Genomic DNA, 40,829 nt, shown 5'->3' on the forward strand with positions numbered 1-40,829 from the left:
AGCCGGCAGGCGCCGCGGTCCAGGCCACGCACCTGCCCGAGGACCGGATCATCGCGCACGCCGCGCAGGTCCTCGGGACCACGGTCGACCGCGTCGACCCGCGACGGCCCTTGCGTGACCTCGGCCTCGACTCCCTGATGGCCGTTCAGCTCCGCCGTCTGCTGGAGCAGGACCTCGGCGTCCAGGTGCCGGCCAGCCGGCTGCTGGGCCGCGAGAGCACCGCCGCCCTGGCGGCCGAGTTGGCGGGAGCACACGCCTGACGGCGCCCCGGCGCTCCGGCGCCAACTGGAACGGCCGCACCGCCCAAGGGCGGTGCGGCCGTTCCAGTTCCATGTGCGGGGGCCGCACGCTGCGGTATTTTTTCGCGCGCATTGCGAGCTCGTTGCGGGCGATGGCCTCGCAAGGCGTCCGTCATCTGGCACCGAGATCCATTGATGCACTACAGTATAGGAAATGCCGTCGCCGCAGACGCTGGCCTTGCGACGCGCCAGCAGGCGTGCCGTCGCGGGACTTCGGGGGGCGTTACGCAGACGCCACGATGGACCGGGAAGAGAGACGATGACGACTGAGGCAGACACGGCCACCCGCCCCCTGGGCCGGCGTGAGCGGAGCAGGCAGCGCGTCCACGACAGCTTGTACACCTCCGCGTTGGAACTCTTCGCCGAGCAGGGCTACGAGCACACGACGATCGACCAGATCACCGAGCGCGCGGACGTGGCCAGGGGCACCTTCTTCAACCACTTCCAGCGCAAGGAGGACCTCGTCACCACCTGGGCCAAGCTGCGCCAGGAGAAGCTCGAGGCCTACATGGAGAGCTCGCTCTCCCACACCGAGGACGGCACCACCGTCCAGTTGGAGCGGTGCATGCTCGCGCTCGCCGAGTTCAACGAGGCCGAGCGCAGCCTGACCCCGGTCATGCTGACGGCGTGGGTGAAGTCGGGTCAGCCGCTCCAGGAGGAGCAGGAGTACGCCAACCACGTCTTCGCCCAGGTCATCTCCGCCGGCCAGGCGCGCGGCGACGTGGCCTGCGACATCGACCCGCTCAAGGCGGGCAGCATGCTGCGCGACGCCTACCTGGGCCTCCTCTACCGCTGGTGCCAGTCGCCCGAGGTCGAGGTCCCGCTCCACATCGAACTCCGTGCCCTCCTCCGAATCGTCCTCACCGGCATCCTCAGCTACCCCTCCCGCCCCGCCACGGGCTGAGCCGCGCTCCTGCCGCGCGGACCGGCGGAGGGCCGCCCTGAGTAGGCGTACTCAGGCGGCCTGAGCCGAAGTCCGACAGAGTGTCCGCATGACCGCTCTCCCGGACCGTCCGCCATCGCGTGGCTGGCTTCCGCGCGAGCGCGCCTCCGCAAGCGTGGACATCCCCACGGCGGTGGCCCTGTTCATCGTGGAGGGCCTGCTCTACGTCGCCTCGGAGTTCATGGCCGTCATCGGGGCCGCGTTCAGCGAGCCGTCGGCGGAGCTGGACGCGGCGTTCCGGGCAGGCCTCGACCGGACGTGGTGGCTGCTGATCGCGGCGGTCGCGTTCGCCGTGCTGGCGGGGTTTCTCCGGGCGCCGGTGGTCGTTGTCTCCCAGGTGCTCGCGGCCGTGATTCTGGCCGTTCTCCTCGGGCTGGCCTACCGGTCCTACGACGAGGCGCACCCGCCCCCTCCCACGCCCGGCCCGACCACCGCGTACGAGCCGTGCTACAGCGGCAGCCACGGACCGTCCTGCCGCTGAGCGATGGGGGCCTCAGGGACGCAGGCTGCGCAGATAGGCGGCCGTCGGTTCGTCCGCGGGCAGGAAGGCTTCGAGGTGGAGTTCCGCCAGGGCGATGTCGGTGGCGGTGGCGAAGGTCGTGAGCGTGGTGATGAGGCTCAGTTCGCCGGAGGCGGTGCGGAGTCTGAGGGGGACCGCGAAGCCGAGGTAGTCGGGGCCAGGTTCGGCGGGCGGCAGGTAGACCTCCAACTCCGCCAGCAGGGACTCCTGTTCGGGGTCGGGGCTGGCGCGCAGCCGGGTGCGCATGGACTCGGTGACGTGGCGGCCCCACTCGGGCAGGTTGAGCACCCGCCGCGCCATGCCACGGGGGTGCAGGGCGAGTCGGCGGACGTTCACCGGCGGGCGCAGCAGCTCCGGGGCGCAGCCCTCGGTGAAGACGGCGAAGGCCGCGTTGGCGTCGACCAGGACGCCGCGCCTGGTCACCACTACGGCGGGGTACGGCAGATGACCGTCGAGGATGCTGCGCAGCGCCGCCCGGACGGGCTCCAGCCCTGGCGCGTCCAGGCCGGACTCCTCGAACGCCGGGGCGTAGCCCGCCGACAGCAGCAGCGCGTTGCGTTCGCGCAGCGTCAGTCCGAGCGACTCGGCGAGGCGGATGACCATCTCGCGGCCGGGGCGGGAACGGCCCTGCTCCAGAAAGCTGAGGTGACGCTGCGTGGTGTCGGCGGCGATCGCCAGATCCAGCTGGCTCCAGTGCCGTAGGGCCCGCCAGCGGCGCAGCTCGGTCGCGAAGCCGTTCGGTTCCGCCGTGATCGGCATAGGGCCATCCTCATCGTCCCCGTGCGGTCCCGCGATACCTTCCAGGGAATCGCACGGAGCACGCTGTGGTGACCACACTCCTCGGCATGACCACACTCCTCGGCACGAGCGACCAACCCACCCACACCGACGTCGACCAGCTGCCCGACCAGGCGTACCGGCTCGAACCCCTGCGAGGACTGGACGGTCTCCGCGCCCGGCCGCGGGCCAGGCCCGCCCCCGGGCCCGGACAGGTCCTGGTCCAGGTCCGGGCCGCGTCGTTGAACCGGCGTGACCTGATGCTGATGGACGGCACGTACCCCCTCTCCGCGAGGCCCGGCGTCGTTCCGCTGTCGGACGGGGTGGGTGACGTCATCGAGGTCGGTCCCGGCGTGACCCGCGCGGCCGTCGGCGACCGCGTGACGGGTACCTACTTCCGGAGCTGGGTCGCGGGCCCGCAGCGGCTCGCCGCCGTGCGCGAGCAGTACGGGGCCACCCACGACGGCTGGCTGGCCCGCTACGTGCTGCTGGAGGAGGAGTCGGTGGTGCACGTGCCGGACCACCTCACCGACGCCGAGGCGGCGTCGCTGACCTGTGCGGCGGTGGCCGCCTGGGCGTCGGTCACCAAGCCCACCCCGCCGGGGCCGGGGGAGACGCTGCTGACCGTCGGCAGTGGCGCGGTGGCGCTGTCCGCGATCCAGTTCGCCCGGGTGCACGGCGCCCGCGTCGTCGCCGTCACCTCCTCGCCCCAGAAGGCGAAGCGCCTGCGTGAGCTCGGCGCGCACGAGGTCGTCGACCGGACCGAGACCCCCGCGTGGGACGCTGCGGTGCGCGAGCTGACCGGCGGCGACGGGGCCGAGCACGTGGTGGACGCGGTGGGCCTGCCGACCCTGCCGAAGTCCGTCGCCGCCGCGGCCTACAACGCGCGCATCACCCTGATCGGCGCCTTTCCCGCCGCCGCGCCCATAACAGACCCCTTCGGCGGGAACTTCGTGTCGATCCGGCGGATCGCGGTCGGCAGCCGCACCGACTTCGAGGCGATGAACCGGGTCCTCGCCGCCCAACGGCTGCGGCCTGTGATCGCCCGGGTGTTCCCCTTCGAGGCAGCAGGGGAGGCCTACCGCTGCCTCCGTGACGAGAACCCGTTCGGCAAGGTCGTCGTCACCCTCTGAGGGCGATGGGTCGGCCTCATGGGGGGCGGACCACGCCGGTGCGCAGGAACAGCAGCGCGATCCGCAGGGAGGCGACCGACGCAACGCCGAGTCCGACCGCGGCGGCCGACGCGCCGGACACGCCCACCGCGATGGCCGCCGCGCCGGTGCCGGCGCAGATCAGCAGCGCGGCGAGGCCGGCGCGCCCGAGGCGGCCCCGACCGAGGCGGGCAGGCGCTCTCATGCCGGTTCGATACCTGCCCCGCGACGCTAGGTCGGGAGGGACCGGGGGAGCAGACGGGCGAAGGCCTCGCCGGCGAAATGGCTGTACAGGCGCATGACCTGCAGGTCCCGCTCGGACGGTTCGCGGGGCCAGGGCGAGTGGGTGGAGATCATGCCGATCAGTTTGCCCTGCTCGTCGACCAGCGGCGTGGACTGGACGGCGCGGACACCGGCGGCGCGGAAGGTCCCCCAGTGCGGTTCCAGTGCCGGCTCGGCCCGCACGTCCGCCACGACGGCCTGGGCGCCGCTGCCGGCGGCCTGCCCGCACACGGAGTGGTCGTCGCGGACGACGGCGAAGTCCTCGAGGAACCCCGGGCCGAAGCCGCTCTGGGCGACCAGGACCAGCGAGCCGTCCCGCGGATCCACGATCTGTACGTTCGCGAACTCCGCGGCCATGAGCGTCATCGTGTCCTCGAGGATCAGCGGCAGCGCGTACGCCAGGTGCGGAGCCTCGTGCAGGGCGGTCGCCGCGGCCCGCAGGCTCCCGGCGACGGGGGAGTGGTCAAGGGTGAGGCCGATGAGGTCGACGGGTCCGGGGCCCGGTCCGGCGCGTGATGCGACGGCGGGCTCGATCCACTCGACCGGCCTGGAGGGCGGGCGCGGGGCAAAGTCCTGGTAGGGAGCTGTCACGTAACGCAACGGCTCCATCAGGTTCTGGCTTCGGCTCATGAACACCAGCGCCACGCACCGTCCGGTCGTGGGGAACCATGTGTGCCACCAGCCTACGTCCGCGTCGCCGCCGCGGCGAGACCCCGCCGCGGGAGCCGGATTCGGCCGCTGGAATGAAGGCGGGCGGTCCGACGGCGCGCTGGCGCCCGCGGGTGGCCAGCGCGGTCCACAGTCCTGCTATGAGCCTCCTCGTTTCGCCGCGCCGAGCTGCGGCCTCCCGCTTGATCGCGGCCCTCGGGGCCGCCCTGCTCGCGTTCGCCGGCACGCAGGCCGTCGGCTCCGGCGCCGCCGAGGCGGCCGGGACGGCGGGGACCGCCGTGCGCGGCGCGAGCGCCGTGAGCGCCGGGCCGGCGTGTGGGGCGGCCGTGCGCGCCGGCTCCACGACGGGGTTCTCCTTGCCCTTCGCGGGGGCGCGCCGCTACGAGGGCGCGACGCCGGTGGAGCTCACCTCCGCCGGTCAGCTCAACCAGCCGCTCGGACAGCCCGCGGCGGACGCGATCGCCCTGCGCCTGGGGCTGCGGAAGGCCGACGCCTTCACCCCGCGACAGTTCGCCGAGTTCATCTCCGGCCGGGGCGTCGGCGGTGATCCCAAGGCCGCGGCACTGGTCGACGCGAGCGTGCGCATCCTCACCAACACCACGGGCCGCCCGCTCTACTCGCTCGTGAACGGTGTCGTCACGCCGACGGTGTTGGCGAGCTACGGGCTCTTCGTGACCAAGGACGGCTGGCTCGAGAGCCCGGCGTACGCGACCGCCCCGACGAGGCTGGTGAACACGGTGATCGCGCCCGGCGGTTACATGGGTACGTGGATGCGGGACAACGGTGCGACCGCGTCGCTGCGGATGCTGTACCGCTCGGCGTACCCGGTGGAGGCCGGATTCGGTTTCGTGGCTCAGCAGATCTCAGGTCAGGCGCAGTTGGTGACCAACACGAAGGGCGGAGTCTGCACGGAGGTCGGGATGTCCATGGCCCCCACCCTCTGGGCCACCAACTTCGCCCTGCTCTACACGCTGAACCCCGCCCTGGCGGCCGACCTGCCCGCGCGCTGGGCGCCGATTCCCCAGGTCGTGGCGGACGCGATCCTGGCGAGCCCCACGGGCCGGGTCCGCTACGCCGACTACGCCTCCGCTCTTGGCTGACCGCGGCCGGACCCCGGTTGCGGCCATCGGCTCCCCCGTCCCCCTGGCATACTCTGGGCCCGTGGTGACTGTTGATCAGACTGCCGAACCGGGGCCGATACCGCCGGCCGCTCCGCCGCGCACCGTCCTCGGGACCGTGTGGCGCGCGCTCGTGGTGGAACTCGTGTGCCTGGGCGGGGTCGCCGGGGGAGCCTGGGTCGGCTCGAAGGCCCTGTCGCTCGACGGGCGGCTGCTGGAGCTGCCCGCTGCGGTGCCCGCGCTCGTCGTGATCGTTCTCGGGCTGGGTCTGCTCCGGGCCCGTCCAGGGTTCGCGGTCGTTCCGGGGCTGGCGGCGGACGCCGCCGCGTGCGCCGGCGCGGTGCTGATCAACGACCATCTGCTCTCCGCCGGGCGCCTCCACCTGGACACCCTCGGGAACCGGCTGCTGGCGGGCAGCCTCGCGGTCGCGCTCCTCGTCAGCGTCCTCGGGATCGTGGTCGCCGCGGTCTCCGGTCACCTCCATCCCCGCGAGGACAGCGCTGCCGCGCCCGCGGAGGCCGCGGGTCCCGCCGGCAGCGAGTGAGTGAGACCCGGGGCGAGGATCACGGTTCCGGCTCGCGGGGGCTGCCCTCGGCCCATACCTCCTCCACGGCATCCCACCACTGCCAGCACTGGAGACAGCGGCACTCCGGTGCGATCGCGTGCACATCGGCGATCGGCCTGGTGTCGGCCACCGGGTCGATGCGGTAGCCGCACATCGCGACGAACGCCCCCTGGCGCAGCACGTGCCAGCGTGTGGTCTCCCGGCCGACCGGATCAGCGGCCTCGTGCTGCGCGCGCAGCTCGTACCCGCTCACTCCCACACCTCCGGGCCGCCGCCCTGCCAGTCGACCATGCTGTCCGACTGCAGGTCGAGTTCGTCCAGGCCGGCACGGCGGCAGAACTCGGCCACGTCCCCGAGGTCGTAGGCCTTGCCGACGTGTTCGCCAAGGATGTCCACGCGCCGGTACGGGCCGGTCATCGGGTCGTCCTGGACGGGATGGACGACGACGTGGGCGTGGTGGTGTGCGGCAGAGGACAGGTCATCGTTCATGGCTCCACGCTGCACCGGCCCGAAACGGGCGGCATCCTGGCCGGACGAGCCGACGACGGTGCGTGACCCACTCGATCGGACGTGAGGACGCGCGACCTCGTTCGGTCGTTGCTGTGCTGGGCACGCACCCGATCCCGAGACGAGGAGTGCACCCATGCCGCAGAACGGCACCACACCGCAGAGCCCTGACGCTGATGACGAGCTCGACCTCTTCGACGAGGCCCCCGACGACCCCCAGGGCACCAGGCCCCCTGCGGACGACGAGTTCGACGACCTGGTCGAGTCCCTGCGCGACGAATGGCCGTGAGCCGACCGAACTCGCGACAAGGCCCCGGTGCCGCCCCTTGCGGCACCGGGGCCGTCTGTTGTGGCAGGGGGGTGAAGCGACCGCACGCCCGGTGCGCCTGTTCGCGGACCCCCTACTGCCACACGTGAGGTCCGCCGCCGATCCACTGGACGCTGTCGTCATCCTCCGGATCGAGCTCCCTGAGGCCGGCCCGTCGGCAGAACTCGGCGACGTCCCGGAGGCTGTGTGCCTTGCCCACCGGCGTGCCGAGCACGTCCACGCGGCGGTACGGCGGGTTGGCATCGACAACGTGGTGCACCACCACGACGTGTGCGTGGTGCGGTGTGCTGGAGGCCGGCGACTCGGTCATGCGGCCAGCCTGCGACACCCCCACGGTGATCGCATCCACGTTCGCCCAACAATCGCTCGAACGAACGAATGGAGGTGCACGCTGGTGTCGAGGACGTCGGGACTTTTCTCCGTGGCTTGCCCGTACTAGTTTGTTCAGTGCCATGACGAATAGAGGACCGATGCCCCCAGACCGTCCCTCCGAGCCGCTGGCCAACTGGGCCGGGAACCTGCGCTACTCGGCATCCCGGCTCCACGAGCCGACCAGCGTCGCAGAGTTGCGGCGCATCGTCCGCGGGGCCGCACAGGTGCGTGCGCTCGGGTCGCGGCACTCGTTCAACGCGCTCGCGGACACCCGCGGGGACCTCGTCAGCACGGCCGCGCTGCCGAAGGTGCTGACGGTCGCTCCGGATCGCCGCTCCGTGCGGGTGAGCGCCGGCCTGCGGTACGGGAGATCGCGGTGGGGCTGGAGCGACCGGGGCTGGCGCTGGCCAACCTCGCCTCGCTACCGCACATCTCCGCGGCGGGCGCGATCGCCACCGGCACGCACGGCTCGGGCGACCACAACCAGGGACTGGCCTCGGCCGTGCTCGCCCTCGAACTCGTCGACGCCGACGGCGAGCTGCGGGAGCTGAGCCGGGACGCTGATCCGGTGCTCTTTCCGGGAGCCGTCGTGGCCCTCGGCGCGCTCGGTGTCGTCACCGAGCTGACGTTGGCCGTCGAACCGGCCTACGACGTCAGCCAGCGGGTCCACCTCGGCCTCTCGCTGGAGCGTCTCGCCGCCGACTTCGACGCGGTCTTCGCGTCCGGCTACAGCGTCAGCGCGTTCACCTCCTGGGACCCCGACCGCGCGGCGGTGTGGGTCAAGCACCGCACGGGCGCCGCAGAGCCGGCCGGGTCGGTGGCGGGTGCCGTCCCCGCGACCACGCCGCAGCACCCGATCGGTGGCATGCCGGCCCACAACTGCACGGCGCAGCTGGGAGAGCCGGGGCCGTGGCACGACCGCCTGCCGCACTTCCGCGCGGCGTTCACCCCGAGCCGGGGCGACGAGCTGCAGTCGGAGTACCTGCTGCCGCGCGAGCAGGCCGCCACGGCGATCGCCCGGCTGCGGGCCCTCGGCCCTCGCCTGGCACCGTTGCTGCACACCTCGGAGATCCGCACCGTCGCGGCTGACGACCTCTGGCTGAGCCCGGCGTACCGACGCGACAGCGTCGCCTTCCACTTCACCTGGATCGCCGACCCGACCGCCGTCGCGCCACTGCTCGCCTCGATCGAGGACGCCCTGCTGCCGCTCGGCGCACGCCCGCACTGGGGAAAGCTCTTCTCCTGCACCCCGGAGCAACTCGACCGGGCTGTTCCCCGCCTGCGCGACTTCGCCGCGCTCGCACAGGACTTCGACCCGAAGGGGAAGTTCCGTAACGACCTGCTGGCGACGTGGTTGCCCGCGTCCCAGGCCTGATCGTCGGAACCAGCGAGTGCGATCACGCGGCACGGGCTGAATCCTTGAGGCGTGAGCATCTTCTCCGCGGGCCGGAACGACTCGCACATCACCGTCCACCGGCCCCACACCGACGCCGCCGGTCAGCACTACCGGCGCGTCGACTTCTTCGGTCTGGAAGTCGGCCGCGCCTATACCCGGGAGGACGTGAAGACGTTCATGGTCCAGTGCGCCCTGGATCCGGCGTTGCTCGACCAGCCCGGCGTCGTCGAGTGGTTCGGGGGCGGCCCGGACGTCTGGGAGTAGCGGTCAGCGGAGGATCGGCTCGTACTCCACCTGCTCGATCGGGTTGCCGTCCCGAAGAAGTCGCCGCCTACGCCGGCCGCGCAAGTTCGCCGCGCCGGTACGGCGCTGACGCGGGTGGTGTCAGTTCGCGGGCCGGGCCGCGAGGGCGTCGGCGAGGCGGGAGATGCCGAACTCGAAGGCGCGGTCCACGTCTCCGCCGAGGTTGAAGGCGCCGGCCAGCTCCATGGCGATGAAGCCGCTGGCCCAGGCGGTGACCGTGCGGGCGGCCTCCAGTTCGTACTCCTGGCCGGCGAGGGTGGCCGCCACCCGCAGCAGTGGCGCGACGGCCACGGTCATCGCCTCCACGTCGGCCCCGCCGGGGCTGGTCTGGGGCGCGAAGACCAGCCCGAACCCGGCCGGGCGGGTGTGCGCGAACCCGCGCAGGGCCCGCGCCATGTCGGCCAGGGTCCGGCGCGGGTCGAGCTCTGGCCCGCTCGCGTCGCCCGTGCCGGCCTCCGCCTCGACGGCGGCGAGGCGGTCGCCGAGGTCGCGGATCGTGGCCTTGGTGATCAGCCGGATCAGGTCATCCCGATTCTTCACCCGCTTGTAGAGCGACGGCGGCCGCACTCCGACCCGCGCGGCGACCGCCTGCATGGTCAACCCGGTCGGCCCCTCGGATTCCACGATGTCCCGGCCGGCCTCGACGATGGCCTCCAGCGAGGTCCGATCAGGCGTCGGCATGAGCGCTCCTTCCGCCTTGGCTATTGACGTTAGCCATCATGGCTACGTAGATTAGCCATCAGGGCAAACGATAGCAATCCCAGGAGCATGTGATGAAACTCGGCCCACACCTGCACCGCATCGGCAACGACCTCGTGGCCGCCTATCTCGTCGACACCGACGAAGGCATCACGGTCATCGACGCCGGACTGGCCGGGCACTGGCACGACCTGCACAGCGAACTGGCCGCCATGGGCCGGTCCGCGGCCGACATCCGCGGCCTCGTGCTGACCCACGGTGACACCGACCACATCGGGTTCGCCGAACGCCTGCGCCGCGAGTACGGCGTGCCGGTCTACGTCCACGAGGAGGACGCCGCGCGAGCGCGCGGCGAGGTCAAGACCAAGCCCGCCTACGGCAAGATCAAGCTGCGCGCCCTCGCCGGGTTCCTCTGGTACGGGATGCGCAAGGGCGGCCTGCGCACCGAGTACCTCGGCGAGGTGGTCCCCGTTCACGACGGCCAGGTCCTCGACCTGCCCGGGGCCCCGCGGATCGTCGGCATGCCCGGCCACTCGCCCGGCAGCGTCGCCATCCACGTCCCCGTCGCCGACGCCGTCTTCGCCGGCGACGCCCTGACCACCCGTCATGTCCTCACCGGCCGACCCGGGCCGCAGCCGGCGCCGTTCACCGACGACCCGCAGCAGGCCCTGGCCTCCCTGGAGCACCTGCAGGACCTGAAGGCCAGCTGGCTGCTCCCCGGTCACGGCACCCCCTGGTCCGCAGGCATCCCGGAGGCGATCGCCGCCATCAAGGCCGCCGCAGCCTGACGCCGCGCCGGACCCCTGACGTCCTCGTCGCCGTAGGGCAGCGAGGACGTCAGGGCGGCGCTTTCTCCGTGCGTTCGGGGAACAGCAGGACGGCGCCGACGAAGAAGCAGATGGAGCCGATCAAGGTCTGGGTGTCGGCCCCGTCGGCGTTCTTCACCTGGCCCGTGACCGGGTTGACGAAGCCGGCCACCGCGGAGACGCCGAAGGCGACGGAGCCGATCAGATTGGTCAGGGTGATCCACCAGGACCAGACCCGGGGGCGCCAGGCGAGCCAGCCGTGGCAGACCTCGTACCAGGCCAACGCGCTGGACACGAGGAAGCAGAGGGAACCGATGGCGTCCGGCCGCCAGACGTGCTGGTGCGCCGTCTCGGCGGAGAGGTTGTCGGCCATGGCGATCCCGGTGCTGATGTTGAAGTAGATCGTTCCGACGAGCTGGACCGCGGTGGCCCACCAGTCGATCCGGCGAGGCTGGTAGACGAGGAAGCGCCGGCCGTGCGGATTCTGCGCGGTGGAGGACGCGTCGACCACCTCGCGGTACGACAGGAGCGATGCCGAGGTGAAGAACAGCGAGCCGACGAAATAGGTGACCGTGTCTCCGCGTGCCCCCACGGCATCGGCATAGCCAGGGATCGAGCCCATTGCGAAGAGCAGGGATCCGACGGCGAACAGGACGGCGATCCACCAGCCCCGGGCCGTGGGCGCCCACCAGGTCGATCCGGTGGGTGGCATCTGGTGCTTGCGGTGGCGGCGCGATCCACGGCGGACGACCACACCATCCGAGCCCACGTGCTCGACGAAGGTCGCCGCCGCCCAGCGCCCTGGGCGGCGGGTGGTGTCCCGGGCGGTCATGGCGTCGGCCCGATGCCCGGATCGTCGTCCTCACGGTCCAGCAGTCCCGGCGAGGCAGGCATGCCCTGTGGCGGTGCCATGCGCTGCCTGCTGCGCCGGACGGCGCCCACGACGACCCTGACCGCGACGCCGAGGACGACCAGATCGGCGATCATCTGGCCGGTAACGACCAGGCGGGCCGTCTCGGTTTTCGCGGTGATGTCGCCGAAGCCCACGGTCGCGAACACGGTGACGGCGAAGTACAGGCCGTCGGTGTGGGTCAGATGCTCACCGAAGTTGCTCGGGGACAGCCCGGCGAGGGCGACGTAGGTGGCGGCGAACAACAGGATGAAGAACGGGACGCTGGTGGCCAGGCTCTCGGCCGCGCGCGCACCGGGGAGCGGGGAACGGACGATCCTTTCGACCTGGAAAACGACCAAGGTGACGAACCCGGCCAGCCCGACGACCAGCATGGTGATGACGGACGGCAGCGAGGCGTGGTCCAAGGGCAGCACGTAGTACAGGGTCGTGAGCACGATGATCGAGCCCGCCACCCGCACGAGCGTCCAGGCGATCGCGCGGGGCGACAGTTGGGACCGGGCGGAGGCGTGGTGCGCCGCCCTGGAGCTGCCGCCCGTCATGGCTTCGGCCCGGGGCGCAGCTGCCTGCCCGACTCCGCCGCCCGCTCGGCTCCCGGGCCGCCCACTGCCCTGTCCGACCGGTCCATCGTCCCTCCTCCCGGTGGGGTTCACCTGGTGGAGACGGTCGATCGGCCTCCCTCCGGCGGAGGGAGGCACGATCAGCTCCCTCGATCTTCTCCCAGCCGGCTCAGTCCGGCGAGGGCAGCCGATCCTTACGGGTCGGTCGGGAACAGGGCTTGATCACGTTGCCCTGCCCACGCCGTCGAATGAGCCAGGGCTCACATGGGTTTGGGGCTGATCACGGCGAAGACGGCGCCCTGGGGGTCGGCGAGGACGGCCATGCGTCCGGCCATCATGTCGAAGGGTTGGACCAGGGCTTTGCCGCCCACCCTGGCCAGGTTGTCGGTGATGTCGTCGGTGCTCTCGACGGCGAAGTAGGTGAGCCAGTGGGCGGGGGTGCCGGGCGGGTCGTTGTGCAGGTTCGCGACGCCGGCGACGCTGCGGCCGTTGACGTTGAAGGAGTGGTAGTCCCCGGCACCCTCCATCTCCATGGGGGTGATCTCGGCGCCGAACACGGCCCGGTAGAACGCGACCGCGGCCGCGAAGTCGCTGGTGTGGAGCTCGTTCCAGGTCAGCGCGCCGGGCTCGTTGACGATGCCGGCGCCGGGGAACTCCAGCGGCTGCCACACGCCGAACACGGCGCCGGTCGGGTCGGCGGCGATCAGGCTGCGACCGATGGTGCCCACGTCCATCACCGGCATCATCACCGTCCCGCCGGCGTCCGTGATCGCTCGCTGGGCGGCGTCCGCGTCGGCGGTGGACAGATACGTCGTCCAGACCGGCGGCGGCACCTGCTGCCCCTCCGACGCCGCAGCGGTCATGACACCGGCGACCGGCTTTCCCTTCAGGGTGCACACCGCGTAGCCGCCGAACTCCGCCGGGCCGACCTCGCCCTGCCAGCCGAAGAGGTCCCGGTACACGTCCAGCGCGGCCTGCTGATCCCGGGCCAGCACGTCGACCCAACAGGGGGTGCCGGGTGCGTACGGCTCCGTCACTTCGGGCATGGGCGTCCCTTTCTCGCGGTACCTGCTGCGCTCCTCAGGGTTGCGGCGCCGTGAGTCCCGGGCCAGCGGCCACGCCGTGCGGCGCCGGCCGGGGGCCGAGATCCGCACGAATGGCGTCAGGGAGACGTTCGAAACCCGGGCTCGCCCCCGAGACCGGACAGGGGGCGGGCTGGGGCTGCGCCCACGGTGTCCGCCGGTGCAGGAAGGCCGGGCGCGCCGACGGGTCGGGCGGATCGTAGTAGCGGTGGAACACCGCGGTGGCCGAGCCGGAGAGCGGAGGCACGATCCAGGTCCAGTCCGTAGGGACGGCACGGCCGTGGCGGCCCTCCCGCTCGACATGGGCGAGGAACCGCGTCGACTCCGTGTGGTGGTCGGCGATCGTCACCCCGACATGGCCGAACGAGTGCAGCACCGCCAGATTCAGCTCCACCAGCGCCCGGTCGCGCCACAGGGTGCGCTCGTCCGCGGTGTCCAGACCGAAAAGCTGGGCCACGGCGGGGAGTTGGTTGTACCGGTCGGCGTCGGCGAGGTTGCGTGAGCCGATCTCGGTTCCCATGTACCAGCCGTTGAAGGGCGCGGCGGGGTAACTGATCCCGCCGATCTCCAGCGTCATGTCGGCGACTGCGGGAACGGCGTACCAGCGCAGTCCCAGGGCTGCGAAGTCGGGACGGTGAGGGTGCGTCAGCGGGACCTCGAGCACGGCGTCCTCAGGGAGCTCGTAGAACTCCGGCGCGCGGTCGGGCGCCGCCTGGATCAACAGCGGGAGGACCTCGAACGGCTCCTTTCCTCCCTTCCAGCCCAGTTCCCGCAGGACCGCGCAACGCTCCGCGCTGCGCGGGTCGTCGGCGTAGCGCACCAGCTGCTCGCCGAGCATGCGTGCGGCCGGACGCCCCGGCGCGTCGGGGGCGAAGACGCTGATGACGGGCCGTATCCGGCCGCCGTTGGTGGCCAGGCGCAGATGTTCGAAGCACTCGCGCGCGATGTCGTCGGGATGTGTGAGGTGCCTCAGGTCGCGGACCAGCAGGTTGTTCCAGTAGAGCCGGCCGATGCAGCGTGCGGCGTTCCGCCAGGCCACCCGGGCGCCGTAGGTGAGTTCCTCCGGGGTGTGCGCGTAGGTCCCGTCGCGGTCGACGGCTGCGGCGATCTCCTTGATCCTGACGTCGGGGTCGACGGCTCCGGGGTGCTCACGCGCAAAGTCCCGGACGAAGGACTCGGCGGCCTCGAGCAGCGGCTGCTGTCCTGGCTCGCGGCCCGTCACTGTTCATCCTCCGCTCGCAACCGCCGCGGCAGCAGGGCCGCTTCGAGGACGGGGACGTCGAACGGGTCGTAGTGGATGTTCCGCCGTGCCACGCCTTGACGCACCAGTACCCGGGCCGAGGCGGTGACCATGTCCACCGGGCCCGACAGGTAGACCTCGTGGTCGTAGAAGGGGCCGAACTCGCGGAGCGCTTCCGGCAGGGAGCCCCGCCATCCCGGTACCGTCTCGTCCGAGAGCACCCCGCGCACTTTGAGCCAGTGGTTGCGCTGGGCCATCCGCAGCATGTCGTCCAGACCGTAGAGCTCCCCGGCCGTCCTGGCGCCGACGAACACCTCGACGAAACGCCGGCCGCCGTCCCGGGCGGTCTGCTCCACCAGGGCCTGGACGGGCGCCAGGCCGGTGCCTCCCGCCACGCAGAGCAGGTCGCCGTCCTTGCCGGGGGAGAGGACCATGTCGCCCTGGGCCGCACCGAGTGTCAGCTGGTCGCCGGGGCGTGCGTGGTGCACCAGGGCAGGACTGACCCGGCCGCCTTGGAGGGCGCGTACGTGGAAGGTCAGGCTGCCGTCCTCCCGCGGCGCGTTGGCCAGCGAGTAGTAGCGCCAGGCGCGCGGCTGCCAGGGGGTCTCCACGCTCGCGTACTGGCCCGCCTGGAACGGATAGTGGCTGTGCGGACGCAGGGTGAGCTCGGCGATGCCCGGTCCGCGCAGGCGGTGGTCGACGATGTCGGCCTTCCAGGTGGCCGGCCCCACCGCCGCGTCCTCCTCGGCTGCCTGGACCATCACCTGGGACACGATTCCGTAGGCGCGCGACCACACGTCCGCGAGCCGGGCCGACCAGGCGTCCCCTGCGAACCGCGCGAGCGAGTCGAGCAACGCCGCGCCGACGGCCGGGTAGTGGCCGTTCAGGGTGCCGAACTTGCGGTGGTCGCGGCCCAGACGGCTGCAGAAGCGGACCAGGTTCTCCGGGTCGTCCACGAGATCGACGATCCGCAGCAGGCCCCGAAGCAGCCGGTCCCGCTGCACGTCCATGTCCGCCGGGAAGAGCGCGCGCACCTCGGGATGCCGCTGGAAGAGGATCGCGTAGAAGTAGACCGTCAGGTCCTGCGCGAGCGGCCCGACGAGCTCCACGCTCGCCCGCAGCAGCGCGATCTCCTCGTCGTCGATTGGGGCCGGAGCCGGAGTCGGCGCAGCGTGTGGCCCTGGCGCGGCGGACGGTCCGGGCGGCGGTGCGGGATCCGTGGCGACGCCGCTCGCAGGGGTCTCGTCGGGCCGGCGTCGTCCGAACCTCATGGGCCGCCCCGATTGTCGGCCGGCAGGGGGAGGTTCACGCGACGTCCGATCGTTCGGGGCGGATGGCAGGCCGGGCGGGCCAGGCGTGAACGGTAGCCAGGGGCGGGCGGTCGAACAAGCGAACCGGAAGATCATCTTTTGCTTGGCGGCCTCATTCGGCCCGCGGGACGGCGCTGCTCAAGCCTGAAGGGGTCGCTCATCCCTGGTGTGTTCGTCTACGGATGACATCTACTGAGGAGTAGTCCACTTAGAAGGTTCTTACCCTTACTGACGCGTAGACAGGACGAAAAAGAGATGCTGAGGGTGAGAGCCGAGGCGAACGCGGCGGCGGTGAGGGTGTGCCGACCCGGGCGCGGGCGAGGAAGCCCGCCCGCGCCTTGACGATCCGTCAGCCGCTGATCACCTCCAGCACGGGGCCCTTGCCACCGCCCTGTTCGCGGGAGAAGAAGACGGCCGCGAGTCCGGCGCTCTGCTGCCAGACGCCGATCGCGGCGGTGCCGTCGGTGGACGCCTTGACGAGGGCGGTGACGTCGAGTCCGACCCAGTCGTAGGTGTTGCTGATCTGGCCGGTCCCGTAGGCGGTGGTGGTGCTGGGGGTGTTGTTCCAGGTGACGCCGGTCTCGGTCCAGGTGTCACTGCCGAGCCCGTACGCGGTGACGCCGGTCTGGTTGCCGCCGGAGTCCTCCACGTTGCCGTTCAGCCACAGGATGGCGCGGCTGACGGCGCTCGGAGTGACGCCGGAGAGACTGAACTTGAGCAGGGCGATGCGGTTGTAGCCGGTGCCTGCGGAGTTGACGTTCTTCACCTGGAAGGTGGTGGCGGTGCCGTAGTTGGTGGCGGCGTAGGAACCGTCGCGGACGTAGGTGTCAGCTGTCGGGGTGAGCAAGGTGGAGGAGGCAGGGGTGAGTGCGGTGCCGCTGGTGGCGAGGGTGACGCTGTGCGTGGCGCCGCGGGAATCGCCCGTCTCCACCAGGAGGGTGATCTGACCGCCGCTGCTGGACAGGACGGTGACAGTGGCGTCGGAGGAGGCGATCGCGGTGTAGCCGGACGCGGCGACGGTGACCTGGACCGTCGCCGAGGTCCAGGTCGGGTCGGAGACCGCGATGGTGAGCTGTCCGCCGCTGGTCCGGGTACTGACGGAGGCGGGCGCGCTGACGGTGACGCCTGCCGCGGTGCCGGCGGCGAAGAAGTTCGCCATCGTCACGCCGAGGGCGCTGTCGGTGACGGCTTGGACGGTCGTGGTGTTGCTGACGACGGAGACCGAGGGCGCCGATGCGTACGAGGCGGTCTGCGCCTCGGTGTAGTTGGGCAGCAGCACGTAGGAGTAGGTGGCGCCGGACGGGTTGGCGCCGTGGTCGAAGGCGATCGACAGGTAGGGGCGGGTGTCGTTCGCGAGTGTGGCGGGGGCGCCGGAGTTGACGCTCCTCCAGTTGCCGGTGTCGCTGGTCTCGCTGAACACCACGTTGTTGGCGCCGGCCGGCCACAGGAAGTAGTAGCCGCCCACGCCTGAGATGCTGGCCCAGTGGACGCCGTTGAGGGTGCTGGTCCAGCCGGGGCCGGTGGACTGGGCGGTGCCGTTGACTGAGAGAGTGTTGTTGCCGGTGGTGTGGAGGTTGCGGTTCTCCACGGTGGTCAGGACGTGGTTGCCGCTGGTGGAGCTGATCCCGGCGCCGAGGCAGACCACCGCGTCGTCCAGGCAGAACCAGGACTTCACGGCCGTGAGGTTGGTCGAGTAGGCCTGCAGTTGCATCCCCACCGCGCCGTAGCCGCCGTTGAGGGTCGAGCCGCCCACCCAGGTGGTGGACGGTTTGGTCGCCTGCCCTGCGGAGTTGGCGAGCGTTCCCTGGTCGGCGGTGGTGCCGGGGAGCTGGTAGGGGTTGACGGTGTCCCAGTAGGCGTCGTTGAACTGGGCCACGTCGTTGTCGAGGTAGAGGTAGCCCATGCCGTCGCCGGTGTACCAGCCGTGCAGGTTCTCGCCGTTGATGACCTCGTAGCGCTGGATCCCGTCCGAGCACATCGCGATCGAGTAGGCCCACCCCGGCCGCCGGTGCACCGCCCGCGCCATGTTGGGGAACTGGTGGTGCGCGGTCGGTTCGGCCGCGGCGGTGACCGAGGAGTCGTTGAGCACGGACTCCGCGAGGGCGATCCCGGCCACCCCGGCCGTGGAGACGGTCACGGACTGGCCCGTGGTGGTGTTCACGATGGCGGGCGTTGTGCTGGCGATCGTGCGCACCGTGTTGCGCTGGAGCCAGCCCTTCGCCGTCGCCTTCCACTCCGCGGCCTGCGACTGGTCGGTGCTGGCCTGGGCGTAGCGCAGCAGGGTCAGGGCGGCGCTGAAGCCGTCGGAGGCGTCGGGCTGGTTGTAGCGGGAGATGGCGCGGCCGCGCACCGAGTCGAGCATCAGGCCGTTGTAGACCATCGGTGCGTACCCGTCGGCCACGCCGGTGAAGACGTCTGCGAGGTTCGGGTCGGTGATCGCCCACTGCGAGCCCTGCAACAGCAGCACCAGGGCCACGATGTCGCCGAAGTAGATCGCTCCGTAGGTGCCGGTGTAGGCGACGCCGGAGTGCTGGGTGAAGGAGCCGTCCGCGTACAGGCCGTCGCCGCACATCACCAGGGGCAGCGCTGGGGAGAGGGCGCTCACGCCGGCGCTGATCGCGGTCGCGTCGGAGCCGAGTGCGCCGCGCACGATCACCGCGCGGCACTCGTCCAGCCGGTTCGCGCCCGTGGAGGTGGTGGAGCTGCTGGGGACGATGAGCTGCTTGGTGGGGTCGGGGACGAAGGCGTCGATCGAGGCGCAGTAGTTCGCGATCTGGGTCGACGAGAGTTGCGCGTACATCAGGACGGCGGTGTCCTCCAGCAGTTGGCTGCTGCCGATCTGCCAGTCCCACCAGTTGCTGTAGGGCGTGGCGGAGGGGCGGTAGGGGCCGCTGGAGCCGGTCATGAAGTCCAGCCCGGCCAGGACGGTGGAGGCCACCGAGGAGCTGCCGGTGTAGTCGGTGCCGGGCGTGACGTAGGCGGTGGCCAGGGTCTTCAGACGGGCGAAGCTGCTGCTCATGTTGGCCGAGACGGAACCGAGCGGCAGGTCCGACCAGAGGGAGGTGATCCCCGAGCCGGTCTGGATGCTCGACAGGAAGGCCGCGGCCTCCGCGTTCAGTCCGGAGATCGCGGCCGTGTAAGCGGAGCCGCTGGTGTTGACGGCTCCGCCGGTCAGGTAGGCGGACCAGGCGGTGCGCAGCGCCGCGTAGGGATCGGTTGCCGCCTGAGCGCCGGGCGCCGCGTCGAGTGGCAGGAGCAGCGCGCCGAGGCCGGCGCCGCCGAGCTGAAGGAGTCGTCTGCGCGACAGCTGCGGAAGGTGCGGCAGCGGATTGAGCGGGGGCGGAGGGATGGACACGTGGGGGATCCCTTCGATGGACGTCCTTGTCCTTGCCAGGGCGGCCGGCCGTCGGCTCACACGACGGCCGGCCGGGCCGGGCCCGGGGCGCCCGGCCGTCGCGTTGGGAGGGGACGGACAGCGGCGGCGGGATCGGACACGGCGGCTCCTGGGCACGAGTCCTGCGCGGGTGCGCAGAAGCGGATGCCGGGCGCGATCCTCGCCAAGGGATCGTTGGGCTGTCAATAAGCAAGACGAAAAATCGACGATAGTTCGTTCAAACGGTCGATCGCTCTTCGTTAGATCAGACGGGGCTCAGCAGCAGGCTCAGCTGGTCCTTCCGTGGGTGCAGCCGATGCTCAGGCAGGGGACCGGGGCCACACGACGCCGAGCCGAGGCCGTCGTGGGCGAGGTCCAGTGAGAGGTGCAGCAAGCCGTCCGGGCTCAGCTCGTGGGGATGGCGGGCGGCCGCGAGCGCCGCGCCCGACCACGGCCGCGCCGCGAAGTCGAAGACGGGATCACCTGTCACCCGCAGGCCCCGACCACCGGCGTCGGTGAACTCGGCCCAGCGGACCTGCGACCGGTTCCCGTTCTCCTGCGGCATCAGGTACGGCGTCTGCAGCGCCTCGAACGGCGACGACCAGGCGCCGAGGCGGGCGGCCGCACGGCTGTCGCGGTAGGACTCCCCGGGACCCAGGCCGTACCAGCCCACCTCGGCGCAGCCAAGCGCAACGGCCAGCTGCAGGCCGATCCGGGGGAGGGCCAGGCCCGACCAGTCGCCGTCCGGCTCGACGGTCAGGTCGAGCCGCAGGCAGCCGTCCTGCTCCCGCCAGCCGTAGGTGGTGAGCAGGCCGCGGTCCGACGCAGCCGCGGCCACCCGGGTGCGGACGGTGAAGCCGTCGCCGTCGATCGCGGCGCTGACAGTCCGGTGGCGCAGCCGGTCCAGCCCGGCGCGTTGCCAGATCCGGGCCAGGGACTGCTCGCCGCCGCCGAGGTCGTTGTCGGTGGGTGCGCGCCAGACATCCAGCCGGGCCACGGCCACCGGCAGGCCCGCGAGTTCGCCGAGCGCTCCGGTGGCGGAGAACACGGCTGGGCCCACCCGCACCTGCCCCGCGTCGTCGACCACGGGACGCGCGGTGGGACGGACACCGGGACGTGCGCCGCCGCGCGCGGAGCCCGGCGCGGGGGAGAGCGCGCCCGTGCGCGATTCCTGACCGGCGGCGAGCTGCGCCCAGGCCACCTCGTGTCCGGCGTCGGCCCACGGCTCGTCCGCGGCGAGCACGGCGCTGACGGTCAGCCAGGATCCGGCAGGGGCGGAACGGACGGGGGAGCCGTGGGCCCCCGCCGACAGGGGCAGGGTGCACGCCTGCCCGGCGGCCAGGTCCGGCACCTCCAGGGTGCCGTCCTCGAGCACGCGCCCGTCGCTGTCCTCGAGCCGCCAGCTCAGCGCCAGGTGGTCGAGGGAGCGGAAGTCGTGCAGGTTGGTGACCCGTAGCGATCCGTCCGCCGGATCGGCCTCGAGGCGGACGGGCTCGATCACCTTGGCGAACTCCAGCAGCCCGGGCGAGGGCGTCCGGTCGGGGAAGAGCAGGCCGTCGGCGACGAAGTTGCCGTCGTGCAGCGGCTCGTCGAAGTCGCCGCCGTAGGCGTACCAGCGGCGGCCGTCCGCCGCCGTGCGGGCGATGCCGTGGTCGATCCACTCCCACACGAACCCGCCCTGGACTCGCGCGTGCCGCTCGAAGAGCCGCTGGTACTCGCTCAGGCCGCCGGGTCCGTTGCCCATGGCGTGGGCGTATTCGCACAGCACGAACGGCAGGTCGCGTCGGTGGGCGTCCAGCGCCGGGTCGGCGGGCGCCGGCTCCGCGCGCCGACCGATCGCGTCGACCTCCTCGTGCGAGGCGTACATCCGGGAGTAGAGGTCGACGTAGCCGCTGTCGTGGTCGCCCTCGTAGTGGACCGGGCGTTCCGGGTCGCGGGCGCGGCACCAGTGCGCCATCGCGGCGAGGTTGTCACCCGTGCCCGACTCGTTGCCGAGCGACCAGACGATGACGCTGGGGTGGTTCTTGTCCCGCTCGACCGTTCGCTGGATGCGGTCGAGGAGGGCGTCGCGCCAGCGCGGGTCGGCGCTCGGATTGCCGCGCCAGCCGACCTGTTCGAAGCCGTGGGTCTCCAGGTCGCACTCGTCGATCACCCACAGGCCGTACTCGTCGCACAGGTCCAGGAAGTCCGGGTGCGGCGGGTAGTGGCTGGTGCGCACGGCGTTGATGTTGTGGCGCTTCATCAGCAGCACGTCGGCGAGCATGGTGGCCCGGTCCAGGGCGCGGCCGTGTTCGGGGTGCCACTCGTGCCGGTTGACGCCGCGGAAGGTGATCGGTCGTCCGTTCACGGTCAGCAGGCCGTCCGTCACCGCGACGGTTCGGAAGCCGACGCGCAGCCGCACCTGCTCGCGGTCGGTGTGCAGCACCGCCTCGTACAGGCGGGGTGTCTCCGCCGTCCACGGCTCGGTGCCGGGCAGCACGTGCGGTCCGGCGGGGTCCGCGTCGTGCAGGCCCAGCTCGGGGACGTCGAGCCGTACGCCGGGCCCGCAGGTCGTGATCGCGAGGGTGCCCGCCCCGGTGGTGTGGTCCCAGCCGGCGCGGACGAAGACGTCGTCGAGCGCCGGCTCGGGGCGGGCCAGCAGGGTGACCGAGCGGAAGATCCCGGACAGCCACCACATGTCCTGGTCCTCCAGGTAGCTGCCGCTGGACCACTGGTGCACCCGGACGGCCACGGTGTTGCGGCCCGGGCGCAGCAGGTGGCCGACCTCGAACTCGTGAGCCAGCCGGCTGCCTTTCGCGTGGCCGAGTGCGACGCCGTTGAGCCAGACGCGGTAGCAGGAGTCCACGCCGTCGAAGCGCAGCAGCGTCCGCCCGCCCGGCTGGGGGCCGGGCGCGAGGCCGGGCCAGTCGTCGGGCAGGTCGAAGGCGCGCCGGTACTCGCCGGTGGGGTTCTCGTCGGGCACGAAGGGCGGGTCGATGGGGAAGGGGTAGCTGACGTTGGTGTAGGCGGGTGAGCCGTGGCCGTGGAGCTGCCAGTGCGCGGGCACCGGCAACTCGCTCCAGCCCGCGTCGGTCGACGGGGCGGCGGGGAAGGGTTCGACGGCGAAGGCGTCGCCGAGATCGCCCGCATCCGGCCGGAGCCGGAACTGCCAGTGGCCGTCGAGGCTGAGTCCGGGGGCGTCGGAGACGCCCGTCGCACGCGAACCGACCGCGCCCTCGCTCGGCGCTGGGTCGACGAAGTAGGGGAGGCGCATGCCGGGAATCTGTCAGCGCGACCCCTGGTGCGTCAAGAGCGAATGATCGTACGATCGCCAAAAGGAACGAACGATCATTGATGCATGCGACGTCGCATGCGACCCGCAAGGAGGATCCGCATGCCCGCCAAGGCCGACGGTCGGCGCCGGCTGCTTCTCGACCTGTTGCGCGACGGCCCGCTCCCTGTCCGGCAACTGGCCACCGCCCTCGGGGTCTCCGCGGTCACGGTTCGCCGCGACGTCGAAGCGCTCAGCAGCACCGGGCGGCTGTCGCGCGCACAAGGGCGGGTCGCCCGCACCGACCCGGGCGACGACGAGGGACCCGTGATCGGCATGCTGGTCCCGGCCATCGACCGCCACCACGGCGAGCTGATCCGAGGGGCCCGGGAGGCCGTCGCGCGGGCGGGGGCCCGGCTGGTGCTCGGCGTCTGCGGCGACGCGCCCGGAGCGGCCCAATCACAGCTGGGCCTGCTGGTCGACGCGGGTGCCACCGGAGTGCTGCTCGCCCCGAGATGGCCGGCGCAGGGCGTCCAGCCGGCCGACGAGACGCCGGTCCTCGGCCCGGGGATGCCCGCAGTGCTGGTGGAACGCCGAGGTGAGCCGGGCACGGCCCTGGCCGGACTCGACTCCGTGCGCACCGATCACGCCCACGGCATCGGCCTGGCCCTGCGCCACCTCGCGGCCCGGGGCCGGCGCCGGATCGGTCTGCTCACCGACCCGGGATCGCCCGTCTCCGCCACGCTGCTGGCCGGTCACCGAGAGCTGGTCGGGGCGCTCGGGCTCGCGGGACCTCGGTGCGCCTCCGTGGAGGAACTGGCCACGGCGGCCGCCGCCGGCCAGTTGGACGCCGCCGTGGTGCACCCCGACGAGGACGCCCTGCGTCTGCTCCAGGCGGCGCAGGCGCTCGGGCTGGACGTGCCGCGCGACCTGGCCCTGGTCGCGTACGGGGACGACGTGGCCGCCCTCGCGGACGTGCCGCTCACCGCCGTCTCCCTGCCCAGGGCCTCCGTCGGCGAGGCTGCCGCCACACTCCTGCTGCGGCGCCTCGGCGCGGGTGACGGTGCATCGGAGGCGCTGGACGGGCCGTATCGGCACCTCGACCTGCTGCCCCGGTTGTACGTACGCGTATCCTGCGGCGACCACCTGGACGGAGCCGCGGCGCGGCCCGCGTGAACGGAGAGGGTCGGATAGCGATCGAGTGATCGAATGAAACTTTTTCGATGATTCAGTCTTGACGGCGAGCGATCCGCCGCCAAGGATGACGCTCCATCGCCTCGTGCGAGATACGCGTCACCCTCCACCCCCCCATCGCCCACGTTCGGCTCGCCTTCCGACAGGAGCACCGCAATGACGCACAGCTCGGCCACGACCCCCGCCCCGGGCAGCCCCCGCGGCCGCCGGACGCGCCTGCTGGCCCTCGCCGCCTGCGCCACGCTCTCGCTGGTCACGCTCACCGCCTGCGGGAGCAGCGCGAGCAGCGGCTCCGCCACGCAGAGCTCGTCCCAGCCCGCCGAGATCACCTTCTGGACCTGGACCAAGAACGCCGACAAGGTCGTCGCCGAGTTCAACCGCACCCACAAGGACGTGCACGTCACGCTCTCGCAGACGGTCGGCGGCACGACCGGCTACGCCAAGGACTTCGCCGCGATCAAGGCGGGCAACGGACCCGACCTGTTCAACGTCGAGTACTCCGAGCTGCCCAACTTCGTGGCTCAGGGCGACGTCCAGGACATCAGCTCCCTGATCGGCAGCCCCGCCTCCTCGGCGCTCGGCACCGCCATGCCGCTCACCTCTCTCGGCGGCAAGACCTGGGCGGTGCCCTTCGACATCGAGCCGACGGTCTTCTACTACCGCAAGGACCTGTTCCAGAAATACGGCCTGACCGTCCCGACCACCTGGGACCAGTTCAAGACTGACGCCGCCGCCCTGCAGAAGGCCGCGCCCGGCACCCACCTGGTCAACTTCCCGACCGACGACGCCTCCGTCTTCGCCGCCATGGCCTGGCAGGCCGGCGCACAGTGGTTCTCCACCGGCGGCGACACCTGGAAGGTGAACTTCCAGGACCCCGCCACCCAGAAGACGGCCGCCTACTGGCAGGGCCTGATCGACGCGGGCCAGGTCAGCACCTACCTGTCCAGCAGCCCCGCGCTCACCGCCGACCTCAACAGCAGCAAGGACATCGGCATGATCAGCGGCCCGTTCGAGGGGGCCTACCTCAAGACCATGGCCACCTCCTCGGCCGGCAAGTGGGCGGTCGCGCCCCTGCCCACCTTCGACGGCACCCCGGCTGCCGGTGCCGTGGGCGGCTCCAGCTACGCCGTCAGCAAGGACAGCAAGCACGCCGCCGCCGCCGTCGAGTTCGCCACCTGGATGTCCACCAACGCCGACGCCGTCGCCACCCGCGTCGCCGGCGGCGCCTCCAGCGCCCTGCCCGCCGACCCCGCCATGGACACCGTCGCGCAGAAGTCCTTCGACGCCTCCTTCTACGGCGGCCAGGACATCTACTCCCTCAACAAGCAGGCGGCCGCCACCATCAAGAGCGGCTGGACCTGGGGCCCGCTGATGGTCTCCACCTGGGCCGACTTCGCCGACCCGTGGGCCAAGCTCGGCAAGGGCGGCACCATCGCCTCCGCCCTGCAGTCCGCGCAGACCCAGACCGTCTCGCAGATCAAGGCCGCCGGCCTGAACGTCCAGGGCTGAGGTCGCGCTCCATGGCCATCCTCGCCAGGCCGGCCGCAGCGAGGCGGGCGCCCCACCGGGCGGCCGCCTCGGGCGGCGGCCGCCCGCGCAGCCGCACGCGTGGCGCCGCAGCCCTGCTGCTCGGCCCCTTCTTCCTGCTCTTCACCGCCGCCACGCTCGCGCCGATCGGCTACGCGCTGTGGCTCAGCCTCTTCAAGGAGCATCACTCCGGTCTCGGCTTCGGAGCGGCGACCACCGTCTTCAGCGGCCTCGGCAACTACCTGGACGTGCTGAAGGACCCGGTCTACCGGGACGGGTTCGTCCACGTGGCGCTGTTCGCCGTCCTCTACGTGCCGCTGATGCTCGGCGGCTCGCTGGCGGTCGCGCTGCTGCTGGACTCCGCGCTGGCCCGCGCCAAGCGCTTCTTCCAACTGACGCTGTTCCTGCCGCACGTCGTCCCCGGCATCATCGCCGCGATCGTCTGGCTGTACCTCTACACCCCCGGCGTCAGCCCGATCGTCTCCGCGCTGCAGAGCGGCGGCGTCAACTTCGACCTCGGCTCGCCCTTCGTCGCCGTCCCCTCCCTCGTCAACGTGGCGATCTGGGAGGTGCTCGGCTACAACGTGGTCGTCTTCTACGCGGCGCTGCAGGCCATCCCGCGCGAGGTGCTGGAGGCCGCACTCATCGACGGAGCCTCCGAGCTGCGCACCTCATGGAGCATCAAACTCCCGGCGATCCGGAGCAGCGTCGGGCTGGTCGGACTGTTCACGGCCATCGGCGTGCTGCAGCTGTTCCAGGAACCGCTGCTGATGCAGCAGACCGCCCCGGCCGTGATCACCAGCACCTGGACGCCCAACCTGTACAACTACGCGCAGGCGTTCAAGGACTCCAACTACGGTTTCGCCGCCGCCGGATCGATCCTCCTGGCGATCGTCTGCGCACTTCTCTCCTATGGCGTCACCCGGCTTTCGAACCCCTGGAGGCGGGCATGACCACCGCACTCGACTCCCGCCCCGCCGCCCGCGGCCGGGACGCGGCCGACGGCGGATCGCCCGGTCGGAACACCCGGCCGCGCTGGATGTCCCGCGCGGCCGTCAACGCCGCCCTCGTCATCGCCGCGGTCTACACGTTCTTCCCGGCGATGTGGATGCTGGTGGCGGCGGCCAAGTCCTCCACCGGCATCATGGACGGGCACCTGCTCAGCTTCTCCGACTTCGACCTCCTCGGGAACCTCCGCGGCCTGATGCACCAGGACGGTGGCGTCTACTTCCGCTGGCTGCTCAACTCCTTCCTCTACGCCGGAGTCGGCTCCGTCTGCTCCGCGCTGGTCAGCTGCGCCGCCGGATACGCCTTCGACAAGTACCACTTCCGCGGCAAGGAGAAGCTCTTCGGCCTGGTGCTGCTCGGCGTGCTGGTGCCCAGCGCCGCGACCGTGCTGCCCATGTACCTGCTCGCCAGCAAGGTCCATCTGGTCAACACGGTCTGGGCGGTGCTGATCCCCTCCGTGGTCAACCCCTTCGGTGTCTACCTGGCCCGCGTCTTCGCCCAGGGCTACGTGCCCGACGAGGTCGTCGAGGCGGCCCGCGTCGACGGCGCCGGCGAGGTGCGCATCTTCGGCACCATCGGGCTGCCGATGATGCGGTCCGGCTTCACCACCATCCTGCTCTTCCAGTTCTCGGCGATCTGGAACGGCTTCTTCCTCGCCCTGGTGATGCTCTCCAACCAGAACCTCTACCCGGTGAGCCTCGGCCTGTTCATCTGGGACCAGGGCGTCGCCACCGACGGTCCCTCGCTGATCTCCCTGGTGATCTTCGGATCCGTCATCGCCGTCACGCCCGTCATCGTCCTGTTCATCTGCCTGCAGCGCTTCTGGCGCTCCGGGCTCACCGCCGGAAGCGTCAAGTAGCCGCCGCCGACCGGCCCCGAGGAGCCTGCCGCATGAACGTCCCCGCTCCCCGCCCCCCGGCGTTCGAGCAGCCCACCGTCACCGACGACCCCGCCGGACGAAGGCCGCGCACCCTGCTCGCCATGGACCCCGCACTACGCCCCCGGCTCCTCGGCCCGGACCAGCTGCTCCGGCTCCATCAGGTCGCCGATACCGACAGCGCCGAGATCCACCGCGACTTCACCACGCCCGCCGCCCGCGCGGCGCTCGGCGAGGCCGAGGTGATCCTCAGCTTCTGGGGCTGCCCCACGGTGGACGCGGCCGTGCTCGACGCCGCGCCGCACCTGCGGGCGATCGTCCACGCCGCGGGGTCCGTCAAGGGCATCATCACCGAGGCCTGTTGGGCCCGGGGCGTCCAGGTCTCCTCCGCCGCCTGGGCCAACGCGCTGCCCGTCGCCGAGTACACCGTCGCCGCGGTTCTGGCGTCCAACAAGCACCTCCTGCAGGCTCACCGTGACTTCCGCGCCCTGCGCGACCCCGAGGGCTGGCACCACCGCCTGTCCTCGGTCGGCAACTACCGGCGCGTCGTCGGGATCGTCGGCGCCTCCCGCATCGGGCGACGCGTCATCGAACTGCTCCGGCCGCACGACCTCGACCTCCTGGTCCACGACCCCTACCTCTCGCAGGCGGAGGCGCTCGCCCTGGGCGTCCACGCGGTCAGCCTGGACGAACTGTGCGCCCGCTCCGACGTGGTGAGCGTGCACGCCCCGGAGCTGCCGGAGACCCGTCACATGATCGACCGCGCCCGGCTCGCGCTCATGCCGGACGGCGCCACACTGATCAACACCGCCCGGGGCTCCCTGCTGGACACGCAGGCCCTGATCGACGAGCTGCGCTCCGGCCGCCTGTACGCCGTACTGGACGTGACCGACCCCGATCCGCTGCCCGCCCACTCGCCCCTGTTCGATCTGCCGAACCTGGTGCTCACGCCCCACATCGCCGGGTCGGTCGGCGGCGAGCTGCACCGCATGGCCGACTCCGCGCTGGCGGAGATCGACCGGTACCGGCGCGGTCTGCCGCTCGCCCACCCCGTGCTGCGCGAGGAACTCCCGCGCACAGCCTGACCCCCGGGGGCGCGCGGAGACCGTCCTGGACCCGGCGTCGCTGCCGGAGGTTTCGGCGGTGCCCACCAGGGCTTCTCAACGCAAGGGGATGCCGGAACGGGCCGGACGCGTTCTCCCCCCGCGGGGACGCTGACGGCCTTTGCGGCCGGCGGCGCACACGCGCCACGCCCGTGAGCTCCGCCGATCCCGTGCCGACGCGCGGGTGGGTCCTCAGTCGGACGTCGCCGTGGACGCGCGGACCCGCAGGCGAGGGAGCAGGTCCAGGTGCCGGCGCGGCGCGTCCGTGTCCGCGTCCTGCGACAGACGCTCCAGCAGCAGACCGACCGCGGTCTCGCCGAGCGCGAGCTTGGGCGGGGCGACCGCCGTGAGCGGGATGTCCGCCAGCCCCGCGGTCTCGTCGTCGTAGGCCACCAGGGCGACGTCCTCCGGAACCCGCAGACCGCGCGCGCGCAACTGCTGCAGCAGGATCAGCGCGTCGGTGTCCGGGTGCACCAGGACCGCGTCCACCGCTCCCTGCGACGCGGCGTCGGCCAGGTGCGTCAGTGCCTTGTCGAAGGACTTCCCGACCGGGAACGCCGGCGGCTTGAGACCGACCGCGTCCATGCCGACCCGGTAGCCCGCCTCGACGAAGGCGGCCGTGGGCGTGCCGGGACGCACCAGCAGGGAGATGCGCCGCCTGCCCGTGTCGAACAGGTGCCGCACGGCCACACTGGCGCCGTGGACGTGGTCGGTGCAGACCCGGTCGAGCCCGGCCAGCGGTGATCCTGCGGGCGCACGGCGCTCCAGCAGGACGGTCGGCACGCCGAGGTCGAGCAGCGCCGCCTCCTCGGCGGGGGAGGGCGAGGCCTCCTCCCAGGTCGGCGTGAGCAGCAGGCCGTTGGCCCCGGCGGCGACCATGGACGCGATCTGGGCCTCCTCCTGCTCGGCCCGGTAGTCGGAGATCCCCAGGATCAGCCGGACGCCCGCGGCCGCGGCAGCGGTCTTCGCCCCCTTGATCACCTCGGCGTAGTAGTACGCGGCAGCGGGAACGAGAAGCCCGAGGACCAGGTGGTCGCCCGTCCCGCGCCTGCCGCCGACGCGGACCGCCGGGGTCGCCCGCTCCGAGCGGGACACCGAGCCGTGCGCACGGTGGAGCAGCCCGGCCTCCGAGAGCAGCTCCACATCGCGCCGCGCCGTGACGGCCGAGACGCCGAGCGTCCCGGCCAGGTCGGCCACCCGGACCGTGCCCCGCTCGCGCACGAGCTGCAGGATCTGCTCGTGCCGGTCCTCCACGGAGAGGCGCATCGTTCCCCTTACGGTTCTTGTCGGCGCACGGCACACCGCCGGCCCGGGGCGTGCGCCGACCGGGGTAGGCGGGCAACTCCAAGGTCAGGCACGCTCGCCCGCAGTGTGATTCCACAGCGTAGCGAATCCGGCGCTTTCTTTCGCGATTCATTCAACCGGTCAATCGCTCGCAACGCGAGAGGCCGCACGTGATGGCGTCGTAGCGCCCGGGTGGAAGGTCACGACGTCGGACGGTCCGGTGAGGGCCCGCGCCCGCGCGACCATGTGGGGGTGCCCATTCCATTACGTTTCGATGATTGAATGAACGAAATTCTGTCGATTCTTCGTTTCGATGTTGACGCCTCGACCGCGGCGCGGTGAGGATCGCCGGACGCGGCCACGCGTCCACCGCCCTCCCGGCCCGACACAAGGAGCGGTCATGCCCGGCGCCGACCACGCCACCACATCCGTCCCCGCACCCACTCCGCGCCAGCTGCGCTGGCAGCAGGCGGGGTTCGGCCTCTTCCTGCACTTCGGCATCAACACCTTCCACGGCAAGGAGTGGAGCGACGGCACCCTCGACCCCAGGGCCTTCGACCCGGCCGAGCTCGACGCCGTCCAGTGGGTCGAGACCGCCCGCGCCGCGGGTGCGGCCTATGTCGTCCTGACGGCCAAGCACCACGACGGCTTCTGCCTCTGGCCGACCGACACCACCGACTACAGCGTCCGCAGCGCTCCCTGGCGTGGTGGTCGCGGAGACGTCGTCGCCGAGCTCGCCGAGGCCTGCCGCCGGGCGGGCATCGGCCTGGGGCTCTACCTGTCACCTTGGGACCGCAACGCCGCCTGCTACGACGACCCCGACCCGGCCGCCTACGACGCCTTCTACCTGCGCCAGCTCACCGAGCTGTGCACGCGCTACGGTCCGCTCGTGGAGCTCTGGTTCGACGGCGCCGGATCCGAGGGACGCACGTACGACTGGGACGCGGTCATGGCGGTGATCGACCGTCACCAGCCCGAGGCCATGGTCTTCAACATGGGACGGCCCACCATTCGCTGGGTCGGCAACGAGGACGGCCTCGCGGCCGACCCGGTCCACTACGCGGCGAGCTCCAGCCGCCTCAGCGTCTACGCCCACGAGGACACCGCACTCGACGCGCCGGCCTACCTTCCTCCGGAGTGCGACGTCCCCATCCGCAGCCACTGGTTCTGGCAGCCTGACGACCTGGACACGCTCAAGAGCCGCGAGCACCTGCTCGGCATCTGGTACCGCTCGGTCGGCCTCGGCGCCGGACTCCTGCTCAACCTCCCGCCCGACCGCCGTGGCCTGATCGACCCCGTCGACCGGGCCCGGCTGCTGGAGACCACCGACGAACTCGCCCGACGCTTCGCCCGCCCGTACCCGGCCGAGCTCACCGAGCTCACCGAGCTCACCGGCTCGGGAACCGAATACCGGGCCCGCTTCCCCGCACCGGTCACCATCGACCACCTCGAACTGCGGGAGGAGTTGACCGCCGGACAGCACATCACCTGGCACCGGATCCTTGCCGACGGTCGACCGCTGGTGAGTGCGGGCACCGTGGGCGTCCGCCGGATCCACGCCTTCGAGCCGGTCACCGTCACAGAGCTCACGATCCGCCTCACGGGTGCCATGGACGGGGCCGGCCTCTGCGCCGTCACCGGCTTTCGGACCGGGCACAGTCGCCTGCCGGAGCTGGAGCCGCAGTCGGGAATGCTCGCGGGAAAGATCGACCACGAGCCAGAACGTACCGCCTGATGCCGGAAAGCGCTTTCCTGCCATGCGCCCGACGGTTAGGGTGCAAGCATGTCTGAGGTCTCCCTTCTCGTTGTCGGTGCCGGTGACCGCGGCGCCGGTCATGCCCGCTTCGCGTTGCGCCACCCCGGGCGCGCCCGGGTCGTCGACGTCGCCGAGCCCCGGCGGATCCGCCGTGAGCGCTTCGCGGCCGAGCACGGGCTCGCCCCCGCCGACGCCGTCGACGACTGGCGCGTCCTGGCGACCCGGGGGCGCGTCGCCGACGCGGTGCTGATCTGCACGCAGGACCGCGAGCACCTGGAGCCCGCGCTCGCGTTCGCCGCTCAGGGCTACCACGTCATGCTGGAGAAGCCGATGGCCCTGGACGAGGAGTCCTGCCGCGCCATCGTCGAGGCCGTCGAGCGGGCCGGGGTGATCCTCGCGGTCGGCCATGTGCTGCGCTACACCCCCTACACGCGGGCGTTGAAGGCACTGCTGGACGCCGGGCGGATCGGCGAGGTCGTCAGCGTGCAGCATGTGGAGCCCGTGGGCTTCTGGCACCAGGCGCACTCGTTCGTCCGGGGCAACTGGCGGCGCGCCGACGAGTCCACGTCGATGCTGATGGCGAAGTCCTGCCACGACCTCGACTGGCTCCAGCACGTCGTCGGCGAGCCGCCGGTCCGCCTGTCGAGCTTCGGCCGCCTCTCGCACTTCACCGCGGACAACCGCCCGCAGGGGGCGGCGGACCGCTGCGTCGACTGCACCGTCCGTGCCGCCTGCGCCTATGACGCGACTCGTCTCTACGGCGGTCAGCTCGAGCGGGGCGAACACCACTGGCCGCTCACGGTGGTCGTCGACGAGTGCACCGAGCAGGCACTCGACCAGGCGCTGCGCACCGGACCGTACGGGCGCTGCGTCTACGCGTGCGACAACGACGTGGTCGACCACCAGGTCGTGGCCATGGAGTTCGCCGGTGGCGCGACGGCGACGTTCACCATGACGGGGTTCACCGAGATGGCCAACCGGCGCACCGAGATCTTCGGCACCCGTGGCGAGATCCGCGGGGACGGGCGGATGTTGCGCGTCCACGACTTCCTCACCGGCGACACGGAGATCCTGGACACCGCCCTCTCGGGCGACATGTCTGCGGCCGGTGGCCACGGCGGCGGCGACGAAGGGCTGATGGAGGCCTTCGTGTCCGCCGTGGCCACCGGCGATCCGGCCAGGGTGAGCTCCGGCCCGCGCGAGTCGCTGCTCAGCCACCTGACCGTGCTCGCCGCCGAACGTGCCCGCGCGACCGGCGCGGTGGTGGAGGTGGGGAGCCGTGACGAGTGACGGGCGGTACCGCTCGCGTCGCCGCCCGCTCCGGTGCGGCTACTGCCCGGTCATGGTGATGCCGCCGTTGCCGTCGGGGGAGTAGCTGCCTTCCGCCGCGCAGTTGCCGTAGGTGCCGCCCGGCGATGATCGAGCCGGTGCCCCGGCCGGCTCAGGACCGTGGCGCACAACAGAACTGATCATGCGTCAGGGGCTCGTCGTCTCCGGGGCGACCGGGGGAGATCAACTTGGCTCGGAGCCGAGCGTTCGACGATCAGTCGAAACCTCGATGTCCTGACGCAGCGCGGACCGGCGCACCCAGCAAGCGATCACTGATCGCCTATGACCACTGACCAGCCCGAACATCGGACTGCCGACGGGCCCGAAATCGGGATGACAGCCCTGGCCGGGCTCCATAGGGTTGCGATCATGACTGTCGAATCGCCGAACCTCATCTGGCGCCCGCTGACCGTGTCCGACGGCGCGGCGATGGCCGACCTCCTGAACGCGATCGACGCGGAGGACCACGTCTGGGGGCAGTACACCGCGGAGGACGCGGCCGAGGAGCTGAACTCACCGGTCGACGACCTCCCGACGTCCACTCTGGCGGTGTTCGACGGCGCAACGATGCTCGGCTTCTCGGCGGTCCACTACAAGCCGACAGCCGCGATCGTCCACCGGGTGCAGGCTGCCGGCGCCGTCCGCCCCACCCATCGTCGCCAGGGACTTGGGACGAAGCTCATGCAGCACGGGCTGGCGACCGCCGAGGCGCTGCACGCACTGCATCACCCCACGCTCCACCTGGTCGTCGAGGCCATCTACGGCGAGCATGTTCACGGGGCAGTCGCCCTGTACCGTGCGGCAGGCATGACGGCGACGAAGCGGGGCCGGCACATGAGGCATCCGCTCGGCACCGCCCTTCCGCACGCCCCTGTCCCCGACGGCCTGCGGATCGAGGGCTACACCGCCGAGACCGACGAGGAGTTCCGCGCGGTCCGCAACGAGGCCGTCCAGGACGACTTGGGCAGGTCGCAGCTCAGCGCCGAGGAGTGGAAGGTCTGGGCCGTGAACGCGAACTTCCGGCCCGAGTTGAGCTTTCTGCTCCGTGACGTCGAGACCGGGACGGCGGCCGGTGTCCTCCTGGTCGTCTCGTGGGAGGCGGACACGTTGGCGACCGGCATCCGTGACGCGTACTTCAGAGTCATCGCCACGCGGCCCGCGTACCAGGAGCGCGGCGTGGCCCAAGCCCTGATCTCACACACGCTTCGGGCCGCGCAGAACCAGGGCTACGGACGCGCCAGCCTCAGGGTCGACGCCGATAGCTCAAGCAAAGAGTTCGGAGTCTACGAGAGTGCCGGGTTCGTCACCCAGGACACCCAGGTCCACTACTGCATCGAACTCTGACGCGCTCCACCCACAGCCCGCTCGACCCGCACCGATGGGTCGAGCTCCGCGCCCTCGGGTCCGCTGCCCCGACGTCCGGCATCGCCGGGGCTGCTGGCACCGCCGGCCGCCCGTCGCGGCGGGACTACCAGCCGACCAACGGCTCGCCGAGAGTCAGTCCGGTGGCTGCGAGCCACTCCTCTTGAACATCCCGGTTCTTGGTCCCGATGGACAGATAGACGCCGTGAGTGCCTTGCGACGGCTCGGCGCACTGCATGGTCCAGACGCTGTTGAGGCACAGCTGCACGCCGCACAGCTTGCTGGCAGGCAGCCCACGGAGAGCCGCATGCCACTGCACGTCGAGGGCGAGCGGGCCGATCGCCGCGACCACGACATCGACATCGGCTTCGGAACAGTTCTCTGTGTCGAACTTGAAGGGCGGCGGTCGGTCCTTCCACCTCCATCCCACCTCAAGCCACACCTCCGGCGGCAGCGGCCAGAGCGACTCCAGTTCGGGTGCCAGCTCCATCTCAACCCCGAAGGGGTCATCGCCGCGCGGCACACCCAAGCGGGCCAACTGCGACCAGAAGTCCTCCAGCCCCGTCTCCGGGAACCTGTGACCCGTCCGCGTCCGGAATTCCCCCCGGCCGAAGAACTGTCGCGCATGGCCGAACTGCTCAGCCGTCACAACCGGGCCAAGCTCAGGAGCCTCCGGCTCACCTGTCCATGCGGCGAACTCACTCAGGAGCCCGCGCGCGCGACGCAGGGCACTCTCCGCATCGGGCAGGGGCTCCAGAACTTCGTACAGCAGCGACATTCCCACCGGCCACACCTCCGCCAGGAGACTAACCGGAGTGCACGGGACCGTCGCTCCAATAACGCCCAGGACTGCGACCACGGCAGAAACGGAGCCGGGTCCACCCACGCCGCGAGCCGGTCAGGGACCCCAGCCGGGGAGGACCGGTGGCCACCACCTACCGGCCCCGACCTTCTGGCCAGTGAGGCCGAGCGGTGAAGCGTCAGGGGAACGTCTGCCTAACGTCGTTCCCGAACTGAACGTGCACAGGCAATCTGACCTCAGGACGAACCACGGGGGACGTCCACGCGGGCACGACCAGCCCGCCAACTCAGGGGGAACATATGCCAGGTTGGACCGGACGGATCGCCAAGGCCGCCGTCGCCGGAGCAATCGCCGTCACAGGCGTTGCCGTCGGCACCGGCAGCGCCCACGCCGACAGCGCGAACGAATGCCGATCGCAGGTAGTCGGCAAAGGCTACTACTGGGTCGTCGACGGCGTCGGCATCGACTCCTGCTACAACGTCAAGGACGACGGCAGGACGATCTATGCCACGGTGCCGTTCGACGTCACCAACCACGACAAGATCGTGATCTGCGCGCACCTGCTCAACGCCAACAACCCCGGTGGGCCCTGGGTCCACGACTTCGGCTGTGACTACGCGACCTCCCTTGGGTGGGGGATTGCCCAGCCCGGATATTGCTGCTACGGGCAAGGCCGGTACTTCACTGCTCCTCCGGGCGCCTACATCGTCTCGGCGGGCTTCTGGCTGAACGGCCAGTACTACGGCGACGTCGAGAGCCCGAGGACCGTCATCGGCTGACGTAGCCGGGGCACCGAACGAAGGGGGCCCTTGAGACGGACACGTCCGCCGAGAACGTAACCGCTGCCGGTCAACGAACGTGGACGCTGACCGTGACGTGGTGGTCAGCTGAACCTCCAGGCGCGGCTCGACGCACGGAGGCCGGCCACCGATGAACGGGCGCGGACGGACTCCCACTTCACGGACACGGTGCAGTAGCTCTCAGGGCACGTCGGCTCACGGGAGCAGGGGCGCGAGTACCCCCGAAGGGTCGTAGCGGTGGCGCAGCGTCTGGAGTCGGGCCAGGTTGCCGCCGTAGGCGGCTCGCGTCTCGGCTTCGGTCTCCGGGAGGCCCGGGCGCAGTTCGACGTTGTAGACCCCGACGGTGTGCGCGGCCAGGGTCTGCAGCGTGTCGCGGGTCCACCTCCGGCAGGCCGCGTCGTCGACGTCGTCGTCCCAGATCGCGTTCAGCGGGATGCTCCACTCGGCGGTTCTGCCCCAGAACGCGGTGGCGGTGTCGTCGACGTCGGCCAGGGCCCCGCCGGTGTGCTGGAAGTCGATGCGGCAAGCCTTGGTCGGCGCGGCGCGGATTCGGTCCGCGAGGGCGTCGGCGACGGCGGCGTCGAGGGTGGGACCGGCCAGCGGCGCCTTGCCGAAGAACGAGCCGCGCGGACCGTCACCCGGGCGGGGCAGCCGGATCGGCGCGGGCTCGGCGCCGCCCGCGCCGGGGATGGCGAACTCGGGCAGTGCGCCCGGGCGGAGGCCGGACGCCTCCGTGCGGTGGAGCGGCGATGAGCCCGCCCCCGCGGCGACGGCGGACGCCGCGGACCTGGCCCGCTCGACGGCGCGGTCGTCACGGCTTGCGCACGCGGTGAAGACGAACAGGACGGGCTCGTCCGGCGAGAGCGGGGTGTGGCCGAGGACCGCGCTCATGGAGGTGTCCCGCGGCAGCTCGGGAGCGACCCGGAAGTAGGCGGCGAGCGCCTCCAGACCGAGCACCATCCGGTCGACCCAGACCGGACCGGTCTCGTGGGTCCGGAACACCGCGGAGGTGACGACCCCGACCATGGGCGCGCCGCCCCGGACCGCCCACCACAGGTCGGCGTCCTCGCCGGAGCTGCGCTCCGAGAGCTGGACGACGTCACCGGACGGGAGCACGAGCTCGACCCCCACGAGGTGATCCAGGGTGAGCCCCTGAGACCTCGTCAGGAAGCCGATGCCCCCTCGGGTGGCCATCCCCAGGCCGGTGTGGCCGACGACGCCGACGGGCACCGTTCGAGCCGCCGGGGCGAGAGCGGCGAGCATGGCGGCCATGGTCGCCCCGCCGTCGACGACCACGCGGTCTCCTTGCGGACGGGCGGCGCCCAGGTGCGCCGAGAGGTCCAGCATGACGGCCCCGTCGGCGACGCAGTTCGAGCTCAGACCGCCGCCGCGCACCGTCACCCGGACGCCGGCCTCCGTCGTGGCCCTCAGGACGGTCGCGACCTCGTCGGCCGTGCGGGGCGCCACGACGCACGCGGGTCGTCGACGGGCGGCCTCGGGGAAGAAGACCCGCGCAAGAGTGTTCTCGTAGCCGGCGGTCCCCGGCGCGTGCACTTCCGATCCGAGCCGCGAGCGCAACGGCCCGACGATGTGTGCGGAGGTGGCGTTACTGGTCACGGTGGCTCCGATTCCCGGTGATGCGGGTTTCGGGCGCAGAGCCTTCGGTTGTCCCGGACGGACAGTGACGCGACGTCATGAGGGTAGGTCAGCCGCGGAACCCGCACAAGATCTCCGGGGTGCCGTCGCGGGATCCGCAGCGCTGGTCACCTCGTCCCGAGGGTGTCGACGGACACCTGCCAGAGCCTTGCCGCCGCCTCCGGGTCGAGGGCGTAAGCCGCCACGCCCGTCCGGGCGCTGAGTTCGCCCACGACGGCCTCGTTGCAGTCCTCGAAGTAGCGGCCGGTGACGCCCGCCACCAGGGGTGAGGCGGCCAGCAGCACGGAGGTCGCCGCGCCCTGCTCCGGCGTCTTCCACTTCAGCTCCGTGCCACCGGCAGCCTGCGCCCGCAGCCGGGCCAGTTCCTCGTCGGAGACGTAGCGCTGGAGGTTGGTCCGGATCCCGCCGGGCATCAGAGCGTTCACCGTGATGCCGTCCGCCGCCCACCGCTTGGCGGCCTCGACAGCGAACAGCACGTTGGCGGTCTTGGACTGGCCGTAGGCGGACCAGGGCTCGTAGGGGCGCTCGCGGAAGTGGATGTCCTCGAAGACGACCGGGGAGCGGTGGTGGGCGCTCGAGCTGACCGCCACGACGCGTCCCCCGCCGTCGCGCGCCAGGGCCGCGTGAAGGCCGGTGGCCAGCGCGAAGTGGCCAAGGTGGTTGGTGGCGAACTGGAGCTCCCAACCCTCGGGGGTGCGGCGCTCGGGCGAGGCCATCACGCCGGCGTTGTTGACCAGGATGTCGAGCGGTCCCTCCCAGGCGGCGACGAACGCCGCGACGGAGGACTGGTCCGCCAGGTCCAGGTGGGCGACCTGCGTGTCCTTGTTCCCGGTGGCCGCGGTGAAGTCCGCGACGGTGCGGGCGCCCGCGGCCATGTCACGGACGGCGAGGGTGACCTCCGCGCCCGCGGACGCCAGCGCGCGGGCGGTCTCGACGCCGATGCCGGAGGCTCCGCCGGTGACGATGGCACGGCGGCCGGTCAGGTCGACGCCGGAGACGACCTCGGCGGCGGTCGACTCGGCGCCGAAGGGAGTGGTGAAGCGGGCGGGGGGAGTGGCGCTGTTCATGCTGGGTCCCGTCTGGCTGGGTGCCTGAAGCAGGGGTGGAGGGGCCCTGTAGAGTGATAACCGGAGGGCCCTCCGAATATCCCCAGGCTAAACGGAGGTTCCTCCGGTTGCAACCCGAGGAGGACCGACCGTGACCACCGCCGAGCCCCGACGCCTGCGCGCCGACGCCCGCCGCAACCGCGACCGACTGATCGAGGTGGCCGCACGGGCCTTCGCCCACGAGGGGCCGGAGGTGACGCTGGAGCTCATCGCCAAGGAGGCCGGCGTGGGGATCGGCACCCTGTACCGCCACTTCCCCACCCGCGAGGAACTGGTGGAGGCCGCCTACCGCGGCGAACTCGCGAAACTCTGCGACTCCGCCACGACGCTGCTGGACAGCACGGCGCCTGACGCCGCGTTGCGCGCCTGGATGGACGGCTTCATCGACTACATGTCGACCAAGCGGGGGATGTCCGACGCGCTGCGTGCCCTCATCGCCTCCGGGGGAGATCCCTTCTCGCACAGCCGGGCCATGCTGACCGCCGCGATCACCGAACTCCTTCAGGCCGGGGTCCCCGCGGGCGTGGTCCGCGCCGACGTGGAGCCGGACGACGTGCTGTTCAGCCTGAGCGGCCTGTCCCTGGCCGCCACGACCCCGGAGCACCACGCCCGCATGGCCCGCCTGCTCGACCTCCTGATGGACGGCCTTCGCCACCACTCGGCGTCGGATGCGGCTGGCGCGGACCCTCGACCAGGGCCTTGAGCTTTTCCAGGTCGGCGCGGACCGTGTTCTCGATCCTGTGGACCTGGGCCGTGCCGGTCGCCCGGGGCCCGTCGGTACCTTCCAGCCTGCGCCGTTCTTGCCCCTCAGGGCGACCACGGGACCGTCAGGCCCACGCGTAGTCGCTGACGTGGCCGTCGGTGACGGTGGTGGTGCCGTGGGCGGTGTCGTCCTGGTTCCAGACGGTGTAGCGGCCGGCGGGAAGGGGGGTGATGACGGCGGCGTACAGAGTCCGGCCGGGGAGGTGACGTGGGCGGACCGCGGCGTGCGTGCGCTGGTCGGGCAGGCCCACGGGACTGACGTGGATCTCCAGTGCGTCCTGCGCACGGGTGGCGTGGATGACGAGCGCTCCGGTTCCGGCGCCGATGTCGAGGACGACGCTGCCCTGACGGGAGGGGGCCGGCAGCGGCGCGTGCCCGTGCCCCGGCTGCTGCGGGTCGTGGACGTGGTGGTCGTGGATCTCACGGTGGGTCATGACCGGTTCCTCAGAGGCGGTTCGGGCTCCGGTGCCCGTCGACCGGGGCAGGGCCTTGGGGCGTTGGGCACCGGAGAGGTCAAGCAAGAGACGACGTCGTCGGGGACGCTGGCGCGGAGCTCAGGAAGCGGGGTGGTGGTAGCCGTCGTAGGGGACCCCGAGATACGGGAAGTGCTTCAGGTAGGGGTTCTTGGGTGAGGTGGCGTCCAGGCCGTCGGTGATCTCGCCGGCTGCGGTGTCCGGCTTGAAGGTCTTGTCGACGAGCGGGTAGGTAACGCCGGCGATGGCGCGCAGCTCGACGGTGACGACGTCGTCGAAGACCCGGCGTCCGTTGGGGAATCCGGCCGCGTCGCCGCCGATCAGCCCGAGGATGTTCGGTTTGGCCGTGGGCCGGATCGCGACGTTGAGGCGCAGCATGTCGGCCTCGGTGGCGCCGGTGAAGTTCTGGAAGTCGGGGAGGTCGGGGAGGACGCCCTTGGGGATGCCGGTGAGCAGGATCGCGAGCAGGTCGGCGCGGGGCTTTCCGGACTTGTCCAGCGCCTCCAGGTTCGGGAAGACGTCCGGGTAGAGCACCGGCAGCAGCCCCGCGAGCTCCGGATGGGCGACGTAGGAGGCGAACCGCTTGTCGTCCGCCGGGGGCAGGGCGTTCCACTCGTCCTTGCGGGCCATCGGGACGAGGACCTCGTTGAACAGCGGGTTGCCGAGGCGGGAGACCTGGACGAACGGGCCGGATTCGGAGTCCTTGCCACGCCCTTCCTCGATGATGCGGGAGGCGCGTCGGCTCGCGGAGGTCCACACCCCGATGACGGCGTGCGGGTTGTCGACGTCGGTCCCGTTCCAGCAGCCGTTGGTCAGCTCGTCGACGGGAACCTGCAGGGCGATGCTGTGGACGTTGAGTTCCTTGGTGGCGTTGACCCCGGGGGCGTTCTGGAAGCCCATCGCCTTGGCGAAGACCTGGAGGGACTGGAAGGGACGCAGGTCGGCGAGGTCGAAGATGGAGCCGAGGTCGACGTAGAAACCTTCCGCGCGCTGGCCGGCGAAGACCTTCCGGTTGCCCAGGTGGTGCACGGCCGCGTCGGCGAGCTTCTCGTAGTGGGGCGTCGACAGCGGGCCGATGTTGCACGGCGGGCACATCAGGTCCTTGCCGAGCACGGTGGTGCGGCCGCCGTGCTCGACCCGGGTGACCGTGTAGGTCTGGAAGCGGTTCCAGTTCGCCGAGTTCAGGGACGTGATGGGGCCGGTGTTGTAGAGGAAGGTGTCCCGGTTGCGCAGGTGGGTGGTGAAGCGGAACTGGTAGCTGACGTCGGGTCGGCCGTCGCCGTCGTTGTCGATGTGGATCTCGTAGAGCACGTCGTCGCCGAACTCGTAG

The 40,829-nt window shown here is 71.5% G+C and carries 40 protein-coding genes and 1 pseudogene; 20 read left to right on the top strand and 21 right to left on the bottom strand.

The genetic code is table 11. The features are described 5' to 3' along the window. The 3 genes from DN069_RS33415 to DN069_RS33425 form a co-directional block, all read left to right on the top strand. On the top strand, window positions 1-260 hold a 260-nt coding region (locus DN069_RS33415; RefSeq protein WP_133260128.1), incomplete at its 5' end, for an acyl carrier protein. A 298-nt stretch (window positions 261-558) separates the two neighbouring features. Beyond that, on the top strand, window positions 559-1,203 hold the full coding sequence (locus DN069_RS33420; RefSeq protein ID WP_111506999.1) for a TetR/AcrR family transcriptional regulator: 645 nt from the start codon (window positions 559-561) through the stop codon (window positions 1,201-1,203). Window positions 1,204-1,291: 88 nt separating this feature from the next. After that, window positions 1,292-1,723, top strand: a complete 432-nt coding sequence (locus DN069_RS33425; RefSeq protein ID WP_133260129.1) for a DUF6234 family protein — start codon at window positions 1,292-1,294, stop codon at window positions 1,721-1,723. 12 nt (window positions 1,724-1,735) lie between these two features. Here the strand turns inward: DN069_RS33425 and DN069_RS33430 are convergent, their stop codons facing one another. Next, window positions 1,736-2,521 carry a helix-turn-helix domain-containing protein gene (locus tag DN069_RS33430; protein WP_111507001.1) on the bottom strand — a complete coding sequence of 262 codons (786 nt, stop codon included), beginning with the start codon at window positions 2,519-2,521 and terminating at the stop codon, window positions 1,736-1,738. A gap of 86 nt (window positions 2,522-2,607) precedes the next feature. Between DN069_RS33430 and DN069_RS33435 the strand changes: the two genes are divergently transcribed. Beyond that, on the top strand, window positions 2,608-3,672 hold the full coding sequence (locus DN069_RS33435) for a zinc-dependent alcohol dehydrogenase family protein (protein ID WP_111507029.1): 1,065 nt from the start codon (window positions 2,608-2,610) through the stop codon (window positions 3,670-3,672). Window positions 3,673-3,688: 16 nt separating this feature from the next. Here DN069_RS33435 and DN069_RS33440 read toward each other — a convergent pair whose 3' ends face one another. Together DN069_RS33440 and DN069_RS33445 are read right to left on the bottom strand one after the other, a co-directional pair. Continuing rightward, entirely contained in the window at window positions 3,689-3,895 is a 207-nt protein-coding gene (locus DN069_RS33440; RefSeq protein WP_111507002.1) for a hypothetical protein, read from the bottom strand. A gap of 26 nt (window positions 3,896-3,921) precedes the next feature. After that, the gene (locus DN069_RS33445) at window positions 3,922-4,602 is read right to left on the bottom strand and encodes a GAF domain-containing protein (protein WP_111507030.1); all 681 of its coding nucleotides are present in this window, start codon (window positions 4,600-4,602) and stop codon (window positions 3,922-3,924) included. A gap of 179 nt (window positions 4,603-4,781) precedes the next feature. Here DN069_RS33445 and DN069_RS33450 point away from each other — a divergent pair, with 179 nt between their 5' ends. Further along, entirely contained in the window at window positions 4,782-5,741 is a 960-nt protein-coding gene (locus DN069_RS33450) for a hypothetical protein (protein WP_207892365.1), read from the top strand. A 61-nt stretch (window positions 5,742-5,802) separates the two neighbouring features. Next, on the top strand, window positions 5,803-6,303 hold the full coding sequence (locus DN069_RS33455; RefSeq protein WP_133260130.1) for a hypothetical protein: 501 nt from the start codon (window positions 5,803-5,805) through the stop codon (window positions 6,301-6,303). Between the two features lie 19 nt (window positions 6,304-6,322). Here DN069_RS33455 and DN069_RS33460 read toward each other — a convergent pair whose 3' ends face one another. Together DN069_RS33460 and DN069_RS33465 are read right to left on the bottom strand one after the other, a co-directional pair. Beyond that, window positions 6,323-6,577 (bottom strand): hypothetical protein, encoded by a 255-nt coding sequence (locus tag DN069_RS33460; RefSeq protein WP_111507004.1) that lies wholly within the window; start codon window positions 6,575-6,577, stop codon window positions 6,323-6,325. Next, window positions 6,574-6,813 carry a hypothetical protein gene (locus tag DN069_RS33465; protein WP_111507005.1) on the bottom strand — a complete coding sequence of 80 codons (240 nt, stop codon included), beginning with the start codon at window positions 6,811-6,813 and terminating at the stop codon, window positions 6,574-6,576. The genes DN069_RS33460 and DN069_RS33465 overlap by 4 nt, the downstream gene beginning before the upstream one ends. 154 nt (window positions 6,814-6,967) lie before the next feature. On the opposite strand from DN069_RS33465, the gene DN069_RS40560 reads away from it, so the two are divergent. Continuing rightward, entirely contained in the window at window positions 6,968-7,120 is a 153-nt protein-coding gene (locus tag DN069_RS40560; protein ID WP_165845749.1) for a hypothetical protein, read from the top strand. 112 nt (window positions 7,121-7,232) lie between these two features. Here DN069_RS40560 and DN069_RS33470 read toward each other — a convergent pair whose 3' ends face one another. Then, window positions 7,233-7,469, bottom strand: a complete 237-nt coding sequence (locus DN069_RS33470; RefSeq protein ID WP_243640095.1) for a hypothetical protein — start codon at window positions 7,467-7,469, stop codon at window positions 7,233-7,235. Between the two features lie 160 nt (window positions 7,470-7,629). Between DN069_RS33470 and DN069_RS33475 the strand changes: the two are divergent. Next, window positions 7,630-8,906: pseudogene (locus DN069_RS33475) on the top strand (D-arabinono-1,4-lactone oxidase). A gap of 51 nt (window positions 8,907-8,957) precedes the next feature. Then, the gene (locus tag DN069_RS33480) at window positions 8,958-9,191 is read left to right on the top strand and encodes a hypothetical protein (protein ID WP_111507006.1); all 234 of its coding nucleotides are present in this window, start codon (window positions 8,958-8,960) and stop codon (window positions 9,189-9,191) included. Between the two features lie 120 nt (window positions 9,192-9,311). Here DN069_RS33480 and DN069_RS33485 read toward each other — a convergent pair whose 3' ends face one another. Further along, window positions 9,312-9,911 (bottom strand): TetR/AcrR family transcriptional regulator, encoded by a 600-nt coding sequence (locus DN069_RS33485; protein ID WP_111507007.1) that lies wholly within the window; start codon window positions 9,909-9,911, stop codon window positions 9,312-9,314. 92 nt (window positions 9,912-10,003) lie between these two features. Here DN069_RS33485 and DN069_RS33490 point away from each other — a divergent pair, with 92 nt between their 5' ends. Next, complete coding sequence (locus tag DN069_RS33490) at window positions 10,004-10,717, top strand: MBL fold metallo-hydrolase (RefSeq protein WP_111507008.1); 714 nt, start codon at window positions 10,004-10,006, stop codon at window positions 10,715-10,717. Between the two features lie 49 nt (window positions 10,718-10,766). Here the strand turns inward: DN069_RS33490 and DN069_RS33495 are convergent, their stop codons facing one another. The 7 genes from DN069_RS33495 to DN069_RS33525 form a co-directional block, all read right to left on the bottom strand. After that, window positions 10,767-11,567: a YrhK family protein gene (locus tag DN069_RS33495; RefSeq protein WP_207892366.1), complete on the bottom strand. Its 801-nt coding sequence runs from the start codon at window positions 11,565-11,567 to the stop codon at window positions 10,767-10,769. After that, the gene (locus DN069_RS33500) at window positions 11,564-12,187 is read right to left on the bottom strand and encodes a potassium channel family protein (RefSeq protein ID WP_111507009.1); all 624 of its coding nucleotides are present in this window, start codon (window positions 12,185-12,187) and stop codon (window positions 11,564-11,566) included. The genes DN069_RS33495 and DN069_RS33500 overlap by 4 nt, the downstream gene beginning before the upstream one ends. 278 nt (window positions 12,188-12,465) lie before the next feature. Beyond that, the gene (locus DN069_RS33505; RefSeq protein WP_111507034.1) at window positions 12,466-13,251 is read right to left on the bottom strand and encodes a VOC family protein; all 786 of its coding nucleotides are present in this window, start codon (window positions 13,249-13,251) and stop codon (window positions 12,466-12,468) included. A 34-nt stretch (window positions 13,252-13,285) separates the two neighbouring features. Further along, window positions 13,286-14,509 (bottom strand): nitric oxide synthase oxygenase, encoded by a 1,224-nt coding sequence (locus DN069_RS33510; RefSeq protein WP_111507010.1) that lies wholly within the window; start codon window positions 14,507-14,509, stop codon window positions 13,286-13,288. Continuing rightward, window positions 14,506-15,798, bottom strand: coding sequence for a globin domain-containing protein (locus DN069_RS33515; RefSeq protein ID WP_111507011.1), 1,293 nt, complete (start codon window positions 15,796-15,798; stop codon window positions 14,506-14,508). The genes DN069_RS33510 and DN069_RS33515 overlap by 4 nt, the downstream gene beginning before the upstream one ends. Before the next feature lie 388 nt (window positions 15,799-16,186). Then, window positions 16,187-19,192 carry a polysaccharide lyase family 8 super-sandwich domain-containing protein gene (locus DN069_RS33520; protein WP_133260131.1) on the bottom strand — a complete coding sequence of 1,002 codons (3,006 nt, stop codon included), beginning with the start codon at window positions 19,190-19,192 and terminating at the stop codon, window positions 16,187-16,189. Between the two features lie 283 nt (window positions 19,193-19,475). Next, the gene (locus DN069_RS33525) at window positions 19,476-22,463 is read right to left on the bottom strand and encodes a glycoside hydrolase family 2 TIM barrel-domain containing protein (RefSeq protein ID WP_111507013.1); all 2,988 of its coding nucleotides are present in this window, start codon (window positions 22,461-22,463) and stop codon (window positions 19,476-19,478) included. Between the two features lie 120 nt (window positions 22,464-22,583). Here DN069_RS33525 and DN069_RS33530 point away from each other — a divergent pair, with 120 nt between their 5' ends. The 5 genes from DN069_RS33530 to DN069_RS33550 all read left to right on the top strand — a co-directional run bounded on the left by DN069_RS33530 (window position 22,584) and on the right by DN069_RS33550 (window position 28,151). Next, complete coding sequence (locus DN069_RS33530; RefSeq protein WP_111507014.1) at window positions 22,584-23,636, top strand: substrate-binding domain-containing protein; 1,053 nt, start codon at window positions 22,584-22,586, stop codon at window positions 23,634-23,636. A gap of 174 nt (window positions 23,637-23,810) precedes the next feature. Continuing rightward, window positions 23,811-25,163, top strand: a complete 1,353-nt coding sequence (locus tag DN069_RS33535) for an ABC transporter substrate-binding protein (protein WP_111507015.1) — start codon at window positions 23,811-23,813, stop codon at window positions 25,161-25,163. 11 nt (window positions 25,164-25,174) lie between these two features. Next, window positions 25,175-26,134 carry a carbohydrate ABC transporter permease gene (locus DN069_RS33540; RefSeq protein WP_111507016.1) on the top strand — a complete coding sequence of 320 codons (960 nt, stop codon included), beginning with the start codon at window positions 25,175-25,177 and terminating at the stop codon, window positions 26,132-26,134. Then, window positions 26,131-27,048: a carbohydrate ABC transporter permease gene (locus DN069_RS33545; protein ID WP_111507017.1), complete on the top strand. Its 918-nt coding sequence runs from the start codon at window positions 26,131-26,133 to the stop codon at window positions 27,046-27,048. The genes DN069_RS33540 and DN069_RS33545 overlap by 4 nt, the downstream gene beginning before the upstream one ends. Before the next feature lie 32 nt (window positions 27,049-27,080). Further along, entirely contained in the window at window positions 27,081-28,151 is a 1,071-nt protein-coding gene (locus DN069_RS33550) for a hydroxyacid dehydrogenase (RefSeq protein ID WP_111507018.1), read from the top strand. A gap of 210 nt (window positions 28,152-28,361) precedes the next feature. Here the strand turns inward: DN069_RS33550 and DN069_RS33555 are convergent, their stop codons facing one another. Further along, entirely contained in the window at window positions 28,362-29,435 is a 1,074-nt protein-coding gene (locus tag DN069_RS33555; protein WP_111507019.1) for a substrate-binding domain-containing protein, read from the bottom strand. A gap of 418 nt (window positions 29,436-29,853) precedes the next feature. On the opposite strand from DN069_RS33555, the gene DN069_RS33560 reads away from it, so the two are divergent. Together DN069_RS33560 and DN069_RS33565 are read left to right on the top strand one after the other, a co-directional pair. Next, window positions 29,854-31,188: an alpha-L-fucosidase gene (locus DN069_RS33560; RefSeq protein WP_111507020.1), complete on the top strand. Its 1,335-nt coding sequence runs from the start codon at window positions 29,854-29,856 to the stop codon at window positions 31,186-31,188. A gap of 48 nt (window positions 31,189-31,236) precedes the next feature. Next, entirely contained in the window at window positions 31,237-32,499 is a 1,263-nt protein-coding gene (locus tag DN069_RS33565) for a Gfo/Idh/MocA family protein (protein WP_111507021.1), read from the top strand. A 39-nt stretch (window positions 32,500-32,538) separates the two neighbouring features. Here the strand turns inward: DN069_RS33565 and DN069_RS40565 are convergent, their stop codons facing one another. After that, a complete protein-coding gene (locus tag DN069_RS40565) occupies window positions 32,539-32,682 on the bottom strand; it encodes a hypothetical protein (protein WP_165845750.1) in 144 nt (47 codons plus the stop codon). 225 nt (window positions 32,683-32,907) lie between these two features. Between DN069_RS40565 and DN069_RS33570 the strand changes: the two genes are divergently transcribed. Next, the gene (locus DN069_RS33570) at window positions 32,908-33,882 is read left to right on the top strand and encodes a GNAT family N-acetyltransferase (protein ID WP_165845751.1); all 975 of its coding nucleotides are present in this window, start codon (window positions 32,908-32,910) and stop codon (window positions 33,880-33,882) included. Window positions 33,883-34,006: 124 nt separating this feature from the next. Here the strand turns inward: DN069_RS33570 and DN069_RS33575 are convergent, their stop codons facing one another. Next, window positions 34,007-34,678 (bottom strand): hypothetical protein, encoded by a 672-nt coding sequence (locus DN069_RS33575; RefSeq protein ID WP_111507023.1) that lies wholly within the window; start codon window positions 34,676-34,678, stop codon window positions 34,007-34,009. 323 nt (window positions 34,679-35,001) lie between these two features. Here DN069_RS33575 and DN069_RS33580 point away from each other — a divergent pair, with 323 nt between their 5' ends. Further along, complete coding sequence (locus tag DN069_RS33580) at window positions 35,002-35,481, top strand: hypothetical protein (RefSeq protein WP_111507024.1); 480 nt, start codon at window positions 35,002-35,004, stop codon at window positions 35,479-35,481. 216 nt (window positions 35,482-35,697) lie between these two features. Here the strand turns inward: DN069_RS33580 and DN069_RS33585 are convergent, their stop codons facing one another. Both DN069_RS33585 and DN069_RS33590 read right to left on the bottom strand, forming a co-directional pair. Continuing rightward, window positions 35,698-37,119: an FAD-binding oxidoreductase gene (locus DN069_RS33585; protein ID WP_111507025.1), complete on the bottom strand. Its 1,422-nt coding sequence runs from the start codon at window positions 37,117-37,119 to the stop codon at window positions 35,698-35,700. Window positions 37,120-37,265: 146 nt separating this feature from the next. Continuing rightward, window positions 37,266-38,225, bottom strand: coding sequence for an SDR family NAD(P)-dependent oxidoreductase (locus tag DN069_RS33590; protein ID WP_111507026.1), 960 nt, complete (start codon window positions 38,223-38,225; stop codon window positions 37,266-37,268). A gap of 130 nt (window positions 38,226-38,355) precedes the next feature. On the opposite strand from DN069_RS33590, the gene DN069_RS33595 reads away from it, so the two are divergent. After that, on the top strand, window positions 38,356-38,967 hold the full coding sequence (locus DN069_RS33595) for a TetR/AcrR family transcriptional regulator (RefSeq protein WP_111507027.1): 612 nt from the start codon (window positions 38,356-38,358) through the stop codon (window positions 38,965-38,967). A 124-nt stretch (window positions 38,968-39,091) separates the two neighbouring features. Here DN069_RS33595 and DN069_RS33600 read toward each other — a convergent pair whose 3' ends face one another. Further along, window positions 39,092-39,460: a hypothetical protein gene (locus DN069_RS33600; RefSeq protein ID WP_207892367.1), complete on the bottom strand. Its 369-nt coding sequence runs from the start codon at window positions 39,458-39,460 to the stop codon at window positions 39,092-39,094. Window positions 39,461-39,580: 120 nt separating this feature from the next. Beyond that, a partial coding sequence (locus tag DN069_RS33605) for a DUF4331 domain-containing protein (protein ID WP_111507028.1) occupies window positions 39,581-40,829 on the bottom strand: 1,249 nt, incomplete at its 5' end.

This window comes from Streptacidiphilus pinicola, from assembly GCF_003258295.1.
Lineage (GTDB): Bacteria > Actinomycetota > Actinomycetes > Streptomycetales > Streptomycetaceae > Streptacidiphilus > Streptacidiphilus pinicola.

Bases quoted from the DNA above. Each gene is read 5' to 3' on its own strand.
- DN069_RS33575 (WP_111507023.1), bottom strand. From the start codon at position 34,678: ATGTCGCTGCTGTACGAAGTTCTGGAGCCCCTGCCCGATGCGGAGAGT.
- DN069_RS33425 (WP_133260129.1), top strand. From the start codon at position 1,292: ATGACCGCTCTCCCGGACCGTCCGCCATCGCGTGGCTGGCTTCCGCGC.
- DN069_RS33560 (WP_111507020.1), top strand. From the start codon at position 29,854: ATGCCCGGCGCCGACCACGCCACCACATCCGTCCCCGCACCCACTCCG.
- DN069_RS40565 (WP_165845750.1), bottom strand. From the start codon at position 32,682: ATGATCAGTTCTGTTGTGCGCCACGGTCCTGAGCCGGCCGGGGCACCG.
- DN069_RS33485 (WP_111507007.1), bottom strand. From the start codon at position 9,911: ATGCCGACGCCTGATCGGACCTCGCTGGAGGCCATCGTCGAGGCCGGC.
- DN069_RS33540 (WP_111507016.1), top strand. From the start codon at position 25,175: ATGGCCATCCTCGCCAGGCCGGCCGCAGCGAGGCGGGCGCCCCACCGG.
- DN069_RS40560 (WP_165845749.1), top strand. From the start codon at position 6,968: ATGCCGCAGAACGGCACCACACCGCAGAGCCCTGACGCTGATGACGAG.
- DN069_RS33555 (WP_111507019.1), bottom strand. From the start codon at position 29,435: ATGCGCCTCTCCGTGGAGGACCGGCACGAGCAGATCCTGCAGCTCGTG.
- DN069_RS33565 (WP_111507021.1), top strand. From the start codon at position 31,237: ATGTCTGAGGTCTCCCTTCTCGTTGTCGGTGCCGGTGACCGCGGCGCC.
- DN069_RS33590 (WP_111507026.1), bottom strand. From the start codon at position 38,225: ATGAACAGCGCCACTCCCCCCGCCCGCTTCACCACTCCCTTCGGCGCC.
- DN069_RS33420 (WP_111506999.1), top strand. From the start codon at position 559: ATGACGACTGAGGCAGACACGGCCACCCGCCCCCTGGGCCGGCGTGAG.
- DN069_RS33570 (WP_165845751.1), top strand. From the start codon at position 32,908: ATGACTGTCGAATCGCCGAACCTCATCTGGCGCCCGCTGACCGTGTCC.
- DN069_RS33525 (WP_111507013.1), bottom strand. From the start codon at position 22,463: ATGCGCCTCCCCTACTTCGTCGACCCAGCGCCGAGCGAGGGCGCGGTC.
- DN069_RS33530 (WP_111507014.1), top strand. From the start codon at position 22,584: ATGCCCGCCAAGGCCGACGGTCGGCGCCGGCTGCTTCTCGACCTGTTG.
- DN069_RS33550 (WP_111507018.1), top strand. From the start codon at position 27,081: ATGAACGTCCCCGCTCCCCGCCCCCCGGCGTTCGAGCAGCCCACCGTC.
- DN069_RS33490 (WP_111507008.1), top strand. From the start codon at position 10,004: ATGAAACTCGGCCCACACCTGCACCGCATCGGCAACGACCTCGTGGCC.
- DN069_RS33450 (WP_207892365.1), top strand. From the start codon at position 4,782: ATGAGCCTCCTCGTTTCGCCGCGCCGAGCTGCGGCCTCCCGCTTGATC.
- DN069_RS33535 (WP_111507015.1), top strand. From the start codon at position 23,811: ATGACGCACAGCTCGGCCACGACCCCCGCCCCGGGCAGCCCCCGCGGC.
- DN069_RS33470 (WP_243640095.1), bottom strand. From the start codon at position 7,469: ATGACCGAGTCGCCGGCCTCCAGCACACCGCACCACGCACACGTCGTG.
- DN069_RS33445 (WP_111507030.1), bottom strand. From the start codon at position 4,602: ATGAGCCGAAGCCAGAACCTGATGGAGCCGTTGCGTTACGTGACAGCT.
- DN069_RS33430 (WP_111507001.1), bottom strand. From the start codon at position 2,521: ATGCCGATCACGGCGGAACCGAACGGCTTCGCGACCGAGCTGCGCCGC.
- DN069_RS33545 (WP_111507017.1), top strand. From the start codon at position 26,131: ATGACCACCGCACTCGACTCCCGCCCCGCCGCCCGCGGCCGGGACGCG.
- DN069_RS33600 (WP_207892367.1), bottom strand. From the start codon at position 39,460: ATGACCCACCGTGAGATCCACGACCACCACGTCCACGACCCGCAGCAG.
- DN069_RS33580 (WP_111507024.1), top strand. From the start codon at position 35,002: ATGCCAGGTTGGACCGGACGGATCGCCAAGGCCGCCGTCGCCGGAGCA.
- DN069_RS33500 (WP_111507009.1), bottom strand. From the start codon at position 12,187: ATGACGGGCGGCAGCTCCAGGGCGGCGCACCACGCCTCCGCCCGGTCC.
- DN069_RS33515 (WP_111507011.1), bottom strand. From the start codon at position 15,798: ATGAGGTTCGGACGACGCCGGCCCGACGAGACCCCTGCGAGCGGCGTC.
- DN069_RS33435 (WP_111507029.1), top strand. From the start codon at position 2,608: ATGACCACACTCCTCGGCACGAGCGACCAACCCACCCACACCGACGTC.
- DN069_RS33505 (WP_111507034.1), bottom strand. From the start codon at position 13,251: ATGCCCGAAGTGACGGAGCCGTACGCACCCGGCACCCCCTGTTGGGTC.
- DN069_RS33440 (WP_111507002.1), bottom strand. From the start codon at position 3,895: ATGAGAGCGCCTGCCCGCCTCGGTCGGGGCCGCCTCGGGCGCGCCGGC.
- DN069_RS33465 (WP_111507005.1), bottom strand. From the start codon at position 6,813: ATGAACGATGACCTGTCCTCTGCCGCACACCACCACGCCCACGTCGTC.
- DN069_RS33495 (WP_207892366.1), bottom strand. From the start codon at position 11,567: ATGACCGCCCGGGACACCACCCGCCGCCCAGGGCGCTGGGCGGCGGCG.